General features: G+C 71.1%; 55 protein-coding genes (2 of these 55 only partly in view). 38 read left to right on the top strand and 17 right to left on the bottom strand.

From position 1 onward, the window contains the following. Positions 1-127, bottom strand: partial view of an FAD-dependent oxidoreductase gene (locus tag AC07EG_RS23500; protein ID WP_478255309.1) — the 5' end (the start) only. Its footprint begins 1,022 nt before the window's first position; 127 of the gene's 1,149 nt are visible here — the first part of the coding sequence; its start codon is at positions 125-127; its stop codon lies beyond the left edge, outside the window. Positions 128-232: 105 nt separating this feature from the next. On the opposite strand from AC07EG_RS23500, the gene AC07EG_RS23495 reads away from it, so the two are divergent. The 3 genes from AC07EG_RS23495 to AC07EG_RS23485 all read left to right on the top strand — a co-directional run bounded on the left by AC07EG_RS23495 (position 233) and on the right by AC07EG_RS23485 (position 2,894). After that, on the top strand, positions 233-796 hold the full coding sequence (locus AC07EG_RS23495; RefSeq protein ID WP_478255308.1) for a TetR/AcrR family transcriptional regulator: 564 nt from the start codon (positions 233-235) through the stop codon (positions 794-796). 167 nt (positions 797-963) lie between these two features. Then, positions 964-2,037, top strand: coding sequence for a Glu/Leu/Phe/Val dehydrogenase dimerization domain-containing protein (locus tag AC07EG_RS23490; RefSeq protein WP_478255307.1), 1,074 nt, complete (start codon positions 964-966; stop codon positions 2,035-2,037). Then, a complete protein-coding gene (locus AC07EG_RS23485; RefSeq protein ID WP_478255306.1) occupies positions 2,034-2,894 on the top strand; it encodes a serine hydrolase in 861 nt (286 codons plus the stop codon). Before AC07EG_RS23490 ends, AC07EG_RS23485 begins: the two co-directional genes overlap by 4 nt. On the opposite strand, the gene AC07EG_RS23480 is transcribed toward AC07EG_RS23485, so the two are convergent. Next, on the bottom strand, positions 2,879-3,826 hold the full coding sequence (locus AC07EG_RS23480) for a LysR substrate-binding domain-containing protein (RefSeq protein ID WP_478255305.1): 948 nt from the start codon (positions 3,824-3,826) through the stop codon (positions 2,879-2,881). The genes AC07EG_RS23485 and AC07EG_RS23480 overlap by 16 nt on opposite strands. A gap of 84 nt (positions 3,827-3,910) precedes the next feature. Between AC07EG_RS23480 and AC07EG_RS23475 the strand changes: the two genes are divergently transcribed. Continuing rightward, on the top strand, positions 3,911-4,861 hold the full coding sequence (locus tag AC07EG_RS23475; protein WP_478255304.1) for an MBL fold metallo-hydrolase: 951 nt from the start codon (positions 3,911-3,913) through the stop codon (positions 4,859-4,861). A gap of 7 nt (positions 4,862-4,868) precedes the next feature. Here the strand turns inward: AC07EG_RS23475 and AC07EG_RS23470 are convergent, their stop codons facing one another. Further along, positions 4,869-5,057: a DUF5302 domain-containing protein gene (locus AC07EG_RS23470; protein ID WP_478255303.1), complete on the bottom strand. Its 189-nt coding sequence runs from the start codon at positions 5,055-5,057 to the stop codon at positions 4,869-4,871. A gap of 151 nt (positions 5,058-5,208) precedes the next feature. On the opposite strand from AC07EG_RS23470, the gene AC07EG_RS23465 reads away from it, so the two are divergent. After that, the gene (locus tag AC07EG_RS23465; protein ID WP_478255302.1) at positions 5,209-5,694 is read left to right on the top strand and encodes an SgcJ/EcaC family oxidoreductase; all 486 of its coding nucleotides are present in this window, start codon (positions 5,209-5,211) and stop codon (positions 5,692-5,694) included. Here the strand turns inward: AC07EG_RS23465 and AC07EG_RS23460 are convergent. Together AC07EG_RS23460 and AC07EG_RS23455 are read right to left on the bottom strand one after the other, a co-directional pair. Next, positions 5,676-7,379 (bottom strand): FAD-dependent oxidoreductase, encoded by a 1,704-nt coding sequence (locus AC07EG_RS23460; protein ID WP_478255301.1) that lies wholly within the window; start codon positions 7,377-7,379, stop codon positions 5,676-5,678. The two genes, AC07EG_RS23465 and AC07EG_RS23460, sit on opposite strands and share 19 nt — an antisense overlap. Further along, a complete protein-coding gene (locus AC07EG_RS23455) occupies positions 7,379-8,833 on the bottom strand; it encodes a flavin-containing monooxygenase (protein WP_478255300.1) in 1,455 nt (484 codons plus the stop codon). Before AC07EG_RS23455 ends, AC07EG_RS23460 begins: the two co-directional genes overlap by 1 nt. A 119-nt stretch (positions 8,834-8,952) precedes the next feature. On the opposite strand from AC07EG_RS23455, the gene AC07EG_RS23450 reads away from it, so the two are divergent. The 3 genes from AC07EG_RS23450 to AC07EG_RS23440 all read left to right on the top strand — a co-directional run bounded on the left by AC07EG_RS23450 (position 8,953) and on the right by AC07EG_RS23440 (position 12,591). Continuing rightward, the gene (locus tag AC07EG_RS23450) at positions 8,953-9,999 is read left to right on the top strand and encodes an AraC family transcriptional regulator (protein WP_478255299.1); all 1,047 of its coding nucleotides are present in this window, start codon (positions 8,953-8,955) and stop codon (positions 9,997-9,999) included. A 65-nt stretch (positions 10,000-10,064) separates the two neighbouring features. Beyond that, positions 10,065-11,519, top strand: coding sequence for a carotenoid oxygenase family protein (locus tag AC07EG_RS23445; protein WP_478255298.1), 1,455 nt, complete (start codon positions 10,065-10,067; stop codon positions 11,517-11,519). A 340-nt stretch (positions 11,520-11,859) separates the two neighbouring features. Continuing rightward, positions 11,860-12,591, top strand: a complete 732-nt coding sequence (locus AC07EG_RS23440; protein ID WP_478255297.1) for a TetR/AcrR family transcriptional regulator — start codon at positions 11,860-11,862, stop codon at positions 12,589-12,591. Here the strand turns inward: AC07EG_RS23440 and AC07EG_RS23435 are convergent. Then, entirely contained in the window at positions 12,572-12,829 is a 258-nt protein-coding gene (locus tag AC07EG_RS23435) for a hypothetical protein (protein ID WP_478255296.1), read from the bottom strand. The genes AC07EG_RS23440 and AC07EG_RS23435 overlap by 20 nt on opposite strands. A gap of 111 nt (positions 12,830-12,940) precedes the next feature. On the opposite strand from AC07EG_RS23435, the gene AC07EG_RS23430 reads away from it, so the two are divergent. The 7 genes from AC07EG_RS23430 (at position 12,941) to AC07EG_RS23400 (ending at position 20,574) form a co-directional block, all read left to right on the top strand. After that, positions 12,941-13,354, top strand: a complete 414-nt coding sequence (locus AC07EG_RS23430; RefSeq protein WP_478255295.1) for a hypothetical protein — start codon at positions 12,941-12,943, stop codon at positions 13,352-13,354. Between the two features lie 297 nt (positions 13,355-13,651). After that, positions 13,652-14,662, top strand: coding sequence for a LacI family DNA-binding transcriptional regulator (locus AC07EG_RS23425; RefSeq protein ID WP_478255294.1), 1,011 nt, complete (start codon positions 13,652-13,654; stop codon positions 14,660-14,662). A 104-nt stretch (positions 14,663-14,766) separates the two neighbouring features. Continuing rightward, the gene (locus AC07EG_RS23420) at positions 14,767-16,122 is read left to right on the top strand and encodes an ABC transporter substrate-binding protein (RefSeq protein ID WP_478255293.1); all 1,356 of its coding nucleotides are present in this window, start codon (positions 14,767-14,769) and stop codon (positions 16,120-16,122) included. Beyond that, complete coding sequence (locus tag AC07EG_RS23415) at positions 16,119-17,006, top strand: carbohydrate ABC transporter permease (RefSeq protein ID WP_478255292.1); 888 nt, start codon at positions 16,119-16,121, stop codon at positions 17,004-17,006. Before AC07EG_RS23420 ends, AC07EG_RS23415 begins: the two co-directional genes overlap by 4 nt. Next, positions 17,003-17,890 carry a carbohydrate ABC transporter permease gene (locus AC07EG_RS23410; protein WP_478255291.1) on the top strand — a complete coding sequence of 296 codons (888 nt, stop codon included), beginning with the start codon at positions 17,003-17,005 and terminating at the stop codon, positions 17,888-17,890. The genes AC07EG_RS23415 and AC07EG_RS23410 overlap by 4 nt, the downstream gene beginning before the upstream one ends. Before the next feature lie 27 nt (positions 17,891-17,917). After that, positions 17,918-19,558 carry a glycoside hydrolase family 13 protein gene (locus AC07EG_RS23405; RefSeq protein WP_478255290.1) on the top strand — a complete coding sequence of 547 codons (1,641 nt, stop codon included), beginning with the start codon at positions 17,918-17,920 and terminating at the stop codon, positions 19,556-19,558. Continuing rightward, on the top strand, positions 19,555-20,574 hold the full coding sequence (locus AC07EG_RS23400) for a glycoside hydrolase family 99 protein (protein ID WP_478255289.1): 1,020 nt from the start codon (positions 19,555-19,557) through the stop codon (positions 20,572-20,574). Before AC07EG_RS23405 ends, AC07EG_RS23400 begins: the two co-directional genes overlap by 4 nt. A 60-nt stretch (positions 20,575-20,634) precedes the next feature. On the opposite strand, the gene AC07EG_RS23395 is transcribed toward AC07EG_RS23400, so the two are convergent. Then, a complete protein-coding gene (locus AC07EG_RS23395) occupies positions 20,635-22,476 on the bottom strand; it encodes a VanW family protein (protein ID WP_478255288.1) in 1,842 nt (613 codons plus the stop codon). 109 nt (positions 22,477-22,585) lie between these two features. Here AC07EG_RS23395 and AC07EG_RS23390 point away from each other — a divergent pair, with 109 nt between their 5' ends. Then, positions 22,586-23,596, top strand: coding sequence for a PHP domain-containing protein (locus tag AC07EG_RS23390; protein WP_478255287.1), 1,011 nt, complete (start codon positions 22,586-22,588; stop codon positions 23,594-23,596). A gap of 125 nt (positions 23,597-23,721) precedes the next feature. Here the strand turns inward: AC07EG_RS23390 and AC07EG_RS23385 are convergent, their stop codons facing one another. From AC07EG_RS23385 to AC07EG_RS23375, 3 genes are read right to left on the bottom strand one after another with little or no spacing between them, the layout of a single operon-like run. Further along, positions 23,722-24,309: a TetR/AcrR family transcriptional regulator gene (locus AC07EG_RS23385; RefSeq protein WP_478255286.1), complete on the bottom strand. Its 588-nt coding sequence runs from the start codon at positions 24,307-24,309 to the stop codon at positions 23,722-23,724. A gap of 35 nt (positions 24,310-24,344) precedes the next feature. Then, complete coding sequence (locus AC07EG_RS23380) at positions 24,345-25,511, bottom strand: saccharopine dehydrogenase family protein (RefSeq protein WP_478255285.1); 1,167 nt, start codon at positions 25,509-25,511, stop codon at positions 24,345-24,347. Between the two features lie 10 nt (positions 25,512-25,521). Continuing rightward, the gene (locus tag AC07EG_RS23375; protein WP_478255284.1) at positions 25,522-26,226 is read right to left on the bottom strand and encodes a TetR/AcrR family transcriptional regulator; all 705 of its coding nucleotides are present in this window, start codon (positions 26,224-26,226) and stop codon (positions 25,522-25,524) included. 58 nt (positions 26,227-26,284) lie between these two features. On the opposite strand from AC07EG_RS23375, the gene AC07EG_RS23370 reads away from it, so the two are divergent. Then, positions 26,285-27,100 carry an SDR family NAD(P)-dependent oxidoreductase gene (locus tag AC07EG_RS23370; RefSeq protein ID WP_478255283.1) on the top strand — a complete coding sequence of 272 codons (816 nt, stop codon included), beginning with the start codon at positions 26,285-26,287 and terminating at the stop codon, positions 27,098-27,100. 4 nt (positions 27,101-27,104) lie between these two features. Here AC07EG_RS23370 and AC07EG_RS23365 read toward each other — a convergent pair whose 3' ends face one another. Beyond that, entirely contained in the window at positions 27,105-27,365 is a 261-nt protein-coding gene (locus tag AC07EG_RS23365; protein WP_478255282.1) for a hypothetical protein, read from the bottom strand. Between the two features lie 236 nt (positions 27,366-27,601). Between AC07EG_RS23365 and AC07EG_RS23360 the strand changes: the two genes are divergently transcribed. The 6 genes from AC07EG_RS23360 to AC07EG_RS23335 are packed head-to-tail and all read left to right on the top strand — an operon-like array spanning position 27,602 to position 34,068. Beyond that, a complete protein-coding gene (locus AC07EG_RS23360; protein ID WP_478255281.1) occupies positions 27,602-28,456 on the top strand; it encodes a fumarylacetoacetate hydrolase family protein in 855 nt (284 codons plus the stop codon). Next, positions 28,456-29,754 (top strand): enolase C-terminal domain-like protein, encoded by a 1,299-nt coding sequence (locus AC07EG_RS23355; protein ID WP_478255280.1) that lies wholly within the window; start codon positions 28,456-28,458, stop codon positions 29,752-29,754. Before AC07EG_RS23360 ends, AC07EG_RS23355 begins: the two co-directional genes overlap by 1 nt. Then, positions 29,751-30,497, top strand: a complete 747-nt coding sequence (locus tag AC07EG_RS23350) for an SDR family NAD(P)-dependent oxidoreductase (RefSeq protein WP_478255279.1) — start codon at positions 29,751-29,753, stop codon at positions 30,495-30,497. Before AC07EG_RS23355 ends, AC07EG_RS23350 begins: the two co-directional genes overlap by 4 nt. A 27-nt stretch (positions 30,498-30,524) precedes the next feature. Then, positions 30,525-31,568 (top strand): sugar ABC transporter substrate-binding protein, encoded by a 1,044-nt coding sequence (locus AC07EG_RS23345; protein ID WP_478255278.1) that lies wholly within the window; start codon positions 30,525-30,527, stop codon positions 31,566-31,568. After that, positions 31,565-33,058, top strand: coding sequence for a sugar ABC transporter ATP-binding protein (locus tag AC07EG_RS23340; protein WP_478255277.1), 1,494 nt, complete (start codon positions 31,565-31,567; stop codon positions 33,056-33,058). Before AC07EG_RS23345 ends, AC07EG_RS23340 begins: the two co-directional genes overlap by 4 nt. After that, positions 33,055-34,068 (top strand): ABC transporter permease, encoded by a 1,014-nt coding sequence (locus AC07EG_RS23335; protein WP_478255276.1) that lies wholly within the window; start codon positions 33,055-33,057, stop codon positions 34,066-34,068. The genes AC07EG_RS23340 and AC07EG_RS23335 overlap by 4 nt, the downstream gene beginning before the upstream one ends. A gap of 7 nt (positions 34,069-34,075) precedes the next feature. Here the strand turns inward: AC07EG_RS23335 and AC07EG_RS23330 are convergent, their stop codons facing one another. After that, a complete protein-coding gene (locus tag AC07EG_RS23330; RefSeq protein ID WP_478255275.1) occupies positions 34,076-34,768 on the bottom strand; it encodes a FadR/GntR family transcriptional regulator in 693 nt (230 codons plus the stop codon). Positions 34,769-34,846: 78 nt separating this feature from the next. Between AC07EG_RS23330 and AC07EG_RS23325 the strand changes: the two genes are divergently transcribed. Further along, positions 34,847-35,815, top strand: coding sequence for an aldo/keto reductase (locus AC07EG_RS23325; protein ID WP_478255274.1), 969 nt, complete (start codon positions 34,847-34,849; stop codon positions 35,813-35,815). Between the two features lie 61 nt (positions 35,816-35,876). Beyond that, positions 35,877-36,170 carry a WhiB family transcriptional regulator gene (locus AC07EG_RS23320; RefSeq protein ID WP_113698167.1) on the top strand — a complete coding sequence of 98 codons (294 nt, stop codon included), beginning with the start codon at positions 35,877-35,879 and terminating at the stop codon, positions 36,168-36,170. Positions 36,171-36,180: 10 nt separating this feature from the next. Here the strand turns inward: AC07EG_RS23320 and AC07EG_RS23315 are convergent, their stop codons facing one another. Continuing rightward, positions 36,181-36,600 (bottom strand): ANTAR domain-containing protein, encoded by a 420-nt coding sequence (locus AC07EG_RS23315; protein ID WP_478255273.1) that lies wholly within the window; start codon positions 36,598-36,600, stop codon positions 36,181-36,183. Positions 36,601-36,941: 341 nt separating this feature from the next. Here AC07EG_RS23315 and AC07EG_RS23310 point away from each other — a divergent pair, with 341 nt between their 5' ends. From AC07EG_RS23310 to AC07EG_RS23255, 12 genes are all read left to right on the top strand, one after another. Next, complete coding sequence (locus AC07EG_RS23310; protein WP_478255272.1) at positions 36,942-37,634, top strand: LuxR C-terminal-related transcriptional regulator; 693 nt, start codon at positions 36,942-36,944, stop codon at positions 37,632-37,634. A 1,450-nt stretch (positions 37,635-39,084) separates the two neighbouring features. After that, positions 39,085-39,615 carry a hypothetical protein gene (locus AC07EG_RS23305; RefSeq protein ID WP_478255271.1) on the top strand — a complete coding sequence of 177 codons (531 nt, stop codon included), beginning with the start codon at positions 39,085-39,087 and terminating at the stop codon, positions 39,613-39,615. Between the two features lie 176 nt (positions 39,616-39,791). Further along, a complete protein-coding gene (locus AC07EG_RS23300) occupies positions 39,792-40,160 on the top strand; it encodes a hypothetical protein (RefSeq protein WP_478255270.1) in 369 nt (122 codons plus the stop codon). A 17-nt stretch (positions 40,161-40,177) separates the two neighbouring features. Next, positions 40,178-41,629, top strand: a complete 1,452-nt coding sequence (locus AC07EG_RS23295) for a hypothetical protein (RefSeq protein WP_478255269.1) — start codon at positions 40,178-40,180, stop codon at positions 41,627-41,629. Between the two features lie 20 nt (positions 41,630-41,649). Next, a complete protein-coding gene (locus AC07EG_RS23290) occupies positions 41,650-42,426 on the top strand; it encodes an ESX secretion-associated protein EspG (protein WP_478255442.1) in 777 nt (258 codons plus the stop codon). Positions 42,427-42,504: 78 nt separating this feature from the next. Then, positions 42,505-43,308: an Ldh family oxidoreductase gene (locus AC07EG_RS23285; RefSeq protein ID WP_478255268.1), complete on the top strand. Its 804-nt coding sequence runs from the start codon at positions 42,505-42,507 to the stop codon at positions 43,306-43,308. An 8-nt stretch (positions 43,309-43,316) separates the two neighbouring features. Next, positions 43,317-44,741 carry a mannitol dehydrogenase family protein gene (locus AC07EG_RS23280; RefSeq protein WP_478255267.1) on the top strand — a complete coding sequence of 475 codons (1,425 nt, stop codon included), beginning with the start codon at positions 43,317-43,319 and terminating at the stop codon, positions 44,739-44,741. After that, entirely contained in the window at positions 44,742-45,506 is a 765-nt protein-coding gene (locus tag AC07EG_RS23275) for an SDR family NAD(P)-dependent oxidoreductase (RefSeq protein ID WP_478255266.1), read from the top strand. A gap of 58 nt (positions 45,507-45,564) precedes the next feature. Continuing rightward, positions 45,565-46,479: a S8 family peptidase gene (locus AC07EG_RS23270; protein ID WP_478255265.1), complete on the top strand. Its 915-nt coding sequence runs from the start codon at positions 45,565-45,567 to the stop codon at positions 46,477-46,479. A gap of 147 nt (positions 46,480-46,626) precedes the next feature. After that, complete coding sequence (locus AC07EG_RS23265) at positions 46,627-49,998, top strand: pyruvate carboxylase (protein ID WP_478255264.1); 3,372 nt, start codon at positions 46,627-46,629, stop codon at positions 49,996-49,998. Positions 49,999-50,002: 4 nt separating this feature from the next. Continuing rightward, complete coding sequence (locus tag AC07EG_RS23260) at positions 50,003-51,541, top strand: adenylate/guanylate cyclase domain-containing protein (RefSeq protein ID WP_478255263.1); 1,539 nt, start codon at positions 50,003-50,005, stop codon at positions 51,539-51,541. A 23-nt stretch (positions 51,542-51,564) separates the two neighbouring features. Continuing rightward, positions 51,565-52,380 carry an arginase family protein gene (locus AC07EG_RS23255; protein ID WP_478255262.1) on the top strand — a complete coding sequence of 272 codons (816 nt, stop codon included), beginning with the start codon at positions 51,565-51,567 and terminating at the stop codon, positions 52,378-52,380. Positions 52,381-52,404: 24 nt separating this feature from the next. On the opposite strand, the gene AC07EG_RS23250 is transcribed toward AC07EG_RS23255, so the two are convergent. Together AC07EG_RS23250 and AC07EG_RS23245 are read right to left on the bottom strand one after the other, a co-directional pair. Next, complete coding sequence (locus tag AC07EG_RS23250) at positions 52,405-52,767, bottom strand: hypothetical protein (RefSeq protein ID WP_478255261.1); 363 nt, start codon at positions 52,765-52,767, stop codon at positions 52,405-52,407. Positions 52,768-52,844: 77 nt separating this feature from the next. Continuing rightward, on the bottom strand, positions 52,845-53,555 hold the full coding sequence (locus tag AC07EG_RS23245; RefSeq protein ID WP_478255260.1) for a SagB/ThcOx family dehydrogenase: 711 nt from the start codon (positions 53,553-53,555) through the stop codon (positions 52,845-52,847). A 316-nt stretch (positions 53,556-53,871) separates the two neighbouring features. On the opposite strand from AC07EG_RS23245, the gene AC07EG_RS23240 reads away from it, so the two are divergent. Beyond that, complete coding sequence (locus tag AC07EG_RS23240; RefSeq protein WP_478255259.1) at positions 53,872-55,215, top strand: PucR family transcriptional regulator; 1,344 nt, start codon at positions 53,872-53,874, stop codon at positions 55,213-55,215. Between the two features lie 201 nt (positions 55,216-55,416). Here AC07EG_RS23240 and AC07EG_RS23235 read toward each other — a convergent pair whose 3' ends face one another. Next, positions 55,417-56,037 carry a TetR/AcrR family transcriptional regulator gene (locus AC07EG_RS23235; RefSeq protein WP_478255258.1) on the bottom strand — a complete coding sequence of 207 codons (621 nt, stop codon included), beginning with the start codon at positions 56,035-56,037 and terminating at the stop codon, positions 55,417-55,419. A gap of 70 nt (positions 56,038-56,107) precedes the next feature. Next, positions 56,108-56,278, bottom strand: the 3' end of a protein-coding gene (locus AC07EG_RS23230; protein WP_478255257.1) for a flavin monoamine oxidase family protein. It continues 1,521 nt past the right edge of the window; the window shows 171 of its 1,692 coding nt (coding positions 1,522-1,692); its start codon lies off the right edge, out of view; the stop codon is at positions 56,108-56,110.

The following is a 56,278-nucleotide window of genomic DNA, read 5'->3' as shown; positions in this document are numbered from 1 at the left end:
TGTTCGCGCCTTCCGCCTGCTGGTCGAGCACGGTCACCTCGACACCCTGCTGGGCCAGGCTCGCCGCCGCGGCCAGGCCCACCGGGCCCGCGCCGACCACCAGCACCTCGGTCTGCTCGGGAATCATTCGCGCCACCTTTCGAGGAAGTCAACAACTGTTGGCCAACACTTGTTGGCAAAGTAGGCCGGATCGCATTGGCTTGTCAACAGGTGTTGGCCTACGGTTGTTGGCATGAGCGAGACGGCACGCCGGTCCGACCGGACGCGGCAGGCGATCCTGGTGGCGGCGCGGGAACGGTTCGCCAAGGACGGTTACGAACGCGCCACCATCCGGGCCATCGCCGCGGAAGCGAACATCGATCCGTCGATGGTGATGCGCTACTACGGCAACAAGGAGGGCCTGTTCGCCGCGGCCGCCGAGATCGACCTGCGCCTGCCGGACCTCACCGGGGTGCGGCGCGAACGGGTGGGAGAAGCGCTGGTCGCGCACTTCCTCGACCGCTGGGAAGCCGACGACACGCTCCAGCTGCTGCTGCGGACCAGCGCCACCAACGCGGCCGCCGCCGAGCGCATGCAGCAGATCTTCGCCGCCCAGCTGGTGCCGGTGATCGAGGCGCTCGACCCGCCGGACGCCGACTTCGCCACCAGGGCCGGCCTCTGCGCCAGCCAGGTGCTCGGCCTCGCGCTGTGCCGGTACGTGCTCGCGCTGCCGCCCGTGGTGGCGATGGACCGGGACGCGGTGGTCGCCTGGGTGGGGCCGGGGCTGCGCCGGTACCTGGTCGAGCGCGCACCTTGAACTCTGGTGAAACACCCCCTTGGCGGGAGGATCTTCCCCCTCTACGGTTCTCGGTGGGACCCTCCGGCCGCGGGAACGACCTTCCCGTCGGGCGCGATCCCGGTTGCAACCCCGATTCCGCGCGTGCCACGAGCCACGCGCCGGTGCCCGACAAAGGAGTCACTACCGTGACGGACGGTGTATTCGGCCGCGATACCGGCCACGAACAGGTTGTTTTCTGCCACGACAAGGCCAGCGGCCTCAAGGCCATCATCGGCATCTACTCCACCGCACTGGGCCCCGGCCTCGGCGGCACCCGCTTCTACCCGTACGAATCCGAGGCCGACGCGCTCGACGACGTGCTCGCGCTGTCGAAGGGCATGGCCTACAAGAACGCGCTGGCCGGGCTGGACCTCGGCGGCGGCAAAGCGGTGATCATCGGCGACCCCGCCACGACGAAGTCCGAGGCCCTGCTGCGGGCCTACGGCCGGTTCGTGCAGTCGCTCAACGGCCGCTACATCACCGCCTGCGACGTGGGCACCTACGTGCAGGACATGGACATCGTCGCCCGCGAGAGCCGGTTCGTCACCGGCCGCTCGCCCGAGGACGGCGGGGCGGGTGACTCCTCGGTGCTCACCGCCTTCGGTGTCTTCCAGGGCATGCGCGCCTCCGCCGAGCACCTGTGGGGCAGCCCCGACCTGGCCGGGCGCCGGGTCGGCGTGGCCGGGGTCGGCAAGGTCGGGCACATCCTGGTCGGGCACCTGATGGACGCCGGTGCGCGCGTGGTGGTCAGCGACGTCTCGGCCGCCGCGATCGAGCGAACCGTGGCCAAGTACCCCCAGATCGAGGTGCTCGACAGCGCCGACGAGCTGATCCGCGCCGAGCTCGACGTGTTCGCGCCGTGTGCGCTCGGTGGGACGCTGAACGACGACACGGTGCCGGTGCTGCGGGCCAAGATCGTCTGCGGCGCGGCGAACAACCAGCTCGCCCACCCCGGCATCGACAAGCTGCTCGACGACCGCGGCATCCTGTTCGCCCCCGACTACCTGGTCAACGCCGGTGGCGTGATCCAGGTCAGCGACGAACTGCACGGTTTCGACTTCGCCAGGGCCAAGCGCAAGACCGCGCAGATCTTCGACACCACGAAGTCGGTGTTCAAGCTGGCCGAGGCCGAAGGCGTGCCCGCGGCCACCGCCGCCGACCGGCTGGCCGAGCGCCGGATGTCCGAGATCGGCTCGCTGAAGGCCATCCACCTGGGGTGATCGAAAAACTCTTCACGACGGCGGGTGTGCACGGGTGGCTGCACGCCCGCCGTCTCGGTACCGAGGCCGAGGTCGGCTTCCGCGCCGACGAACCGGTGGTGCTGGCTTCGGTGGTGAAGGTGCCGCTGGTGCTGGAGTTCGCCCGCCAGGTGGTGGCCGGGCAGCTCGACCCGCGTGACCGCGTGCGCATCGGCGCCGCCGACCGACTGGGCGGGTCCGGCACCGCGGGCTGCGCGGACGACGTCGAGCTGAGCCTGCGGGACGCGGCCTACTTCGCGATGTCGGTCAGCGACAACACCGCGGCCGACGTGCTGTGCGACCGCGTCGGCCTGGACAACGTGCGGTCGCTGCTGCGTGAGCTGGGGCTGACGCGCACCCGGATCGCCGGTGCGCCGCGGGACATCGTGGCGTCGATGGTCGAGGACGCCGGAGGGGCCGAGCGGTTCGCCGGGTTGTTCCGCACCTTCTCGGCGGACCGGGTCCTGGCCATGCGGGCGCTGGACCCCGGCTGGACGAACGCGAGCACCCCGCGTGAGATGACCCGGCTGCTCGACCGGCTCTGGGCCGATCCCGGGGAAGCCGCGCGGCAGGTGCGGCAGTGGATGGGGCAGCAGGTGTTCTGGTCCCGGCTCGGGGGTGCCTTCCCGCCGGAGGCGCGGGTCTCGGGCAAGACCGGCACGCTGCCGTGCATCCGCAACGAGATCGGCGTCGTCGAATATCCGGACGGCACGCGGTTCGCGGTCGCCGTGTTCACCCGTTCGGATTCGCTGGTCCAGCGGCAACCCGCGGTCGAGCAGGCGATCGGCGCCGCGGCGGCCGCGGCGGTGGCGCAGTTGCGCGGTCAGCCGTCGCCGTAGACCACGTTCCACGGGCGCAACCCGGCTGCCGCGGGCGCGGCGGAATGCGAAACGGTTTCCTGAAGGTTCGCGAAGGCCGCCTCGGCGAAGGCCTGGGCGTCCGGATTGCCGGGTGGCCAGGCGAAGCGCAGCCGCCGGGTCAGGGCGCCCGGGGTGAGCGGTCGCCACACCACCCGCGGTTCCTTCTGCGCGACCGTGCCTTCGGCCACCGCCACGCCGTGCCCGGCCAGCACCATGCCCAGCACGAACTCCGGGTTCCGCGCGTGGTGCACGGCCGCCGGGTGGAAGCCGTGTGCCCGGCACGCCCGCAGCAGGGCGTCGTAGTACCCGGGGGCCGAAGCACGCGGGAAGAGCACGAGACCCTGCCCGGTCAACGCCGCCGGATCGAGCTCCGCCCGCGCGGCCAGCGGTGAGTCACGCGGCAGCACGACACCCAGTGGGGTTTCGAGCACCGGCCCCAGCTCCAGACCGGCGGCCTCCACCGGCTGGTGCAGCAGGCCGACGTCGAGCCGGCCATCGGCGAGCAGGCGAAGTTGCTCGGTGGTGCTCAGCTCTTCCAGGTCGACGCGGGCGCCGGGCCGGTGCCGGGTGAACGCGGTCAGCAGTCCGGCGAGCACCCGGCCGGGCATCTCCGGCGGCACCCCGGCCCGCAACGCGGTGGCCGCACCGCGACCGGCCTCGCCGACCAGGGCGGCCATCCGGTCCCAGCGGGCGATCAGGTCACGGGCTTCGGCGAGCAGCACCTGCCCGGCGTCGGTCAGTTCCACGTGACGGCTGTCGCGGTCGAACAGCTTCGCGCCGAGGTCGCGTTCCAGCCGCTGGATGCGCTGGCTCAGCGGCGGCTGCGCGATGCCGAGCCGGTCGGCGGCCCGGCCGAAGTGAAGTTCGTCGGCGACCACGAGGAAGTAGCGCAGTGCACGCAGGGGGTCCACGCTGCGACGATATCGTTTCGCATATCGCCGTCAGCGGGTGCTGATCTTGGACAGCGCCCCGGCCGCCGTGCTCGGCTGTCGATCATGAGCGATGGAAAGAGCAGATTCGGCAGGCGCGGTTTCCTCGGGGCTTCGGCGGCACTGGCGGCGAGCCTGCCGGGCATCCCGGCCGCCGCGACACCCCCGCGGCCACGGGCCGACCTGGCGTTGCGCTGGTGGGGCAACAACAGCTGGGAGATCCGCCTGCCGAACGGCAAGGTCGTGCTGATCGACCCGTGGCTGACCCGGTTCAAGACCGGCACCTACACCAAGGCCGGTGCCGACCCGAACACCCGCATCGAAGTGAACCACCGGCTGATCGACGCCCTGGTGGGCTCCGGTGAACTGCGGGCCGACCACATCCTGGTCACCCACGGCCACTACGACCACATCACCGACGTGCCGTACCTCGCGCAGAAGACCGGGGCGACGGTGATCGGCACCGAGACCCACCTCAGCCTGCTGCTCGCGCTCGGTGCGCCCGAGGACCAGCTCGCGATCGCGACCGGCGGTGAGTTCCACGCCTTCGACGGTTATTCGATCCGCGTGCTGCGGTCACTGCACTCGGCGAGCGGGGACCGCGCCAAGGTCGCCTTCGCCGGTACCCGGCCGCTGTCCCGGCGTGACCAGCCGCGGGTGATCAGCGAGCTGCTGGAGGGCGGCACGCTGGCCTACCAGGTGGAAAGTCCTTCGGGTTTCGCCGTGCTGAACTTCGGCGGTTCCAACTACGTGGAGTCCGAGCTGGCGGCGCTGCGCCCGGACGTCGTGCTGCTGCCCCCGGGCGGGGACAAGGTGGCCGATTACGTGCCGCGGCTGCTGCGCACGCTCGGCTTCCCTCGCTACGTGGTGCCGACCCATTGGGACGACTTCGACTACCCGCTGGACGAGCCCGCCAAGGACTGGGGCGGGCTCGCCAAGCTGCGCGCCGCGGTGGCGTCGGCCAGTCCGGGCAGTGCCTTCCGGGTGGTCGACCACCGCGAGGTGTTCCGGCCGTAAGGGCGCCTCAGCCGCTCTTGCGGCGGAACTCGCGCTTGCCACCGGCCGGGCCGTGGGCGTTGTGCACCTTGGACCCGCGGTCCTCGTGCGCGGAACGGGCCTTCGTCTGGGCCTGCTTGCGCTCGAGGGCTTCGCGGAACTTGCGCTTGACGTCGTCCTCCGCGCCGTTTTCCGGCGTGGGTTGCGTGTCAGACATGAGGGACCTCCGAACAACGTCTGATATCTCCGGCCAGCCTGTCAGTCGCCGGTGCCCTTGGCGAGCGCATTCCTCGGATTGCCCCGTGCCGCCTTCATGGGTAGTGTCAGTACATGTAGCTACACTACCTATCAAAGAGCCAGGAGGGATCATGGGCAAGGCGCGTTCCGGCTGGGTGGCGGCCGCGGTGGGGGTGCTGTTGATCACGGCGGTGCCCGCCACCGCGGTCGAGGACCACCACCCCGGCGACCAGGCGGCGTTCGACCGGCTGCACGACCGGCAGGCGAAGGCGTGGGCGGAGGAGGACGGCGCGGCGTTCGCGGCCACCTACACCGAGGACGGCGACGTGGTCACCTTCAACGGCGAGCACCTGCACAGCCGCGAGGGCATCGCGCGCGGCATGCAGTACTACTTCGACAACCACATCGACGGCAGCCGGATCAAGCGGCTCAGCGAGAAGGTCCGCTACCTCGACCGCAACACCGTGGTGATCGTCCGCTCGTCCTGCCTGACCCAGGGCGACGCGCCGGACTGCCGCCCGGACTCGCTCTCGACCAACACGAACCTGCTGGTCCGGCGGCACGGGCAGTGGTTGCAGGAGTCCTTCCAGAACACCCGTTACTTCGAAATCCCCTGATCGGGCGCCCAGACGGGCCGGATCGGCAACCGCAACGCGGCCGGCGCGCTCGGGGGGACCACGGGGTGCGCCGGCGGCACCGGCGCCAGCCGCCGGTACGCCGAGCCGAGCGGCGGGCGCGGGTCCGGTTCGCCCTTGTTCGGCCAGAAGGACATCGCGCGCTCGGACTGCGCGGTGATGGTCAGCGACGGGTTGACGCCGAGGTTCGCCGAGATCGTCGAGCCGTCCACCACGTGCAGGCCGGGGTAACCGTGGACCCGCTGGTACGGGTCCACCACCCCGGTCTCGGCGGACTCGCCGATCGTGCAGCCGCCGATGAAGTGCCCGGTGATCGGGATGTTCGCCAGTTCGGTCACCGAGCCCTGCGGCAGCCCGCCGATCTTCTCGGCCACCCGCCGGGTGACCTCGTTGCCCACCGGGATCCACTCCGGACTGGGCTCGCCGTCGCCCTGCCGGGTGGTCATCCGCCTGCCCAGCAGTCCGCGCCTGGTGTAGGTGGTCACCGAGTTGTCCAGGTTCTGCATCACCAGCAGGCCGATCATCTTCTCCGACCACCGGCGCGGGTTGTGCAGCTTGAGCAGGTACCGCCGCTGCCGGACCAGCTCACGCAGGCCCAGCACCCAGCGCCGCCTGCCCGGCTCGGCGTCCACCAGCACGGTGGCGAGCAGGCCCATGGCGTTGCTGCCCTTGCCGTAGCGGACCGGTTCGACGTGGGTGTCCCCGTCCGGGTGAATCGACGAGGTGATCGCCACACCTCGCGTGAAGTCCGCATCAGTCCGCAGTGACCGGGCGGCGAGCACCGCTTCGGAGTTGGTGCGGGCGAGGTAGCCCAGTCGCGGGGAGAGGCCCGGCAGGGAACCGCGGTCGCGGAGCCGGTGCAGCAGCCGCTGGGTGCCGAGCGCGGCGGCGGCGAAGATCACCTGGTCGGCGTGGAAGGTCCGCCGCCGGAACTTCCCGGTGCGCACGGTCGTCACCGCGTACCCGCCATCGGGCAGCGGGCGCACGTCGACCACGGTGCTCAGCTCGTGCACCTTCGCCCCGGCCCGTTCCGCCAGGTACAGGTAGTTCTTGACCAGGGTGTTCTTCGCGCCGTGGCGGCAGCCGGTCATGCACTCGCCGCAGTGGCTGCACCCGCGCCGCGACGGCCCGGCCCCGCCGAAGAACGGGTCCGGCACCTCCTCGCCGGCGCGTTCCCCGAAGAAGACCCCGACCGGGGTGCGCCGGTAGGTGTGCGCGATGCCCATGTCCTCGGCGACCTCGCGCAGCACGCGGTCCGACGCCGTGGTCGCCGGGTTCTCGGTCACCCCGAGCATGCGCTTGGCCTGGTCGTAGTGCGGCGCCAGCTCGGCCTTCCAGTCGGTGATGTGCGCCCACTGCGGATCGGCGTAGAAGGTGTCCGGCGGCTCGTAGAGGGTGTTCGCGTAGACCAGCGAACCGCCGCCGACCCCGGTGCCGCTCATCACGAAGGTGTTCTTCAGCAGCGTGAGCCGCTGGATGCCGTAGCAGCCGAGCCGCGGGGCCCACAGGTACTTCCGCAGCCGCCACGAGGTCTTCGCGAACTCGTCGTCGGCGAACCGCCGCCCGGCTTCGAGCACGCCGACCCGGTAGCCCTTCTCGGTCAGCCGCAGCGCGGACACGCTCCCGCCGAACCCGGAGCCGATCACCAGCACGTCGTACCGTTCCATCACGAACCCACCGCCCTGAACTCCGACAGGCGCAGCCGCCGCGTCCGGAGGTGGTACTCCGAGACCAGGCCGGGCCAGTTGGTCGAGACCCGGCCGTCGTCCTGGCGGTACCAGCTGGTGCAGCCGGTCCACACGCTGCCGGCCAGCCGCGACTGGATCTCCTCGTCGTACGCGCGTTCCACCTCCGGCCGGACGTCCAGGTAGGACACCGACGGCCGCGAGAGGTGCTCGACGGCCTGGCGGATGTAGCGCGCCTGCCGTTCCAGCATGTAGATGATCGAACCGGCGCCGAGATTGGTGTTCGGGCCGTACATCCAGAACAGGTTCGGGAAGCCGGGCACGGTCATGCCGAGGTGCGCGCGGGCGCCCCGGGCCCAGACCTCGCCGAGGTCCTTCCCGCCCAGTCCCCGCACCTTCAGCGAGCCGAGGAAGTCCAGCGCGGCGAACCCGGTGCCGTAGACCAGCACGTCGGCCTCGTGCTCCACGCCGTCCTGGGTGAGCACGCCGCGCGGGGTGATCTCGGTGATCGGCGTGGTCTCCACCTCGACGTCGGGCGAGGCCAGCGCGGGCAGGTAGTCGTTGGTGAACAGGATGCGCTTGCACCCCATCGGGTAGTCCGGGGTGATGCGCTCCAGCAACTCGGGGTCGGTGATGTGGCGCCGCCGCAGCTGCGCGGTCCGCAGTTCGAACGGCTTGGCCAGCACGGTGTGCTTGGTCATCGCGTAGGTGGCGTACTCGGCGAGCAGCCAGATCCGCAGCCTGCCGAGCAGCTGGGTGACCGGCAGCTTCCGGAACAGCAGGCGGTGCCAGGCGCGGTAGACCGTGTCGTTCTTGGCCATGATGTACGGCGGGGTCCGCTGGAACACGGTGACCCGCCCGGCGACCTTCCTGATCTCCGGCACGAACTGGATGGCGCTGGCCCCGGTGCCGATCACCGCCACCCGCTTGCCGGTCAGGTCCACGTCGTGGTTCCAGCGGGCGGAGTGGAAGGCGGGTCCGGCGAAGGTGTCCTGGCCGGGGAGGTCGGGCTGGGCCGGGCGGGAGAGCTGGCCGGTGGCGGGCACGAAGACCTTCGCCTCGAAGGTCTCGCCGGTGCTCGTCTCCACCGTCCAGCGGCCGCGCCGCTCGTCGAAGCCGGCGCTGGTCACCTCGGTGCCGAAGCGGATGTGGCGGTCCACCCCGTACTTCGCGGCCACGCGCTTGAGGTAGGCGTGGATCTCCGCCTGGCCGGGATAGCGCCTCGACCAGTCGGGATTGGGCTCGAAGGAGAACGAGTAGAGCGGCGACGGGATGTCGCAGGCGGCACCGGGGTAGGTGTTCTCGCGCCACACGCCGCCGATCTCGTCCGCGCGTTCCAGCACGGTGAACTCGGGCAACCCGGCTCGCTTCAGCTCGATGGCCAGTGCGATGCCGCCGAAGCCGCTGCCGGCGATGAGAACGGACGCTGTGCTCATGCCCAGCGAAGTTACTGGCCGGTCGCCAATTGCAGAAGGCTCCGAACGGTCAATCGATTGAGACTTCCGGCCACACCCTGGGTGGCGACCGTTCGCGACCGGGATCGATAATTCCGGCCATGGTGGAGTTCGCGGCCCCGGCCGTGCGCGATTGGGACTTCCCGCGGAGCACGGCGAGCGTGCTGCTGATGTCCGCGTTCGCGGCCGAGCACGGGAACCCCGGGGTGCTCGCCGGCACCTCCCTGACCCCGGCGCGGGTCCGCGACCCCGAGGTGCAGATCGACGCCGGGCAGGAGCTGGCCGTGGTGCGCAACCTGCTCTCCGGGCTGCCGCCGGAGCAGGACCCGGACGCCGCGGCGCTCGCGCTGGGCCGCCGCTACCACGTGACCACCTTCGGCATCTTCGGCTTCGCCTGCATCAGCAGCCCGACGCTGGCCGACACGATGGCCTTCGCGCTGCGGTACCTCGACCTGAGCTTCACCTTCTCCATCCCGCACGTGGCCGTGGCCGGCGGGGAGATCCGCCTGGTGCTGCACGACGAACTCGTGCCCGGCGACGTCTCCCGGTTCCTGGTGCTGCGCGACCTGTCCGCCATCTACACCGTGATGTGCGAGCTGCTCTCGTCCATTTCACTGCGGCGGCTGCAGTTCCGCTTCGGCGAGCCGTCCACTGTGGATTCCTATGTGGCGGCGTTCGGCGTGCGGCCGTCCTTCGGCGGCCCGGTCAACCTGGTCGCCCTCGACGCGGCGCACCTGGACCGGCCGCTGCCGCAGGCGAACGTGCAGACCGTGGCCATCTGCGAGGCGCAGTGCCGGGACCTGGTCACCCGCCGCCGGGCCCGCACCGGGATCTCGCACCAGGTCCGCGACCGGCTGATCCGGCTCGGCGGGGCGGACACCGGCATGGACGCCATCGCCAGGGAGCTGATGATGAGCCCGCGCACGCTGCGGCGCCGGCTCACCGAGGCGGGCACCAGCTACCGCGCCCTGGTCGACGAGGTCCGCGAGGCGCTGGCCGAGGAACTGCTGGCCACCGGCGTGCTCTCGGTGGAGGAGGTGGCGGTGCGGCTGGGTTACGCCGAGGCGTCCAGCTTCATCTACGCCTTCAAGCGCTGGAAGGGCGTCACCCCGGCGGCCTACGCCCGTTCACTCGGCCGGACCGGCTGAGCGGGTGGTCGGGCCGCCGCGGAAACCGTAGGGTTGGAGTTCGCCGTCCAGCCGGGGAGGCCGCCTTGACCAGCAGCCACGACCAGCCGGTGCTCGTGGCCGGTACCGAAGAGCCCAACCCCTACCTGCTCGGCGTCTACGCGCCGGTGACCACCGAGATCGACAGCGCCGACCTGCGCGTGATCGGCCGCATCCCGCGTGACCTCAACGGGGTCTACCTGCGAAACGGCCCGAATCCGCGGTACCGCCCGGACGGCCGTTACCACTGGTTCGACGGCGACGGCATGGTGCACGCGGTGCACCTGGAGAACGGCCGCGCCCGCTACCGCAACCGCTGGATCCGCACCAAGGCGTTCGAAGCCGAGTCCGAGGCGGGCCGCGCGCTGTGGACCGGGGTGATGGAGAGCCCGAAGGGCAATCCGTTCGGCAACCACCACGGCCTCGGCCTCAAGGACGCGGCCAACACTGACCTGGTCTTCCACCGCGGCAAGGTGCTGGCCACCTGGTACCTGTGCGGCAGCCCGTACGCGCTCGACCCGCTGTCACTGGAGACCATCGGCGCCGAGGACTTCCTCGGCACGCTGGTGGGCGACGTGATGGCGCACCCGAAGGTGGACGAGCGCACCGGCGAGCTGTTCTGGTTCGACTACGGCCCACGGCCGCCGTACCTGCGTTACGGCGTGGTCGGCGCGGACGGCCGGGTGGTGCACACCACCGGCGTCGAGCTGCCGGGCCCGCGCCTGCCGCACGACATGGCGATCACCGAGCACCACGCGGTGCTGATGGACCTGCCGCTGCTGCCGGACGCCGAGGCCGCGCGCCACGGCAGGCACAAGATCGTCTTCGACCGCTCGCTGCCCGCGCGGTTCGGGGTGCTGCCGCGGCACGGCACCGGCGATCAGGTGCGGTGGTTCGAGGCTTCGCCCTGTTACATCTACCACGTGGTGAACTCGTGGGAGGCGGGCGAGGAGATCGTGCTCGACGTCTGCCGCGTGAGCCGTCCGCAGCCGCGGGCCGACGCGCGCACCCCGCTGGCGAAGATGCTGTCCTACCTCCGGCTCGACGCGCAGTTGTACCGCTACCGCTTCAACCTGCGCACCGGCGCGACCAGCGAGTCGTCGATGGACGACGCGAACACCGAGTTCCCCAGCGTGGACGCGCGCAAGGTCGGCAGGCTCAGCCGGTACGGCTACCACGTGAAGATCTCGCCGGAGTCGACGCTGCTGTTCGACGGGCTGGTCTGCTACGACAACGCGACCGGCGTGAAGGCGGAGCACGACTTCGGCCCGGGGCGCTGGGGCAGCGAGGCGCCGTTCGCCCCGCGTGACGGCGCCACCGTGGAGGGCGACGGCTACCTGGTCACCTTCGTGCAGGACGAACGTGAAGGACGGTCCGAACTGGACATCTTCGACGCGGGCGACCTGGCGGCCGGTCCGGTGGCGCGGGTGCTGCTGCCCCAGCGGGTTCCGCTGGGTTTCCACGCCACCTGGGTGCGTGCTGATCAACTCGGTCGCCACTGACGGGAACCGGTCCGGGCGGAGCGGCGTCGATACTGGTGCACCTCGCTCAGGCGGTGTGCGACCGGTCGGCGACGCGGCGTCCGCGATCCGGCACGCTCTTGCCCGGGGGGAGAGCGTATCGGAGGGCGCCGCGCCGTCGCGGGCTGTGAGTGCGCAACCGCAGAACGAAAGAGCTTGTTGATGCTCCCCCAATCCGGCATGATCCACTCGACGATTACCGGGCGATCGTGATTGGACGGGCATCGCAAGATGATCACCAAATGTCTCGTTGAACAGGCAGAACAACAACATTTGGCAACCTGTCAAGCATGGTCATCCGATGAGCATTAAGCTTCCCGGAATGGCTGGAGCCCCAGAGAGTCCCTCGCCGCTGCCGGGCCAGCAGCGGCCACGGTCGAGGTTCGCGGCGGGCCTGCCTGCGGTGACCGCGGAGCGGATCGTCGACGCGGCGCTGCGGCTGACCGTCGAACGCGGCCTCGACAGCTGGACGCTGCGCCAGCTCGCCTCCGCGGTGGAGGCCTACCCCGCGGTCATCTACCACCACGTCGGTGACCGGGAGTCGGTGGTGCGCGCGGTGATCGAACGGGTCGGCGAGGAGATCCCGCTGCCCGACGCCGGTCTGCACTGGCGTGACTTCTACTGGCAGCTGCTCGCCGACCTGCGGGTGGTGCTGCGCCGGTACCCGGGGGTGGCCAGGCGGTTCTCGCTGTACGGCCCGCTGATCCCGTCGATCAAGCCGCTGATCGACCGCGGGGTGCGGGTGCTGCAGCGCGACGGCTTCGGCGAGGAGAGCGTGACCGCCTACAACCTGCTGCTGGGCACGGCCGCCGCGCTGGTGTCCAAGGAGGACGACCACCTGGCGCAGCCGCTGATCAAACCGGACAGTCCCGAGACCTACGCCGAAGCGCGGGACAGCGAGGACCAGCCGGGGCTGGCGGCGCTGGGGCGGAACGTCTACGAACGGGTGAAGGACCCGGAGCGGCTGGCGGCGCACTTCACCGAGTTCTACGAGTACTCGGTGCAGATCGCCATCGACGGCTTGGAGCGCAGGCTCACCCGGATTCACCCGTAGCGCCGCCGGGGCGCTCGCCGCGTTCCTGGCGGGGGAAGTAACCGTCGGGCGGGATGGCGTGCCTGCGGGGGCCTTCGCCTGCGCCGAACCGGTCTCCGTCGAACTGGCGGGCGATGCCCGGCCTGCCGTCGCGGGGGCCGTCGTTGTCGTTGAGCGCCGAGACCAGCCCGACGACCCCGCCGCCGACGAGCAGCCCGGCGAGCCCGGCGGCGACCAGTCCGGTGGCCCGGTGGCGCACGAAACGGCCGAAGCCGGTGGGGGCCTTCTTGGGTGGGGTGGGGTAGCGCGGGGGCGGGCCGCTCTGCTGGTGCGCTGCTGTTTGGGTGGGTGGTGGCTGGGACGCGCCCGGTTGCTGGTGGGCGGCGGTGGGCTGATCCGCTCCGCCTTGCTGGTGGGCGGCGGTCTGCTCGGTGGGCTGGCCCGCGCCTTGCTGGTGAGCTGGGGTTTGCTCGGTGGGCTGGCCTGCGCCTTGCTGGTGGGCGGCGGTCTGCTCGGTGGGCTGGCCTGCGCCTTGCTGGTGGGCGGCGATTTGTTCGATGGCTGGCTGGCCCGCGGCGGTCTGCTGACTCGCTCCGGCTTGCTGGTGAGCAGTGGTTTGCTCAGCGGCGGGCTGGCCCGCGCCCTGCTGGTGGGCCGCAGTCTGCTCGGCCGTGGGCTGCGGCCCGACGGTTGGCTGGGCTGCGGTCTGCTGCGCCGTGGGTTGCTGGATCGTGGGTGGTGCGCCGGCGCCTGGCTGCGCTGCAGTCTGCGGTGTCGTGGGTGAGCTGGCGGTCGGCTGTGCCGCGGGCTCGGCCGCAGGCTGCGAGCCGGCGCCTGGCTGCGCTGCGGTCTGCTCCGCTGCGGACTGGGTGGTCGGCGGTGTGCTGGCGGGCTGTTCGACGGTGGGCTGCTCGCCGGGGCCCGGGGTCTGGTTGTCCTTCTCGGTCATCTCGCGCTCCCCTGGTGACGCGGGTCCTCCCGCTGCTCCGAGCATGACCGGGGTTCCTGAGGCAGGCCTGATCCGGACCTGTTCATCCGCTGTGTGCGGATACTTGCAGTGGACTGTCCCATAATTGCGACCATGAAACGTCGGATCGCGGAAGTCGCGAAGCAGGTGGGGGTCAGCGAAGCCACGGTGAGCCGGGTGCTCAACGGCAGGCCGGGGGTCGCCGAGAGCACGCGGACCGCCGTGCTCACCGCGCTCGACGTGCTCGGGTACGAACGGCCGACCCAGTTGCGCGGGGAGCGCGCCCGGCTGGTCGGGCTGGTGCTGCCCGAACTCCAGAACCCGATCTTCCCCGCCCTCGCCGAGGTCATGGGCAACGCGCTGGCCCAGCAGGGCTTCACCCCGGTGCTGTGCACCCGCACCGCCGGCGGGGTGTCCGAAGCGGACTACGTCGACCTCCTGCTCCAGCAGCAGGTCTCCGGCGTCGCCTTCGCCGGGGGGCAGTACGCCCAGGCCGACGCCGTGCACACGCACTACCACCGGCTCGTCGACCGCGGCCTGCCGGCCGTGCTGCTCAACGCCGCCGTCGGCGAACTCGGCATGCCCCAGGTCTCCTGCGACGACGCGATGGCCGTGGAGCAGGCGATCGGTCACCTGCTCTCCCTCGGCCACGAGCGCATCGGCCTGCTGCTCGGTCCCGCCGACCACGTGCCCTCCCGCCGCAAGCACGAGGCGTTCCGCAGCTGCCTGGCCGAGGCCGGGCTGCCGGACGACCCGGAGGCCGTCGCGCACGGCATGTTCTCCCTGGAAGGCGGGCACGCGGGTGCGGCGAGGCTGCTCAAGCGCGGGGTCACCGCGATCCTCTGCGCCAGCGACCCGCTCGCGCTCGGGGCCATCCGCGCGGCCCGGCGGCACGGGTTGTCCGTGCCCGAGGACATCTCGGTGGTCGGCTACGACGACTCCGCGCTGATGCAGTGCGTGGACCCGCCGCTGACCACCATCCGCCAGCCGATCGAGGCGATGGGCCGCGCGGTGGTGGAACTGCTGGTCAAGAAGATCAACGGCGGCCAGGTGCCCGCCGAGGAACTGCTGTTCGCGCCCGAACTGGTGGTGCGCGGCTCGACCGGGAAGGTCCGCATGCGCTAGTAATTGTCGAGTATTTACAAGTAGCTGTTCGGATATTGCATCGACCGGCCTCGCACTTTAGAGTGACTGCCGTCACAGGAGGCCGGTCGAGAAGAGGCGCCCGCATGAACAGTCCGCGCAGAGTCCTGGTTGCCCTGGCCGCGATCGGCCTGCTGGCCGTGCCCGCCTGTTCCGGCGGCTCGGAGGAGCGCTCGGCCGACGGCCGGATCAAGGTCTCGATCAACGGCCAGCCGCCGCCGACCCAGGCGTTCGAGCGGATGGTCTTCGACCAGGACGTGGCCGAGTTCGAGGCCGGTCACCCGGACATCGACCTCGAACCGCACGAGGGCTTCATGGAGGTCGAGTCCTTCTCCGCGAAGCTGGCGGGCGGGCAGCTGGAAGACGTGTTCTACGTCTACTTCACCGACCCCGCGCAGATCATCGCCCGCCGCCAGGCCGCCGACATCACCGACGCGGTCAAGGAACTGCCGCACGTCGACCAGCTCCAGCCGCAGCTGCTGGACGTCTTCCGCGACCGCGGCGGCAAGCTCTACGGCCTGCCCACCGCCAACTACTCGATGGGCCTGGTCTACAGCCGCCCGCTGTTCACCAGGGCCGGGCTCGATCCGGACCACCCGCCGCGGACCTGGGCCGAGGTCCGCGCCGCCGCCGGCAAGATCGCCGCGCTCGGTGACGGGGTGGTCGGCTACGCGGACTTCAGCAAGGGCAACCAGGGCGGCTGGCACCTGACCGCCTGGCTCAACTCGCTCGGCGGCCAGATCGCCCGCAAGGACGGTGACACCTGGAAGGCCGACTTCAACAACGACCTCGGCCGCACCGCGCTGGCGCACCTCAAGCAGATGCGCTGGACCGACGATTCGATGGGCAGCAAGCAGTTGCTGACCGATGCCGACGTGCAGCGGATGATGGGCTCCGGCCAGCTCGGCATGTACCTCGCCGCCCCGGACAACATCCCCGTGCTGGTCAAGCAGTTCAACGGCAAGTACGAGGACTACGGCCTGGCGCCGGTGCCCGAGGGCAAGGGCACGCTGATCGGTGGCGAGGGTTACATGGTCAACCCGAAGGCGTCGCCGGAGAAGATCAAGGCCGGGCTCACCTGGATCCAGTGGAAGTACCTCAACCCGGACCGCTTCGACTCCTTCACCAAGCGCTACGCCGACGGCGGGCAGCCGGTCGGGCTGCCCGCGCTGCCCAACCCCGACATCTGGACCGGCGCCCTGCGTGCGCAGCAGGAAGCCGTCAAGGCGAAGTACGCCAACGTGCCCGCGCAGAACTACGCCGCCTACCTCGACGCCGGGACCACCATCAAGGGCCACCTCGAACCCCCGAACGCGCAGCAGGTCTACGCCACGCTCGACACCGTGATGCAGGCGGTGCTGACCGATCCGTCGGCCGATCCCGCCGCGTTGCTGGCCACCGCGGAGCAGAAGGTCAACGCCACCCTGGCCCAGCTCAGGTGAGGACCGCGACCAGGCGGCGCCGAAGGCTCGCCGAGAACGTCACGGCCTACGGCCTGCTCAGCGCCGCACTGGTCGTCTTCGCGGTGTTCTCCTGGTTCCCGATCGTGCGCGGGTTGGTGCTCAGCTTCCAGCAGGTGAACTTCGTCGACGACCCGGAGTGGGTCGGGTTCGACAACTTCGAGCTGCTCTTCGACGACCCGCTGTTCGGCGTGGCCTGGCGCAACACCCTGCTGTTCACCGGCCTGGCGCTGGTCTTCGGCTTCGCCATCCCGTTCGTCACCGCGGTGCTGCTCAACGAACTGCGGCACGCGCGGGCGTACTTCCGGCTGGTGGTCTACCTGCCGGTGATGCTGCCGCCGGTGGTCACCGCGCTGCTGTGGAAGTGGTTCTACGACCCGGGGCCGGGCCTGTTCAACGAGGGCCTGCGGGCGGTCGGGCTGCCCGGTTCGGCCTGGCTCGACTCCGGCGACACCGCGATGCTCTCGCTGGTTCTGGTCTCCACCTGGGCGAACATGGGCAGCACCACGCTGATCTACCTGGCCGCGCTGCAGACCATCCCCGGTGACCTGTACGAGGCCGCCGAACTCGACGGCGCCGGGATCTGGCGCCGGCTCTGGCACGTCACCGTGCCGCAGACCCGGTTCGTGCTGCTGGTGCTGTTGCTGTTGCAGGTGGTGGCCACCATGCAGGTGTTCACCGAGCCGTTCGTGATGACCGGCGGCGGCCCGGACGACTCCACCGTCACCGTGCTCCTGCTGCTCTACCGCTACGCCTTCGTCTACAACGACTTCGGTTCGGCCAGCGCGCTGAGCCTGCTGCTGTTCATCGCGCTCGGGGTGTTCTCGGCCGCGTACGTCCGGCTCACGGGAAGGAGTGCGGTATGAGGGGCGCCCCCGGACCGCGCACGCTGGTCTCGCCGTCGCAGCTGCGCAGTACCCGCGGCAAGGTCGTCTACTGGGTGGTCTTCTCGCTGGTGCTGGTGGCGTTCACCCTGGCCTTCCTGTTCCCGCTGTACTGGGCGGTGACCGGGGCGATGAAGCCACCGGACGAGCTGGCGCGCACCCCGCCGGCGCTGGTGCCGCAGCAGTGGCAGCCGGAGACCTTCGCGCAGGCGTGGTCCGAACTGGACCTGGGCCGGTACTTCCTGAACACGGTCGTGGTGGCCGGTGGGGCGTGGCTGCTGCAACTCGCCGTCGCGGTGCCCGCCGCGTTCGCGTTGTCGAAGCTGCGGCCGGTGCTCGGCGGCGCGGTGCTCGGGCTGATGCTGGCCACGCTGATGCTGCCCGCCTCGGCGCTGCTGGTGCCGACCTACCTGACCGTGGCCGACGTGCCGCTGCTCGGGGTGAACCTGCTCAGCACCCCGGCCGCGATCTGGCTGCCCGCCGCCGCCAGCGCGTTCAACATCTACCTGCTCAAGCGGTTCTTCGACCAGATCCCGGACGAACTGGTCGAGGCGGCCACCATCGACGGCGCCGGCCCGGTGCGCGTCCTGCTCCGGATCGTGCTGCCGATCTCGCGGCCGGTGCTCGCGGTGGTCTCCATCTTCGCCGTGGTGGCCGCGTGGAAGGACTTCATCTGGCCGCTGCTGGTGCTGCAGGACCCCGGCACGCAAACGCTTTCGGTGCTGCTGCAGCGGGTGGCGCCGGACCTGCGGCTGGATCTGCTGGTCGCCGGGCTGGTGCTGGCCAGCCTGCCGATGGTGGGGCTGTTCCTGGTGTTCCAGAAGCAGATCCTCGCCGGACTGACCGCGGGCAGCCTCAAGGGCTGATCCGCACGACCCCAGGAAGGTGCTGCAGTGAGCGAATCCCCACCGGGTGCACAGGGTTCGGATTGGTGGCGGCAGGCGGCGATCTACCAGGTCTACCTGCGCAGCTTCGCCGACGGGGACGGGGACGGCATCGGTGACCTCGCCGGTGTCCGGTCCCGGCTGGCCCACCTCGCGGACCTGGGCGTGGACGCCATCTGGTTCACCCCGTGGTATCCCTCCCCGATGGACGACGGCGGTTACGACGTCGCCGACTTCCGCGACATCGAGCCGACCTTCGGCACGCTCGACGACGCCGGGCGCGTGCTCGACGAGGCGCACGAACTCGGCCTCAAGGTGATCATCGACATCGTGCCGAACCACTGCTCGGACACGCACCGGTGGTTCACCGCGGCGCTCGAAGCCGGGCCGGGCTCCCCGGAACGCGAACGGTTCTGGTTCCGCGACGGCCGCGGCCCCGGCGGTGCCGAACCGCCGAACAACTGGCGCTCGCGCTTCGGCGGTTCCGCCTGGACCCGCGTGGTGGAGCCGGACGGCACACCCGGCCAGTGGTACCTGCACCTGTACAGCTCGCGGCAGCCGGACCTGAACTGGGAGAGCGCGGAGGTGCGGGCCGAGTTCGAGGACGTCCTGCGGTTCTGGTTCGACCGCGGGGTGGACGGTTTCCGCATCGACGTGGCCGACGGCATGGTCAAGGACCCCGAGCTGCCGGACGTCGAGCCGGGCGACGAAACCCCGTTCTCCGACCGCGAAGGCGTGCACGAGATCTACCGGGCGTGGCGGCGGATCGCCCGGAGCTACCCGGACGAACGCCTGCTGGTGGGGGAGATGTGGCTGCCGGACCTGCGGCGGTCGGCGCGGTACCTGCGGCCGGACGAGATGCACGCGGCGTTCAACTTCGACTTCCTGGTCTGCCCCTGGGATGCGGCCCGGTTCCGCGAGGTGATCGACCGGACGCTGGACTCGCACGACGAGGTGGGCGCACCGGCGTCGTGGGTGCTGTCCAACCACGACGTGACGCGCCCGGTCACCCGGTACGGCCGGGCCGGGAACACCGGGTTCAGCTTCGCCGACCGGTTGCACGGCACGCCGGTGGACCGCGCGCTCGGCACCCGGCGCGCCAGGGCGGCCGCGTTGCTGGCCATGTCCCTGCCCGGCGGGGTCTACCTGTACCAGGGTGAGGAACTGGGGTTGTGGGAGGTCGAGGACATCCCCGGTGAGCTGCGCCAGGACCCGGTGTGGGAACGCAGCGACCACGCCGACCCGGGCCGGGACGGGTGCCGGGTGCCGATGCCGTGGTCCGGTGCCTCTTCGCCGTTCGGGTTCAGCCCGGACGACGCGGAGAAGGAACCGTGGCTGCCGCAGCCCGCGGAATGGGCCGCCTGCACGGCTTCCGCCCAGGCCGGTGACCCGGATTCCGTGCTTTCCCTCTACCGCGCGGGTTTGCGGCTGCGCGAGCACGCGCGGGGCGGGTTCGCCTGGCTGGACCAGCCGCCCGGAGTGCTCGCCTTCCGGCGCGGGGATTCGTTCGCCTGCCTGCTCAACTTCGGCGCGGAAGCGGTGCCGCTGCCCCCGCACCGGGAGCTCATGTTGTCAAGCGCGCCCCTGGACGACGGGAAGCTGCCTGGCGATACCGCTGCCTGGTTGCGCCTGCCCGAAGGAGAGCGATGAGAATCCTCCTCGCGGTCGCCCTGGTGCTGGCCGCCCTCACCACCCCCACCGCGGCAGCGGCGCCGTGGTCGGCGAAAACGCACATCTTCTACTACCCGTGGTACGGGAATCCCGAGGTCCACGGCTCGTACCGGCACTGGCCCCAGGGTGGGCACCAGCCACCGCAGGACGTCGGTGCGGACTTCTACCCGGCGCTCGGGCCGTACGACTCCGGCGACTTCACCGGTGCGGTCGACCAGCACATGGCGTGGATCCGGCGCGCGGGCGTCGGCACACTGGTGTACAGCTGGTGGGGTCGCGGGTCCTACGAGGACGGCTTGGTGCCGGGAGTGCTGGCGGCGGCGGCGAAGCACGGGCTGAAGGTGGCGTGGCACCTGGAGCCGTACGGTGGCCGGACCGCACAGTCCACTGTGGACGACATTGCGTACCTCAACGAGCGCTACGGTGGCAGCCCGGCGTTCTACCGGGACGCCGCCCACGGCAACCGGCCCGCGTTCTACGTGTTCGACAGCCTGTCCGTCGCGGACTGGGCACCGATCGCGCCGTTGCGGGCGAACAACATCGTGCTCGCGCAGACCACCGACCTGAGCCGGGTCACGCACTTCGGCGGCATCTACACCTACGACGTGCTGGCCACGATGAACCCGGTCGGCTGGAAGGGCATCGCCGACCACGCCAGGGCGAACGGGCTGATCTGGGCGCCTTCGCTGGGTCCCGGTTACCTCGACGACCGGGCGGTTCCGGGCAACAGCACCCCGACGCTGCCCCGGGACGACGGGCGGACCTACGACACGCAGTGGGCGAACGTGCTGAACCCGGCGAACGGCGGGGCGCCGGACTGGGTGTCGATCACTTCGTTCAACGAATGGCACGAGGGGTCGACCGTCGAACCGGCGAGCTCGGCGCCCCCGGCGGGCCGCGGTTACCAGACCTACGACGGTGCCTACGGCCACACCGGCGCCGCCGCGGAAACCGCCTACCTGGACCGGACCGCCCACTGGACGGCTCAGTTCTGAGGTACCACGCCGAAGGGCCCTGTTCACCAGCGGTGAACAGGGCCCTTCGGCGCCGGAAGGTCAGCCGCCGGGGCAGACGATCTTCGGCTGCGGGTTGTACCGGACGTTCCGCGGCTCCCGCTTGACCTCACGGCCGGTGGCCGCGTCACGCAGGATGCGGGTGTCGCTGACGGTGAAGCCCTGCGCACCGGCGCTGGGCTGGCAGTTCTCCGCCGGCCCCTGCTTCTCCTGGGGCTCGGTGAAGTTGTGCCGCTCACCCGGCACCGACTCCACGTTGTACCGCTTCGTGCCCCACAGCTTCACCGTGATCGTCGACGGCGTCCAGATCGTCTGGATGGCCACCCCGGTCTGGCTGTCGTTGGTGAACTTCAGGTCGATCACGCTGCCACCGCTGTGGTTCTGGAACACGGTCGCCTCACGCGCCGGTGGGTACCGGCTGATGTAGTAGCTGTGCTCCTTGTGCCCCGCGTCCTTCATGCCCGCGAAGTAGTACGCGTTGTACAGCGTGGTGGCGAACTGCGAGATGCCACCGCCGACCTCGCGGCCGGGGGCGCCGTCGGAGATCACGCCCGCTTCGACGTAACCCTGGGCCTTGGTCCGCGGCCCGGTGAACCCGTTGAGGCTGAACGTGTCGCCCGGCTTGACGATGGCGCCGTTGACCTTTTCGGCGACCACGCGGATGTTCACGCCGGAATCCTGCGCGAAGCCCTTCGTGGTGAACTCGCCGATGACCTCGTTGATGCCGAGCTTGTTCGCTTCCTCGGTGGTCACCTTGGCGGGCTTGTTCTCGTAGACCGCCTTCACCTCGCGGCCGTCGGCGAGCTTGAGCACCTCCGGCAGCGGCACCAGGGTCGGGTCCCAGTTGATCTTCTTGCCGTCCTCGGACGGGTGCACGGCCGGCTTCCCGCCCTCGAAGACGATCTCCGCGTCGCGCCCCTCCTTCTCGGTGGAGGCGAGCTGCGGACCGGCGGCTTCGGCGATCTTCGCGTTGTCGATCTTGGGCACCAGCACGCCGCCGTCGACCACCTCGAAGGTCAGCGCCTCGGCGATCGCCTCCGGCGCCAGCTTCGCGTCCTTGCCCTCGCCCTTGACCACCACCGGTGCCGACACCGCGGGCTTGGCGAACTGCTCCAGCGCCGCGCGCACGCTCTCCGGGGTGGACCGCACCGGGGTCAGCGTCACCGGCAGCTCCAGCACCTCACCGGAGGCCCACTGCGACAGCAGCAGCTGGGACGCGCCGGGCACGTCCAGCGCCTGCCCCTGCTTCGGGTCCACCGGGACCGGCGTGGCGCCGTCGAAGGTGATGGTGCCCTCGGCCGGGGCGCGGTCGACCTCACCACGCAGCGCGTCCATCGCGGTGGCCAGCGTGGCCTGCTCGGCGTTGGTGGCCACCCCGGTCTCCCGGCTGGTGAAGAACGAGGCGATCCTGGCGAACGGGTTCAGCGGCTGCTCGCCCGCGCGGTCCAGGGTGGCTGGCCAGTCCAGGACCAGCCCGGTCTCACGGGGGTCGAGGGTCTGCTCGACGTCCCCGGCGCGCACCCGCACCGGCTGGTTCAGCCGCGGCTCGAGCTGCTGGCGCAGCTCCTGCTCGGCGCTCTCCCGGCTCATGCCGCCGACGTCCACGCCGGCCACGGTCACCCCGCGCGGCACGTCCCCGGAGTTGATCAGCAGGTCGGCGCCGTAGAGCACGACGAACGCGCCCAGCACCGCACCGGCGATCAGCCCGGCGCGCTTGACCTTGCGCTTGCGGTCGTCCGCGCCGGGTTCGTCCGGTTCGATCGGGTGGATGAAGGCAGTGCCGATCGCGTCGGTCTGCTCGGGGTCGACGAGCTTGCCGGAGACCGCGGGGAACACGTCGGTTTCCTCGGACCGGGAACCGGGCCACTGGCTGTCTGGCGGCAAGACTTCGCTCCTGTTCGGGGCTCGGGCGTCCTGACCAAGATACGGGGGGCCAATATCACGGCTTCGCCTCACCCTGGTGTGGGATGTGGGATCCGGCAGAATCAGCGGCATGGAACCGGCCAGCGCACTGCGTGACATCGCCTACGAACTGGAGAAGCGCGGTGAACCCACCTACCGGGTCCGCGCCTTCCGCAACGCGGCCGCGGTGGTGGACAAGCTCACCCCCGAGCGCCTCGCCGAGCTGGTGCGCACCGGCAGGCTGACCGGGCTCAAGGGCATCGGCAAGGCGACCGCGTCGGTGATCGAGGACGTGCTGGCCGGGAACGTGCCGGAGTACCTGCGCAAGGTCGAGGCCGAGGAGGCGCCGGAACTGCCGGACGGCGGGGAACTGCTGACCGCCCTGCGTGGTGACTGCCACACCCATTCGGACTGGTCGGACGGCGGCAGCCCGATCGAGGAGATGGCGCGGGCGGCGGCCGGGCTCGGGCACGAGTGGATGGTGCTCACCGACCACTCGCCCCGGCTGACCGTGGCGAACGGGCTGTCCGCGGAACGGCTGCGGCAGCAGCTGGTGGTGGTCGCCGAGCTGAACGAACGGCTGGCGCCGTTCCGGGTGCTGACCGGCATCGAGGTGGACATCCTGCTCGACGGCGCGCTCGACCAGGACGAAGACCTGCTGTGGGAGCTGGACTTCGTGGTCGCCAGCGTGCACTCGGAACTGCGGATGCCGCGCAAGGAGATGACCGCGCGGATGCTGGCGGCGGTGTCGAACCCGCGGGTCAACGTGCTCGGGCACTGCACCGGCCGCCGGGTCGCCGGGCGGCACCGGCCGGAGTCGGAGTTCGACGCGGAGAAGGTGTTCGAAGCCTGCCGGGAGCACGGGGTCGCGGTCGAGATCAACTCGCGCGTCGACCGGCTGGACCCGCCGAAACGCCTGCTCAAGCAGGCCGTCGAACTGGGCTGCGAGTTCGCCATCGACAGCGACGCGCACGCGCCGGGGCAACTGGCGTGGAAGGCGCACGGCTGCGCACGGGCACTGGAGTGCGGTGTCGGCGTCGACCAGGTCATCAACACCCGCACCGCAGATGACTTGCTCGCCTGGCGGAGCCCGCGGGGCTGACCACCTCGCTCAGAGGTCGCGCCGATCGCTGGACTGAGGTGCGCCAGGCCGCTCAGCGGTCTGGCGTGCCGAGGGAAGCGATCGGATCCGAGCGACCTCTGCGCCGTGCCGGAGGCGCGGCAGAATCACCGCCCGGCGAACAGGCGCATCACATCGGTGAGCACGCCGACCGGGATGCTCGGGTCGATGGCGCGCTGCACCCCGAGGCCGATGCCCAGGCTGAGCAGCGCGGTCGCGCAGTCCTCGGCCGGCATCGGCAGTTCGATGCCGTACTCGTCGGTGTGCGTCTTCAGCACACCGGTGATGGTGTCGCGGATGGCCTTGTCGCGGATCGCCAGTTCGTCACGCAGCCGCGGGTCCCGGCGCACGTTGGTGGCGAACTCCACCTCCAGCGCGGTCCACGCCTGGTCACCGATGCTGCGTTCCGCCCAGCCCTGGAACGCCTCGAACACCGCGTCCAGTTCGGTCACGCCCGCCAGCGAGGCCGACAGCTGCTCGGCCTGCTCGGCGTGGATCGCGTCCAGCACGGCCAGGCACAGCTCGTCCTTGTTGCGGAAGTTCGAGTAGACCGCGCCCTTGGAGTACCCGGCTTCGTCGGCCACCTTCTCCAGTGAGGTCGCCGTGTACCCCTCGCGCAGGAACAGGTCCTTCGCGCCGGCGATGAGCTGTTCACGGGTGCGGGCCTGGCTTTCCGCGCGGGTGAGTCGGGGCATGGGGTCAGCCTAAGCGGTCACCCCGGCTCACCGGCTCAACTCCGCACCACCCGGAACACGATCCCGGCGTCCACCAGCCGCTTCACCAGTGCGTCGCCCATCGCCACGGCGGTGGTGACCTGACCGGCGACCGGGGGCAGGTCGTCCAGCGCCAGGCACATCGCGGACTCGCCGAGCATCTTGGCGGTCTCGTCGTAACCGGGGTCACCACCGGCCACCTCGGTGACCACCCGGCGCCCGCCGCCGCTGCCGTGGAAGCGGACCTTGAACCACGACCGCGCCCGCTTCTCCTCGTCCGGCCCGCCACCCGGGTTCACCAGCCCGATCAGCGCCTTCCTGGCCGGCGGCAGCTGGGCCAGCGCGAACAGCACCCCCAGCCCCGCCGCCCCGGCCACCACCGTGGGCAGCCGTTTCACCGACATGAACTGGCGGTAGGTGAAGTCCGGGCCGTACTCGTCGAGCTCGGCCGCCGACCGGGCCACGATCTGCGGGTCGATGGTGGTCATCGGCACCGCCCAGCGCCCGCTCTCGGCGTCGCGGTGCGGAGTGCCGACCACGGTGCGCGCCCGCCGGTGGGAAGGCTGCTCCGCGGCCGCCCGCTGCTTCGCGATCTGCGCCATCTCGAACAACCGCGAGAACACCGTGATCGCCGAGGCGAAGGTGCCGCCGGAGAACGCCGCGCCCGCGCGGACGTACCCGCTGAGCTCGATCGGCGAATCCCGCGGCAGCTTCTGCACCGTGTAGAGCGCGCCGAGGTCGTAGGGGATCGAGTCGAACCCGCACGAGTGCACCAGCCGCGCCCCGGTTTCGCGGGCACGGCGGTCGTAGCGCAGGTACATGCGGTCGACGAACTCCGGCTCCCCGGTCAGGTCGGCGTACGCGGTGCCGTGCTCGGCACAGGCCGCGACCAGCGGTTCACCGTGGGTCAGGTACGGGCCGACGGTGGTGGCGACCACACGGCTGGCGGCGGCGACCGAGGCCAGCGACGCCGCGTCACCGATTTCGGCGTGCAGCAGCGGGAGATCGGCCCAGCGGGCGTCGATGGCGGCGAGCCGGTCGCGGATCGACTCCAGTTTCGCGCGGTTGCGCCCGGCGAGCGCGAGCCGGAACCCGGCCGGGGCGTGGCGCGCCAGGTATTCGGCGGTGAGCGCACCGGTGAAGCCGGTGGCGCCGAACAGGGTCACGTCGTGCTCGCGGTCCATCCGATCCCCTTCAGTCGTGGTCCGACAACAGCCGCAGGGTGCGCTCGCTGACCACCACCGGGCGGTCGGGGTCGAGCACGATGCCCTGGGTGCGCAGCGCGCCGTCGACCGCGCTCCACAGCAGCACGGTGAGGTACTCGGTCAGGCTCTCGCGGCTCATCGTGCGGCGGTCCAGCCACCAGTCGGTGGCCGCTTCGACCGCGCCGACGATGCCGTGCGCCCACACCTCGGCGCCACCGCTGTCCGCGTGACGGGCGCGCAGTTCGTCGGTGAAGATCGTGGCGATCACCGCCGCGAGCACCTTCTTGTCCTCGGCCACCGGGTCCGCGCCCTCGCCGAGGTCGAGGCGGCGGCGGGCGCCGAGGAAGCGGAAGACCTGCGGGTGCTCGTCGACCAGGCCGAGGTAGGCCGCCAGCGCCTGCCGGACGCGCCGGTGCGCGGGGGCGGGTGTGGTCAGCGCGGGCTCCAGGCGTTCCCAGAGCAGCCGCGAGGTGCGGTCCGCGATCGCGCCGAACAACTCGGCCTTGTCGGCGAAGTGCCGGTACAGCCGCGGTTTCGACACCCCGGCGGCCGCGGCGATCTCGGCCATGCCGACCCCGGGCCCGTGCTCGGCGAGCGCGGCGAAGGCGGCGTCGACGAATTGGGCGCGGCGGGCCACCCGGTGCGCCCGCCAGCGCTCCGATCGGCCGTCGACCCGGTTGACACCCTCCGGCATGACTTGGATAGTACTTCAGGTAACAGGTACCGGCAGTCCCACTAAAAAAGGGGGCCCCATGCGGCAGTTCGCCGGCAAGGTCGCGGTGCTCACCGGGGCCGGTTCCGGCATCGGCCGCGCGTTGGCGCTGAACCTGGCCGCCCGCGGCGCCCGGCTCGCCCTGTCCGATGTGGACACCGCGCGGGTGGCGGACACGGCGGCGTGGTGCGAGAAGGCCGGTGCCGAAGCCCGGTCCTACGAGCTCGACGTGGCCGACCGGGCGGCGGTGCTGGCGCACGCGGACGCGGTGCGAGCCGACTTCGGCCGGGTCAACCTGGTGGTGAACAATGCGGGCGTGGCGCTGATGTCCGACTTCGCCTCGATGCGCTGGGAGGACCTCGACTGGATCGTCGGGGTCAACTTCTGGGGCGTGGTGCACGGCAGCAAGGCGTTCCTGCCGCACCTGATCGACTCCGGCGACGGCTACCTGGTCAACATCTCCAGCGTGTTCGGCCTGATCGCGGTGCCGACGCAGTCGGCGTACAACGCGACGAAGTTCGCCGTGCGCGGGGTGACCGAGGCCCTGCGCCAGGAACTGCGCCTGGCCGGGCACCCGGTCGGGGTGAGCTGCGTGCACCCCGGTGGCATCAGGACGAACATCGCCCGTGATGCGCGCGGCATTCCGGACGGCGAGGTGGAACGCACCTCGAGGAACTTCGACCGCATCGCGGGCACCACCCCGGAAGCGGCCGCGCGCACCATCATCCGCGGCGTGGAACGCGAGCGGGCGAAGATCCTCGTGGGCGCGGACGCCCACGTGATCGACGCCCTGCCGCGGGTGCTGGGCTCCGCCTACCAGCGCATCGTCAGCGCGGTGGTCAAGCGGGCCGGCTGAGCGGTCAGCGCGGCTGGTTCACCCACAGCTCCCAGCGCGGCGGGTTGCCGATCGCGAAGCAGCGGAAGGTCAGCCCCGGCTTGCTCCACTGCAGTTGCTGCCCGGCCAGTTGGCAGGTGAACTCGTTGGGATAGGTGGAATCCCAGTTCGACGGGCTCATCGGCGCGAGCACCGGTGGTGTCTGCCCGGCCGAGGCCACCGGTGCGGTGGCGAACAGCCCGGCCACGGCCAGTGCGACGGCGCCTGCTCTCAGCATTCGGTTCATTTCGGTTTACCCCCAGTTGGTTGACCGGGCCGAAACTAGCGGTTGACGTGCCGGTCGGCCACCGGTTTGGCGTAATGCGGGCTTGTCCGGGCTCCCCTCCGCGTGCTGGAGTTGAGATGCTGATCTCGGACCCCGGCCACTGATCGGATCAATCTCCCAGCTCCACCCCTTCTTCTGCTGGATGTAGGCACTGTGATCCGGTATACATCGGATGTCTGCTCGAGGAAGGAAGACCAGTGCAGTTGCTGCGCCTCGGTGACCCCGGAGCCGAACGGCCCTGTGCCCGTTCGGCCGACGGCGGGCTCCACGACCTGAGCCCGCTGACCGCCGACATCGACGGCGCCTTCCTGGCAGCCGACGGCCCGGCCAGGGCCCGCGCCGCGCTCGACGCCGGCGAGCTGCCACCTGCCAGTGCGGCCGGGTTGCGCGTCGGCCCGCCCATCGCGCGGCCGGGCAAGGTGGTCTGCGTCGGGCTGAACTACCGCCGCCACGCCGAGGAGACCGGCGCGCCGATCCCCGGGGAACCGGTGCTGTTCATGAAGGCACCGGACGTGGTGGTGGGCCCCGGCGACCCGATCCTGATCCCGCGCGGGTCCACGGCCACCGACTGGGAGGTCGAACTGGGCGTGGTGATCGGCCGCACCGCGCGTTACCTGGACAGCCCGGCCGACGCCCTGGCGCACGTCGCGGGTTACACCATCTCCCACGACGTGACCGAGCGCGCCTACCAGTTCGAGCGCGGCGGCACCTGGGACAAGGGCAAGTCGTGCGAGAACTTCAACCCGCTCGGCCCGTGGCTGGTGCCCGCCGAGGAGGTGCCGGACCCGCAGGACCTCGAACTCTCGCTGTCGGTCAACGGGGTGGTGCACCAGCGGTCCACCACCGGGGACATGATCTTCACCGTCGCCGAGGTGGTGCACTACATCAGCCAGTTCATGGTGCTGCGGCCCGGCGACCTGATCAACACCGGCACCCCCGAGGGGGTGGCCATGGGGCAGCCGGACCCCAAGCCGTACCTGCGTCCGGGTGACGTGGTCGAGCTGGAGATCACCGGGCTGGGCAGGCAGTTGCAGCGCGTGGAGCCCGCCTGATGACCCGGATCACCGGGATGGAGGTGCTCGACGTCCGGTTCCCCACCTCGCGGGAACTGGACGGGTCGGACGCGATGAACCCGGACCCGGACTACTCGGCGGCCTACGTGGTGCTGCACACCGACGGCGGTCCCGACGGCTACGGCCTGACCTTCACCATCGGCCGCGGCAACGACGTGCAGGCGGCGGCGATCCAGGCACTGGAAGGCCACGTCGTCGGCCGGGCGGTGCCCGAGACCGCGAGCGAGCTGGCCGCGTTGTCCGCCACCCTGGTCGGGGATTCGCAGCTGCGCTGGCTGGGCCCGGAGAAGGGGGTGGCGCACATGGCCGTCGGCGCGGTGGTCAACGCCGCGTGGGACCTCGCCGCCCGCCGCGCCGGGCGGCCGCTGTGGAGGTTCCTGGCGGAACTGGCGCCCGAGGAGATCGCCGGGCTGGTCGACTACCGCTACCTCACCGACGCGCTGACCGAGCAGGAGGCGCTGGACCTGCTGCGGGCCGCCGAACCGGGCCGGGCCCAGCGCACCGAGCACCTGCTGGCCAACGGGTACCGCGCCTACACCACGTCACCGGGCTGGCTCGGTTACGCCGACGCGAAGCTCGTCCGGCTGGCCAGGCAGGCGGTGGCCGACGGCTTCGAGATGATCAAGCTGAAGGTCGGCGGGGACCTCGAGGACGACATCCGCCGGATGAAGCTGGCCAGGGCGGCCGTCGGGGACGAGGTCCGCATCGCCGTCGACGCGAACCAGCGGTGGGACGTCGGCACCGCCGTGCGGTGGATGGCCGCGCTGGCCCCGTTCGACCCGTACTGGATCGAGGAACCCACCTCCCCGGACGACGTGCTGGGGCACCGGGCCATCGCCGAGGCCATCGCGCCGATCCGGGTGGCCACCGGCGAGCACGTGCAGAACCGCGTGGTGTTCAAGCAACTGCTGCAGGCGGGGGCGATCTCGGTGCTGCAACTGGACGCGTGCCGGGTCGGCGGGGTCAACGAGAACGTGGCGATCCTGCTGCTGGCGGCCAAGTTCGGCATCCCGGTCTGCCCGCACGCCGGTGGGGTCGGGCTGTGCGAACTGGTCCGGCACCTGTCCATGTTCGACTACGTGGCGGTTTCCGGCACCGACGCCGACCGGTCCATCGAATGGGTGGACCACCTGCACGAGCACTTCACCGATCCGGCGACCGTGCACGCGGGGCGCTACCCGGCCCCGCGGGAACCGGGCTTTTCGGCGCGGATGCACGACGCCACGCTGCGGCGGTTCCGGTTCCCGGACGGTCCTGAGTGGACGGAGGGCGGATGAGCGAGTTCGACGGGCTGGTCGCGGTGGTCACCGGCGGTGCGTCCGGCATCGGCGCGGCGACCGCCACCACGCTGGCCGCACGCGGGGCGAAGGTGGCCGTGCTGGACCTGAACCCCGGACCGGACGGTTACCGGTGCGACGTCCGCGACGACGCGCAGGTGCGTGACGCGATCGAAGCGGTCGCCGAGCGGTACGGCGGCATCGACGTGCTGGTGAACAACGCCGGCATCGGCGCGCAGGGCGACGTCGCGGCCAACGACGACGAGGAATGGCACCGGGTGCTCGACGTCAACGTGGTCGGCATGGCGAGGGTGAGCCGGGCCGCGTTGCCCCACCTGCGCCGATCGGCCGCCGCGGCGATCGTCAACACCTGCTCGATCGCGGCCTGGCAGGGCCTGCCCGGGCGTGCGCTGTACTCGGCCAGCAAGGGCGCGGTGCTGGCGCTGACCCTGGCGATGGCCACCGACCACCTGCCCGATCGCATCCGGGTGAACTGCGTCTGCCCGGGTACCGCCGACACCCCGTGGGTGGGCAGGCTGCTCGACGCGGCAGCCGATCCGGCGGCCGAACGCGCCGCGCTCGAAGCCCGGCAGCCGACGGGCAGGCTGGTCACCGCCGACGAGGTCGCGCACGCCATCGCGCACCTGGCCAGTCCGGCGGCGGCCTCGACCACCGGCACGGCACTGGCCGTCGACGGTGGCATGCACGGCCTCCGGCCGAGGGGGCCGGTCCGGAATCCCTAGCCCTGCCGGCAGCAAGGAGGAGAAGCGGTGCGGAACAAGGTGTGCAAGGCCGCCGCGGCGGCCGCGGTGCTCACGCTGGCCCTCAGCGCCTGCGGTTCCACCAGGGACTCGGCCGCCCCGGCCCCGGGCGGCGGTTCGCCCGGCGGGCCGGTCGGCGCGACCGTGCCGCTGCTGACCTCGCCGTTCTGGCAGGCCTACAACAACTACGTGCCGCAGATGGCGAGCACCGAGGGCGTCGAAGCACTGCCGACGGTCAACGCCAACAGCGATCCGGCCAAGCTGATCACCGACCTGAACAACCTGCTCAACCAGGGGGTCAAGGGGCTGGTGGTGACCCCGCTGGACTCGGCGGCCGTGGTCGCCGGGCTGGAGCAGGCCGAACGCCGGGGCGTGCCGGTGGTCGCGGTGGACGTGGCGCCCGAAGGCGGCAAGGTGGCCATCGTGGTCCGCGCGGACAACAGGGCGTACGGCGTCAAGGCGTGCGAGCACATCGGCGGCAAGGTCAAGGAGGGCAAGGTCGTCCAGATCATGGGGGACCTCGCGTCGGTGAACGGGCGGGAACGCTCGGAGGCCTTCCGCGACTGCGTGAAGAGCAGGTTCCCGGCGTTGCAGGTGCTGGAGGTCCCGGCGGAGTGGAAGGCCGACAAGGCCGCGTCCGGACTGGAGGGCGTGCTCACCTCGAACCCCGACGTCAAGGCGGTGTACATGCAGGCGGGCGGGGTCTACCTGGCGCCGACCGTGCAGGCGTTGCAGCGCAAGAACCTCTTCTTCCCGGTCGGCGACCCGAAGCACGTGGTGCTGGTCAGCAACGACGGCATTCCCCAGGAGCTGGAGGCGATCCGCCGGGGTGAGCTGGACGCCACCGTCTCCCAGCCCGCCGACGACTACGCCAAGTACGGCCTGCACTACGTCAGACGGGCGATGGCCGGTGAGGTGTTCCAGCCGGGGCCGACCGACCACGGCAGCACCGTGGTGGAAACCCGGCCCGGCATGCTCGAGGACCAGCTGCCCGCCCCCGTGGTGACCGGGGACAACGTCGACGACCCCGGGCTCTGGGGCAACCAGCTGTGAGCGCCCCGGTGGCCGGCGCGCTGGGCGTCGGCAAGCGCTACGGGCCGACGACCGCGCTGCACGAGGTCAGCCTGACCGTCCGGCCGGGGGAGTCCCACGCGCTGGTCGGGCGCAACGGCGCCGGCAAGTCGACGCTGGTCTCGCTGCTCACCGGACTGTCCAAACCGGACACCGGCCGGGTGGAGTTCGGCGGCCGCCCGGCTCCGCCGCTGGCCGACCGCGAGGCGTGGCGGGCCCGGGTGGCGTGCGTCTACCAGCACTCCACGGTCATCCCGCAGCTGAGCGTGGCGGAGAACCTGTTCCTCAACCGGCAGCCGGCCGGGCGGTTCGGCATCAGCTGGCCGAAGCTGCGCCGGCAGGCCGCCGAACTGCTGGAGTCGTGGCGGGTGTCGGTGGACCCCGACCTGACCGCGGGCGAACTGTCCGTGGAGGACCGGCAGCTGGTGGAGATCGCCCGCGCGTTGTCCTACGGCGCCCGGTTCATCGTGCTCGACGAACCCACCGCGCAGCTGGACAGCCAGGCGATCGACCGGTTGTTCACCCGGATGCGCGAACTGCAGGACGGCGGGGTGACCTTCCTGTTCATCTCGCACCACCTGCCGGAGGTGCACGAGGTCTGCCAGGCGGTGACCGTGCTGCGTGACGCCCGGCACGTGCTGACCGCACCGGTCGACCAGCTCAGCCGCGCCGACCTGGTCGACGCGATGACCGGCGAGGAGGGCGGCCTGTCGGTGGCCGACGCTGCCGCACGCGATCCGCTGCCCGAAGGCACCGAAGCGGTGCTGGAGGTCGACGGCCTCTCCGGTGATTCCTTCGAAGACGTGTCGTTCGGCGTGCGCCGCGGGGAAGTGGTCGGCCTGGCCGGCAGCAACGCCAGCGGCAAGCACCAGGTCGCCGAGACCATCTACGGCCTGCGCGTGCCCACCGCCGGTTCGGTGCGGGTGGCCGGGCGGCCGCTGCCCGCCGGGGACGTCGCCGCCGCGCTGGCCGCCGGGATCGGCTGCGTGCCGAGGGACCGGCACCACCAGGGCCTGGTGCTCGGGCTGTCCGTTTCGGACAACGCGACGATGACCGTGCTGGACCGCCTCGGCCGCGCGGGCACCGCCCCGCCGGACGCGCGCCGGGCGGTGACCGAACGGGCCGTCGCCGAATTCGGCGTGGTGGCCGCCGGCCCGGACCAGCCGGTGGCCGACCTGTCCGGCGGCAACCAGCAGAAGGTGGTGCTGGCCAGGGCGATGGCCACCGATCCGGACCTGCTGGTGCTGATCGACCCGACCGCCGGGGTGGACGTGAAGTCGAAGGAGGCCCTGCTCGCCGTGGTCGACCGGGTGCGGGCGGCGGGCAAGGCGGTGCTGGTGGTCAGCGACGAACTGGACGACCTGCGGCCCGCCGACCGGGTGCTGGTCGTCCGGGCCGGGCGGCTGGTGGCCGAGCACCGGGCGGGCTGGTCGGACGGTGAGCTGGTGGCCGAGATCGAGGGGGTGCGATGACCGGCACGGCGACCGGGCGGGCGGGCACCGCGGTGACCGCGCCGCGGCGACGGCAGCTGCCGCGACTGCGTGAACTGGCCCTGCTGCCCGCGCTCGCCGCGCTGCTGGTGGTCGGCGGCCTGGTCAACGACCGCTTCCTCACCGCGGACAACCTGATCAGCATCCTCGGCGCGTCGGCCGCGCTGGCACTGGTGGTGCTCGGCGAATCGCTGGTGCTGATCTCCGGCAAGTTCGACCTGTCGCTGGAATCGACCGTCGGCATCGCGCCGGTGCTCGGCGCCATGCTGGTGCTCCCGGCGGTGTCCGCCGGCTTCGGCACCGAACTGCCGACGGCGCCGGGCTTGCTGGTGATCGTGCTGGTCGGCGCGGCCATCGGGGCGGTCAACGGCTTCCTGATCGTGAAACTGCAGCTCAACGCGTTCATCGTGACGCTGGCGATGCTGATCGTGCTGCGTGGCCTGCTGGTCGGGCTGACCGAGGGCAAGACGCTCTTCGAGATGCCGGACGCCTTCTTCGCGCTGGCCACCGAGACCTTCCTCGGCCTGCCCGCGTCGGTGTGGCTGGCGGCCGCCGCGTACGCGATCAGCGGTTTTGTCCTGCGCTACCACCGCGTCGGCCGGTCGCTGTACGCGATCGGGGGCAACCGCGAGGCCGCACGGGCCGCGGGCATCCGGGTCGAGCGGATCTCCTGGCTGGTCTTCGTGGTGGCCGGGGTGCTGGCCTCCCTAGGCGGCCTGGTGATGACGGGTTACGTCGGCGCGATCAACGCCAACCAGGGCGACGGCATGATCTTCACCGTGTTCGCCGCCGCGGTGATCGGCGGCATCTCGCTCGACGGCGGGCGCGGCACCATGTTCGGCGCGCTCACCGGCGTGCTGCTGCTCGCGGTGGTGGAGAACCTGCTGACGCTGGCCCAGGTGCCCTCGTTCTGGATCCAGGCGCTCTACGGCGGCATCATCCTCGTCGCGCTGATGATCGCGCGGTTCACCGGCGGGAAACCGCAGACGTGAGGCGGGCTCAGGCGGGGTGCTCGGCGGTGCCCAGGGCGTTGCGCAGCCACTGCTCCACCCCGGCCACGTGCACGGTGGCCCACGACCGCGCGAGTTCCGGCTCGCGGGCGGCGATGGCTTCGTAGATGGCGGCGTGCTGCTCCCTGGTCTTGGCGACCGCGCCCTCCTGGGTGAGGCCCCGCCAGATGCGGGCGCGGGTGGTCGGCCCGGACAGGCTGTCCAGCAGCGAGCACAGCACCGGGTTGCCGGAGCCCTCGGCGATCCGGCGGTGGAAGGCGAGGTCGTTGGCCACCAGCGCTTCCACCGTCGGCGCGTCGTCCAGTTCGCCGAGGAGCCGGCGCAGTTCGGCGAGGTCGGCCCCGGACATGTGCTGCGCGGCCAGCGCGGTCGCGGCCGGTTCCAGGATCCGGCGCACGGCGAGGAAGTCGAGCACGGTGTCGTCGCGGTGGAAGTCCACGACGAAGGTCATCGCGTCCAGCAGCAGCTTCGGTTCGAGGCTGGTCACGTACGTGCCGTCGCCCTGGCGGACGTCGAGCACCCGGATCAGGCACAGCGCCTTGACCGCCTCCCGCAGCGAACTGCGGGAGAGGCCGAGCCGCTGGGCCAGCTCGGCTTCCCTGGGCAGCCGGTCGCCGGGGGCCAGCTCACCGGCGATGATCATGCCCTTGATCTTGTCGATGGCTTCGTCGGTGACCGGCATCTCGCGCCCCTCGCCTTCGCCCAGACCTCGGATGTTTCCGCGTGCGCTGCCCAGATTAGCCACGGAAGGAGCCGGTAGATGCCGCTGACCCGCCTGGGAGCCTGGGGGCTCGGGTGCGCCCAGCTCGGCAACCTCTACACCGCGATGACCGACGAGAACGCCGTCGCCACCGTCGAACGGGCGTGGCAGGAGGGCGTCCGCTACTTCGACACCGCCCCGCACTACGGCCTCGGCTTGTCGGAACGACGCCTCGGGGCCGCGCTCGCGGCGTACCCCCGGGACGGGTACGTGGTGTCGACGAAGGTCGGCCGCCTGCTCGAACCCGATCCCGCCGGTGCCGGTCGCCGCGACGACCAGGGCTTCGACGTGCCCGCCGCGTACCGCCGGGTCTGGGACTTCAGCCGTGACGGTGTGCTGCGGTCGCTGGAGGAGAGCCTGCGGCGGTTGTGCCTCGATCGGGTGGACATCGTGTACGTGCACGACCCCGACGCGCATTTCGCGGCGGCGCTCGACGGCGCGCTGCCCGCGTTGCTCGAACTGCGGGACCAGGGGGTGATCGGCGCGGTCGGCGTCGGGATGAACCAGGCGGCGATGCCCGCCGAGTTCGTCCGCCGGTCCGATCTCGACGTGGTGCTGATCGCCGGCCGGTACACCCTGCTCGACCAGTCCGCGCTGGACGAACTGCTGCCGCTGTGCCGGCGGCGCGGGGTGGCGGTGGTGGCCGCCGGGGTGTTCAACGGCGGCATCCTCGCGACGCCGTCACCGGGCACGATGTACGACTACGCGGAGGCCCCGCCGGAGCTGGTCGCGCGGGCCACGCGGATCGCCGGGGTGTGCGCCGCCCACGGGGTGGAACTACCGCGGGCGGCGATCGCGCTGGCCGCCGGGCACCCCGCGGTGACCTCGGTGCTGCTCGGCGCGCAATCCCCCGCGCAGGTCAGCGCCAACCTCACGCGGGCACGCCTGCCGGTGCCCTCCGCCGTCTGGGCCGGCCTGGCCGGTGCGGGCCTGCTCCGGGCGGAGGCGGTGTCCGCGGCCGAGGTGTAGCAATCGGGGGAAGTGGGTAACACCGCGTCAGCGACCCAGCTTGATGGCGGAGGTGATCTTCATGGCGGACACGTCTCGGCTCCCCGAGCCCGTCGCGGAGACTTGGGAGTGGCAGCGCAAGGGGAATTGCCGGAACTTCGACAGCTCGATGTTCTTCCACCCGGACGGCGAGCGCGGCTTCGCGCGCGCCGACCGGGTGGCCAGGGCGAAACAGATCTGTCAGAGCTGCCCGGTGATCGTGGAGTGCCGGCACCACGCGCTGACGGTGGAGGAACCGTTCGGCGTGTGGGGCGGGCTCGACGAGAGCGAACGCCGCGAGGCGATCGCACGGCGGCGCCAGCTCCCCGTGGCGTGACCGCCGCGGGTCACTCCAGCGCCGCCGCCAGCACGGTGTAGGGCGGGATCCAGCCCCGGGCGAGCAGGAGTTCGTGCAGCTCCGCCAGCGCCTCCGGGGAACCGTCGGCCAGCTTTCGAGCCACCACCACGAGAGCTGCATCCAGATGGCCGGCCCCGGATCCCGCCTCTTCCGTGCCCTCGTTCGGCGCGGCTTGCCGCAGCAACGCCTCGAGCTGGTGCGTTTCGGCCTTGGCGGCGAGCTGGACCAGCATGTCGGCCACCCGGTGCAGTTTGACGTTGTGCTGCTGCGACAACCGGATCAGCAGGCGGAAGGCCTCCTGGGGGGTGCAGCGGTGGGCGACGACGAGCACGCCCATCGCCTGTTCGATGGTGGCGCGGCTGCGCAGGGCGCGGCGGAGCCCGTCGAGTTCCGCCTGTAGTTCTTTCACCCGGCGCTGCAGGTCCTCGGCGCCTGGTTCGTCAGTGGCTACCACCTCGCGGTGCCCGCCCGGACTCAGCGCGCGCGCGGAAGTCGGCGGTGCGGTGTTTCGGGCATGAGTTGTCTCCCCTCGGTCGGCAGGCGTGCGGACGCGGGGTGACGTGGCAGGCGGAATCCAGCGGCAGCACGGCACGCAGCGTCTCGCTGCGGCTGCTTGCTCAACCGCTTGCCGGTCCACTTTAAAGATCCCCGCGCCCGCCCCCCGATTCGGGGTCCGGCCAGGCGGACTAGTCCGTGATTCTCGTGCAACTGGATGAGGACAATCACGCGGTGGTGTCGCAGGGTGTTCGGGTGAATCCGGTGCGTGCCTTTCTCGTCGATGATCAGGAGCTGCTGGCGGAGGCGCTGGCGGCCAAACTGTCCGCCGTCGGCGGCTTGCTGGTGGTGGGCCGCAGCTCGACCTCGGACCCCGGCCTGGCCGACGCCGTGGCCAGGGCCCGGCCGCACGTGATCACCGTCGACATCCAGCCCGTCGGCCCGGCCACCGCCAACCTGCTCGGCCGCCTCGGCGCCGCGGCCCCGGACGCCCGCATCGTGGTCCTGACCGGCAGCCACGACCCGGTGCAGGCCGTCATCGCCGCCCGCTGGGGCGCCACGGCCTGGGTCGGCAAGGACAGTTCGACCGAGCACCTGGTCGCCGTGCTGCACGGGGTGTGCGCCGGGAAGGCGTACTTCTCCCCGGACCTGCTGGGCTTCGTGCTGGCCGAGCTGCGGGCGGACGTGCAGCGGGTGCGGGACTCGAACGGGCCGCTGGACGTGCTGTCGGCGCGGGAGCGGGATGTGCTGCTGGGCATCGTGGAGGGGAAGCGGGGGAGCCAGATCGCCGCGGAGCTGTTCCTCTCGGTCAACACGGTGCGGACGCACACGCACAACATCTTCAGCAAGCTGAAGGTGCACAGCCGGCTGGAAGCCGCGAGCCTGGCGCGGGCGGCTGGTATGCAACCGCGCATCCATTCGGGCCTGCGGAAGGGGCCGGTGCAGTGAAAGCCGCCTGATAGCGTGTCGACCTCGTCCGCTGTCTGAAACGCGGGACCTGCGCGGAATCGACGCTTTCGAACTCCTTCATCGAAGTCGCGGCCAAGGCCCGCGCGATGATCTCGGTGACCATGGGAACGCGGGGAAGCGCGGAAAATGCTTGCGCCGAGACCGGTTCGATCACATTGGCAATTGAGCTACAACCTTGACGCGTCCGAAACCCAGTATTCGATGGTCTTGACGATCGGTATGGCACTGACTTCGTGTACCGGCGGGGAGGCCGGGAGCATTGTTGACCGTGGTACTCGGATCGAACCGGCCTGCGAATTGGCCGGATCGACTGCAGTGCTTGTCTGAGTCCCGGCTGCCGGAGCGGGGGTAGCCCAAGATGATGGCATCAAGCGCTGCTGGCCGTCGACGTGCGACCTGATCGACCGAAGCCGCTACAGCCAGGTCGAACTTCGAGACCGGCGGGTGCTGAAGGGTTTTCGGTAATATGAAGGCTGGCGTCCTCTTGGGCGAGGCGCTCCGAGGTCGGGGCTTCAGCGCTGAAGGAGCGTCGATCACGGCGAGCCAAACATTGAAGCCGGGCTTGACGGTCCGGTCGGACCCGGGTGGCCAGTAGAGGGTTGAGAACTTCGCGGGGAACCCGAGTCGGATGCACACCGGCCACGTTCTGGGACGAATCCATCGACCGATGAAGCGACGCGGAGTGCGTCGGAAACCTGAACAGGGATGTAAGTGTACTGGGATAATCGGATGGATGCTAGGAAGTTGCTTTCGGTCGCCGCCCTCGTTGATGTCAATCTGCTCGCTTCATGTGCTCCGAAGTAATCCGGGCAAGTTGCACTGTCCGCGTCGAGCATCGATAATACCAATGCGAGCGTGTTCGGCGGCGTCGAGGAATGCTTCGTGCTCGACAACGCGCTGGCTGGTGATGGCTTCTCGCCCGCGAGATGTTCGCGTTGACCCGGTCAAGCTGTGAACCGGCGAGATGGGTGGTCGTCGATCGCTTATGAACAAAGGACCTTTTTGCGCGCGATGGACGGTAGTTAACGTGAGACCGGTGCCATGCCACCTTCAGTGCATCGACGTCTGGGTGGCCGGTTTGGTGTGCCAGTGGCTGAGCCGTCGGTGGTGGCCGAGGCGCCGGCGCCATCAGTGGTAAGGCGCTACCGGCTGAGACACGAGGTGTGGTGCCTGCCGGTGACCGCCGAACGGACGTAGGAGCGCCCTGACTGAGGTGGGACGGTGCGCCATCGAGGCCCGATCGTGCACCGGAGCAGTGATGTCTGTGACCCCTGACCGGGTGAAAGCTCGCTGAACAGGGCTTTCCTGCTCGTGGGAAGAGGCGGGAGTTCCCCGGAACGCTCCCTTCACTCCGGCATGACTGCTAGCGTGTTGGGCTGAACACGAGCGGTCGCCGGGGGACGGGCATCAGGGAGGGGTAGGCGCGGTCATGACCAGTGGTGCGAACTTCGACACTCAGTCGGAAGCGGAGAAGCAGGGCGGCGCGCCACCCTCACCTCCCGCTGCTGGAGACGCGGGCAACAACTTCCTGAGCGACATGCTCAGCACTCTCGATCCGATGGACACCGAGTCGGTGAAGCAGTTCAGCGTGGACGCGCAGAAGATCAAGGAACTCGCGTCAGCAGGCCCGGGCGGCGGGGGCTTCGCAATCGATCCTGATGCCGGACAGAAGTATCTCGACGCAATCAAGCGATTCGTTGACGAGGCGTGGCCAGATCTGGATGCCGAAGCCCAGAGTCTGAAGGATCATCCTTCCCTGGGAACGGGTAAATACGCTATTGAGGTCGCTGCTCATGATGTCAAGGTCATGAATGAAGGCGATGAAGCTTTGTTGCCGAACATGGTTCTGCTGGTCGGTGGGCTCAATGACCTCCGGTCGGCCATAGATACCGCAATGCGGTCGTACCGGGCTGAGGATGAAGCTCACAGGTTGACGTTCGAATCGGTAGGTGTTGAGTGAGGTCCTTTAGGACAGTGGCTTCTCTCGCGGCCCTCATGGCCGTATTCGCAGCAGCTGCGTGCACTGCGGATGAGCCTGGGAGCCCGCTGCCCCAGGAGTCGGCGGCGATAACTGAGCCGTCGAAGTCACCAAGTGGTGACGCTCGCGGTATTTTCGGTGAACTGAAGGCTTGTGACGTGCTCGATGAAGCCTTGAAAGGACAAGGCTTTCCTCCTGGTCGCGTTTCGAATGCGGGCAGCAACAACGGATGCCAGGCAGGGAAAACGGGCATGGCGGCGCGGGTCGACCTTGACGACCTGCAGGGGATTGATCAGCTCGTCGGGGATCCCAGTCTGATCTATGAAGGTGATGTCAAAGGTCGTAAGGCCAAGCTGCGAAAAGATCCTGACAACGGCACCATCGGTTGCTCTGTTGCCATGGCGGTCGCGCCGAAAGCCCGGGCGATTGTCCGCATCAGCTTTGGTTCGAGCGGTACTGTTGACGAGGCGTGTGAACAGGCCAAATTGGTCGCCGCAGCGGTAGAGCCACAATTGCCCAAGGCGTAGCGGAAGGGGTGGGGTAGATGACCGAGAATGTCAGTGGGCCAGCCTATGAGGCGGATGTGTACACGAAGGCGTACACGGACGCGGGCGGTGGTCAGGGCAACATCTTCGCCGAGCCGACCGCTATGCGGGATGCACAGGCGACTGCCCAGGCGTACTCGATCGCGCGAGGCCAGTCGCTCATGCGAGGTCAGACCTTTCGTGAAGGTCTGGTGACCTCGAACCAGGAGTACCTGGCGCACGATCATCAAGCCCTGTACGACATGGCCCACTCAGGCAACGGGGCCGCGATCGACGAGCAGGGCCGGATCCTGTCTCGGACGCGGGATGCGCTCAAGACGCTCAGCGACGACCTGACCGCCGCTGTCAACAATGAGCAGGCGTTGTGGCAGGGCGAGGGTGCGGCCAAGGTGCACGGGTTCGTGAAGCAGAGTGCCGACTGGGTCGACAGCACCGCTCACGGGGTGGATCTGGCTTCCAACAGGTATTCGCAGCAGTCGGCGGCGGTGGTCAACGCGCAGAATTCGATGCCTGAGCCGGTGCCGTTCAATCAGGCGGAGGAGATGGCGAAGGCCAAGGCCGCCTTCCAGAGTGGTGGGTTTGACGCCTCCATGCAGGGGGTGAAGGCGCTCGAGGAGATGAGTGCCAAGCAGGAGGCGTCTCAGGCGGCGCATCAGCAGGCGGCTCAGGTGATGCACACGATGGACACCACCCTCTACGAGACCGGTTCCACCCAGCCGTCGTTTGCGGCGCCGCCGTCGCTGGGGGGTGGGCAGCCGAGTACGCCGGTGCCTTCCTCGGTGGTGGGTGGCGGGACGCCGGCGCCGACCGGGGGTGGGTTGCCCGGTGGTGGGTACGTCGGGTCCGGACCCGGGGGTGTGGGACCCGGGTACAGCGCACCGGCGACCGGGGCGCCTCCGGCTGCCGCGGGGTTCAAGGGCACGCCCCCGGCGATCGCGGGCCAGCTGGGTGGGCCGAACCTCGGGGGGCTCGGGGCCGACAAGACGCGCACACCGGCCAAGGGCAGCGGCGGCGTGAAGTTCGGCAGCCCCGGCGCCGGGGCGCGGGTGTCCGGCGGGGGCACCTACAACCCCCCGAAGGGGCCGGCTGGGGCCGCCGGGCGGCTCGGCGGGACACCCGCCGGGCTCGGCGGCAAGCCGGCCGGGCTCGGGGGGACGCCTGCCGGGACCAAGGGTGGTGAACCCAACAGCGGTGGCAAGTCGTCCGGGGCCGGGAACCTGCCCAAGGACGGGACCGTGCGGGGCGGGGCCGCGGCGGCGTCGACCGCCGGGGGCCGGGCCGGGGCCGGGATGGGCGGCGGCGGCCTCGGCGCGGGCCGCGGCAAGGAAGAGGACAAGGAGAAGAAGCGGCCCGACTACCTGCAGGGCGAGGACCCCGACCAGTTGTTCGAAGCCAAGCCCGCCGAGGGCCTCGACGGGGCCAAGCCGGTGCCGCCGGTCATCGGCTCCTGAACCGGGACACCACCGTGCCGATGGAATTCTGGCTGCCCACCGCGGTGGTCGACGTGCTCGGCGAGCGCTTCGGCACCGCGCTGGTGCCGCCGCCGTTCGAGGTGCCCCACGCCGGGGCGACCACCGGTGAACGCCGGCGCGTCCGCGAACGCGCCTGGCAGCAGCTGCGTGACGCCCGCCTGGCCAAGGGCGACCAGCTCGACCCGGACGTGGAGAACCTGCTCCGCGTCTGGTACCGCCCCGAAGTGCTGATCACCGGCCGCCTCAGCCAGGAGGAGGGCCAGCGCGACATCCGCTACCGCGCGGTGTCCGAGCACCTGGCGGGCGTGCTCAGCGGGCAGGTCGGCGACCAGCTCTCCTTCGAAGCCTGCCACGCCGACGACCTGGTCTCCGGGCTGATGCGCTACCTGCCGCGCCTCGGCCCGGTGAACCTGCGCCCGATCGCGGTGACCGAGCAGGTCAGGCCGGTCAACCGCGGCGAAGAGGAGGAGATCGACCCCCGCGACCTCATCGACGCCTACGGGGAGGCCGAACCCGCCGAACACCGGGCGGCGCAGGCCTTCTTCAGCTGGCCGATCGGCCGGTTCGGCGTGTTCGACCTCTGGGTGCGCGGCCGCGACGGCAGGCTCGCCGCGCTGGGTGGGGTGCAGTTGTTCGACACCCAGGGCGGCCGGTTCGTGATCATCGTGGAGAAGCTGCCCGACGGCTCGAAGCGGCGGCACTTCGTGCCTTCGGACGGCAGCCACCTCCGGCGCTGGCTCCACGACCGGATCGCCCGCGCCCGCGACGATCGCTGAACCGTCTACAAAGGACACTTTGCAAGCGGCGCCCGAGCTGGCAGAATTCCTGGCCCGAGCGCCGAGGAGCGGGGTGGTATGGGCGACCCCGACGAACTGCTCCCGGCCGGCGCGCTGCACCTGCTGGCCGCGGACGTCCTGGAAGCGGCGGGCACCCCACCCGGGCCCGCCGCGGTGGTGGCCGGTTCGCTGGTCCGGTCCAATCTGCTCGGCCACGACGCGCTGGGCGTGCGGCGGCTGCTGGACTACGTGCCGCTGGTGCGCGCCGGTGAGATCGACCCGCGGGCCCGGCCGAAGGCCGAGGTGGTCCGGCCCGGTGCCGTGCTGGTGCACGGGCACCGCGCGTTCGGGCAGCTTTCCGCCGGGCACGCGGTGCGCGAGCTGAGCGTGCTCACCGTCGAGCACGGCAGCGGGGTGGCCGCGATCCGGGAGGGCAACGACGTCGGCAGGCTCGGTGAGTACGTCGGCGCGCTGGCCGAGACCGGCCTGGTCGCGCTCGCCTTCGCCGCCACCGGGCGCACGCCGCTGGCGTGGGCGCTGCCGCGGGCCACCGGCGCCCCGCCGCTGGTGTTCGACGGACCGGCCCCGCCGGGCGCCGCGCTCTTCGCCACCCTGGTGAGCGGACTGCTCTCCGGGCACGGCCTGCGTGGCCTGCCCGGCTACGACGGCGAGTTCGGGACCGTGCTGGTGGCGGTGGACATCGCCGCGTTCGCCGACCCGGGGGTTTTCCGGGAACAAGCCGAATCGTTCTGTGAGAGCCTTTCCCCGGTGCCCGGTGAGCCGGAGGAGTTGGTCCGCCGCCGTCGCGCCGCGCAAGGGGTGCCCGTCCCCGGACCGGACCTGGCCGGGCTCCGGGCACTGTTGTCGGGACGGAACGGATAGGTGGACGAATGGCCGTGCCGCGGCTGAGCCGGGCGACCCTGGGTGCGCACCGGCCCGAACTGCTCGACAGCGTGCAGGGCGAGGACATCGGCGTGGGCATCCTGCACCTGGGCGCCGGTGCCTTCCACCGCGCGCACCAGGCGGTGCTGACCGAGCAGGCGCTGCTGGTCGAGCCGGGTGACTGGGCGATCCGCGGGGTGAGCTACCGCAGCGGTGCCGCCGCCGACGCGCTGAACCCGCAGGACGGCCTGTTCACCGTGGTGGAACGCGGGGCGAACGAGCGCCTGCGCCTGGTCGGCTGCCTCCGCGAGGTGCTCCACCAGCGACCGGACGAGGTGCGGGCGGCGCTGGCGTCGAGCGCGTGCCGGATCGTGACGATCACCGTGACCGAAGCCGGGTACCACCACGACCCGGCGACGAACCTGCTCCGGCGCGACGATCCGGACGTGGCCGCCGACCTGGCCGGGCGGGCCCCGCGCACGGTGGTCGGGCAACTGGTGGACGGCTTCCGGGCGCGGCGGGCACGCGGGGAGGACGCGCCGATCACCGTGCTCTCGTGCGACAACCTGCTCGACAACGGCAAGCTGGTGGCCGGGCTGGTGCAGGACTTCTGCGGGCTGCTCGGCGACGCCGCGCTGGCCGACTGGATCAGCGGGCACGTCGCCTTCCCGTCCACTGTGGTCGATCAGATCGTGCCGGCGCCGACGGCGGACTGCCTGCGCCAGGTGGAGGAGCGGCTGGGCCTGGTGGACCTGGCGGCGGTGGCCGGTGAGGGCTACCGGCAGTGGGTGATCGAGGACTTCGGCGGCCCGCGCCCGGCCTGGCACCGGGTCGGGGCCCGGTTCGTGCCGGACATCGCGCCCGCGCAGGCGCGGAAACTGCGGCTGGTCAACGGAACCCACTCGGCGGTCGCCTACCTCGGCCTGCTCGCCGAGTTCGAGACCACCGCGGAAGTGGTGCGGGAGCAGGAGTTCGCCGGTTACGTCCGGGCGCTGGTCGGCGGGGAAACCGGACCCAGCCTCGGCAACGGCACCGGTGGCGAGGAGGCGGAGCGGATCCTGCGGCGGCTGGCCACCCCGCGGATCGACCACCGGCTCACGCAGATCGCCGGGCAGGGCGCGCGCAAGCTGCCGCAGCGGCTGCTCGAACCGGCCCGCGAACTGCTCGAAGCCGGGCGGGAACCGCGGTTGATCTGCCTCGGCGTCGCGGGCTGGATCAAGTTCCTCCGCAGCGGTGGCAGCGAACTCGACGAGGACAGCCGGGAACTCGCCGCGGCCGCCGATCTCGACCGGTTGCTGACCGCCTGGCGGGGTTGCCCGGAAGAACTGCGTGAGTCGAGGACGTTCCGCGAACTGCTCGCGGACTGCCTGGCCGGGCTGGAAAAGGACGGCGTGCGGGCCACCGTGCGGCGCGTGGTGGACGAAGGGGCCTGAGTGCGGATCGACGGAACGGTCGCCGTGGTGACCGGTGGCGGGACGGGCATCGGGCGGGCGACGGCGCTGGCGCTGGCCGGAGCCGGGGCCCGCGGGGTGGTGGTCAACTACTCGCGGTCGGCCGAGGAGGCGGAGCAGACGGTGGCGGAGCTGGCCGCACTGGGCTGCGAAGCGGTGGCCGAACGGGCTGACGTCGCCGACGACGCGCAGGTGCGGGCGATGGCCGGGCGCGTGCTCGACCGGTTCGGCCGGGTCGACGTGCTGGTGAACAACGCGGGCACCACGTTCCGCGCGCCGCACGCCGATCTCGATGCGCTGACCGACCAGGTGTGGCACCAGGTGCTCGACGTGAACCTGCTCGGCCCGTTCCACTGCGTGCGGGCGTTCGCGCCGGCGTTGACCGAGGCCGGGGGCGCGGTGGTCAACATCGCCTCGATCGCCGGGTACCGGGCGGGGGGTTCGTCGGTGGCCTACGGCGTCAGCAAGGCGGCGCTGCTGCAGCTGACCAGGAACCTCGCGGTGAGCCTGGCACCGCGCGTCCGCGTGAACGCCATCGCGCCCGGTACCGTCGCCACCCGCTGGCAGACCGGGCAGCACGGGGAAGAAGCCTTCGCCGAACGCGCGGCGGCCGAGCGGGAAACGGTGCCGTTGCGGGAGATCTCCGGCCCGGAGCACGTGGCGCAGGCGGTGCTGGGGGTGCTGCTGATGGACTTGGTGACCGGTGAGGCCGTGGTGGTCGACGGCGGGAAGCACATCCTGTATTGACGCACTGACCAGCCGTTGGTAGGTGTCCTCGGACGCGGTCGCCGCGTAAAAGGATTTCATGACACTTCGCCGGGTCCCCGCTGTCGCACTCGCCGCGTTGCTCGTCTTCGCCACGCCCGCGCAAGCGGGCCCCGGCCAGCAGCCGAACCCGCCGAGCTGGGGCCTGGACCGCATCGACCAGCGGGTCGGCCTCGACCAGCTCTACCGCTACGAGACGCGGGCCGAGACGGTGACCGCGTACGTGATCGACACCGGCGTGACCGGGGTGCCCGACCTCGCCGGGCAGGTGCTGGCGGGCAAGGACTTCATCGACGGCGACAACGACCCGGCCGACGGCAACGGGCACGGCACGCACCTGGCCACCATCATCGGCGGGGAGAAGTACGGCGTGGCCAAGGACGTGAAGATCGTGCCGGTGCGCGTGCTGGACCACAACGGCAGCGGCTCGGTGTCGAACGTGGTGGCCGGGATCGACTGGGTGCGCCAGAACGCCGTGCAGCCCGCGGTGGCGGTGCTCGGGGTCGGCGGCTCGCCGAACACCGCCATCGACAACGCGGTGCGCGCGCTGGCCGCGGTGGTGCCGGTGGCGGTGCCAGCCGGTGGCTCGGCGAGCAACGCGGGCAACTTCTCCCCGGCGAGGGTGGCCGAGGCGCTGACCGTGGCTTCGTCCGATCGGCAGGACCGGGTGGCCTCTTCGTCGAACCACGGCCCGTCGGTGGACCTCTACGCGCCCGGTGTATCGATTCCGTCGCAGGCGCCGGACGGCAGCACCCGGGTGCTCTCCGGCACGTCCACCGCCGCCGCGCACGTGACCGGCGTGACGGCGCTCTACCGCGCGCTGCACCCGGCGGCGACCGCACCGCAGACGGCTCAGGCCGTGGTCGACGCGGCCACGAAGGACAAGCTGACCGGGGTTCCGGCGGGGACCCCCAACCGGCTGCTCCATTCACTGGACGGTGCGCAGCTACGTTGAGGCGGGAGGGCACTCACGCCGTAGTCGGGTGCGCAACCCGAACGGTGAATGATGTCCATCACCTGGGCTTGAACTCCCGGTGTGCGGGAGCAACACGGTAACGTGCCTGGACCGACCTACCGATCCGTCAACAGGAAGGACCGGGGCATGTTCCGCAAGGTGCTCGTCGCCAACCGCGGGGAAATCGCGATCCGGGCGTTCCGGGCCGGCTACGAACTCGGCGCCGGCACCGTCGCCGTCTTCCCGCACGAGGACCGCAACTCGCTGCACCGGCTCAAGGCCGACGAGGCGCACGAAATCGGCGAACCGGGGCATCCCGTCCGCGCCTATCTCTCCGTCGAGGAGATCGTGCGCGCGGCGAAGAAGGCGGGTGCCGATGCGGTCTACCCGGGCTACGGCTTCCTGTCGGAGAACCCCGAGCTGGCGCGGGCCTGCGAGGAAGCGGGCATCACCTTCGTCGGGCCCAGCGCGGACATCCTGGAGCTGACCGGCAACAAGGCGCGTGCGGTGGCCGCCGCCCGCGAGGCCGGGGTGCCGGTGCTGGGTTCCTCCGAGCCGTCCTCGGACGTCGACGCGCTGGTCGCGGCGGCCGAGGAACTGGGCTTCCCGGTCTTCGTCAAGGCCGTCGCCGGTGGTGGGGGCCGCGGGATGCGCCGGGTCGAGGACCCCGCCACCCTGCGCGAGTCGATCGAAGCGGCGGCCAGGGAGGCCGAGTCGGCCTTCGGCGACCCGACCGTGTTCCTGGAGAAGGCGGTCGTCGAGCCGCGGCACATCGAGGTGCAGATCCTCGCCGACGGCGAGGGCAACGTGGTGCACCTGTTCGAGCGCGACTGCTCGGTGCAGCGGCGGCACCAGAAGGTGGTCGAGCTGGCCCCGGCGCCGAACCTGCCGTCCGAACTGCGGGACCGGATCTGCGCGGACGCGGTCAACTTCGCCAAGAAGATCGGTTACCGCAACGCGGGCACCGTCGAGTTCCTGCTCGACCGCGAGGGCAAGCACGTGTTCATCGAGATGAACCCGCGCATCCAGGTCGAGCACACGGTGACCGAGGAGGTCACCGACGTCGACCTGGTGCAGTCGCAGCTGCGCATCGCCGCCGGGGAGACCCTGGCCGACCTCGGCCTGTCGCAGGACAAGATCTACCTGCGCGGGGCCGCGCTGCAGTGCCGGATCACCACCGAGGACCCGGCCAACGGGTTCCGCCCGGACACCGGCATGATCAGCGCCTACCGCTCGCCCGGCGGCTCGGGCATCCGGCTGGACGGCGGCACCGCCTTCGCCGGCACCGAGATCAGCGCGCACTTCGACTCGCTGCTGGTGAAGCTGAGCTGCCGCGGCCGCGACTTCAAGACCGCGGTGGGCCGCGCCCGCCGGGCGGTGGCCGAGTTCCGCATCCGCGGGGTGGCCACGAACATCCCGTTCCTGCAGGCCGTGCTGGACGACGAGGACTTCCAGGCCGGCCGGGTGACCACCTCGTTCATCGACCAGCGCCCGCACCTGCTGACCGCCCGGCACTCCGCCGACCGCGGCACCCGCCTGCTCACCTACCTCGCCGACGTCACGGTGAACAAGCCGAACGGCGACCGGCCCCGGCTGCTCGACCCGCTGAAGAAGCTGCCCCCGCTGCCCGAGCACGACCCGGCACCGGGGTCGAAGCAGAAGCTGGTCGAACTGGGCCCGGAGGGTTTCGCGCGCTGGCTGCGGGAGGCGCCGCACATCGGCGTCACCGACACCACCTTCCGCGACGCGCACCAGTCGCTGCTGGCCACCCGCGTCCGGACCAAGGACCTGCTGGCGGTGGCCCCGGTGGTGGCGCGCACGCTGCCCGAACTGCTCTCGCTGGAGTGCTGGGGCGGCGCCACCTACGACGTCGCGCTGCGGTTCCTCGCCGAGGACCCGTGGGAGCGCCTCGCCGCGCTGCGCGAGGCCGTGCCGAACATCTGCCTGCAGATGCTGCTGCGCGGGCGCAACACCGTCGGCTACACGCCGTACCCGACCGAGGTGACGCACGCCTTCGTGCAGGAGGCCGCGGCCACCGGCATCGACATCTTCCGCATCTTCGACGCGCTCAACGACGTCGAGCAGATGCGCCCGGCGATCGAGGCGGTGCGCGAAACCCCGTCGGTGGCCGAGGTCGCGCTCTGCTACACCTCGGACCTCTCCGACCCGTCGGAGAAGCTGTACACCCTGGACTACTACCTCAAGCTGGCGGAGCAGATCGTCGGTGCGGGGGCGCACATCCTGGCCATCAAGGACATGGCGGGCCTGCTGCGGGCCCCGGCCGCGGTGAAGCTGGTGACCGCGCTGCGCAAGGAGTTCGACCTGCCGGTGCACATCCACACGCACGACACCCCCGGCGGGCAGCTGGCCACCTACCTGGCGGCGATCGGGGCCGGGGCGGACGCCGTGGACGGCGCGGTCGCGTCGATGGCGGGCACCACCTCGCAGCCGTCGCTGTCCGCGCTGGTCGCGGCGACCGACTACTCGGCGCGCCCGACCGGGCTGGACCTGGGCGCCATCGGTGACCTGGAGCCGTACTGGGAAGCCGTGCGCAAGGTCTACGCGCCGTTCGAAGCGGGCCTCGCCTCGCCGACCGGCCGCGTGTACCACCACGAGATCCCCGGCGGCCAGCTGTCCAACCTGCGCACCCAGGCGGTGGCGCTGGGGCTGGGCGACCGGTTCGAGGACATCGAGGTGATGTACGCCGCCGCGGACAAGATCCTCGGCCACCTGGTCAAGGTCACCCCGTCGTCCAAGGTGGTCGGTGACCTGGCGCTGCACCTGGTCGGCGCCGGGGTCTCACCGGCCGACTTCGAGGCGGACCCGAGCCGGTTCGACATCCCGGACTCGGTGATCGGCTTCCTGCGCGGTGAGCTGGGCGACCCGCCGGGTGGCTGGCCGGAACCCTTCCGCACCAAGGCCCTCGAAGGCCGCGCGGCGGCCAAGCCGGTGGCCGAACTGTCCGAAACCGCCCGCGAGGAACTGGCCAAGGAACCGCGCCGCACGCTCAACCGGCTGTTGTTCCCCGGGCCCACCAAGGAGTTCGAGAACCACCGCGCGGCCTACGGCGACACCAGCGTGCTGCCGAGCAAGGACTTCTTCTACGGGCTGCGGCCGGGTGAGGAGTACCAGGTCGACCTGGAACCGGGTGTGCGGCTGCTGATCGAGCTCGAGGCCATCGGCGAGGCCGACGAGCGCGGGATGCGCACGGTGATGTCCAGCCTGAACGGGCAGATCCGGCCGATCCAGGTCCGGGACGCCTCGATCGCCTCGGACATCCCGGCCACCGAGAAGGCGGAGAAGGGCAACAGCAAGCACGTCGCCGCGCCGTTCGCCGGGGTGGTCACGCTGCTGGTGAGCGAAGGCGACGAGGTGGCCGCCGGGGCCACCGTGGCCACCATCGAAGCGATGAAGATGGAGGCCGCGATCACCGCGCCCAGCGGCGGCAAGGTCGGCAGGCTGGCGATCACCTCGGTGCAGCAGGTGGAAGGCGGCGACCTGCTCGTCGTGCTGGAGTGACCGGGTGACCACCACCGCGCGCCCGCTGGGTTCCTGGCTCCTGGGCACCGCGGACCAGCGCATCGGGGTGCTCCGGCTGCGGTTGAACCTGCTGCTGATCACCTCGATCGTGCTGGCGAACGTGGTCGGTGCGGCGGTGGTGGTCGCGCTGGTGGTGCTGGTCATCCCCGGCCCCAGCGTGTTCGCCGCCGACCTGGTGCTCTGGCACGCGGTGGTGCTGCCGGTCTACGTGACGCTGTCGCTGCTGGTCGGCGTGGTGTGGGGGCGCCGCCGGGCGCTGCGGGCGCTGAGCTGGGTGTTCGAAGGCCGTGAGCCCGGTCCGCGGGAGCGGCGGGCGGCGTTGCGCGTGCCGATGCGGCTGGCCCGGGTGCAGGCGGTGTTCTGGTTCGGGGCGCTGGTGCTGTTCACCACGGTGACCGCGCTGGAACTGCCCGGTGCGGCGTTCAAGGTCGGTTTCACCGTGGCCTTCGGCGGGGTGGTGGTGTGCGCGAACTCCTACCTGCTCAGCGAGTTCTCGCTGCGGCCGGTGGCGGCCAGGGTGCTCAGCAGCGGGCCGCCGATGCGGCGGCGGGTGAGCGCGGGCATCACCGTGCGGATGCTGCTGGCGTGGCTGCTCGGCACCGGGCTGCCGGTGCTCGGGCTGATGCTGGTGGCGGTGTTCGCGCTGATCCGCGACGACGTCACCACCACGCAGCTGGCGGTGGCGGTCCTGGTGCTCGGCGCGGTGGTCGGCGTGTTCGGCTTCCTGCTGGTCACGCTGACCGCGCGGGCGACCGCGGCACCGGTGCGGACCGTGCGCGCCGCGCTGGCCAGGGTGGAGAAGGGCGAGCTGGACACCGAGGTCGCCGTGTTCGACGGCACCGAGCTGGGGCAGCTGCAGTCCGGCTTCAACCGCATGGTCGGCGGGTTGCGGGAACGCGAGCGCATCCGCGACCTGTTCGGCAGGCACGTCGGCGAGGAGGTCGCCGCGAAGGCGCTGGAGCGCCAGGCCGGGCTGGGCGGTGAGGTGCGTGAGGTGGCGGTGCTGTTCGTCGACGTGATCGGCTCGACCACGCTGGCCGCCACCCGGCCGCCGGGTGAGGTGGTCGACCTGCTCAACCGGTTCTTCGCGGTGGTGGTGTCGGCGGTCCACGCGCACGACGGCTTCGTGAACAAGTTCGAAGGCGACGCGGCGCTGGCGGTGTTCGGCGCGCCGGTGGACCAGCCGGACGCACCGGGGCAGGCGCTGGCCGCCGCGCGGGAGATGGGCAGGCGGCTGGCCGTCGAGGTGCCGGACTGCCGGGCGGGCATCGGGGTGGCCGCGGGCCAGGCGGTCGCCGGGAACATCGGCCACGAAAGCCGGTTCGAGTACACCGTGATCGGTGATCCGGTGAACGAGGCGGCGCGGCTGACCGAGCTGGCGAAGTCGGTGCCGGGGCGGGTGGTCGCCTCGATGGCCGCGGTGGACGCCGCCGGCGGCGCCGAAGCCGCGTGCTGGGCGCAGGTCGACGAGACGGTGCTGCGCGGGCGCACCGAGCCGACGAGGATCGCCGCGCCGCGCTGAGCCGGAGTCGCTAGGTTGGACCGGTGCGTATCCACGTTGTGCCGCAGACACAGGGCGCGCTGACCCCGCGTGCCGCCCAGCTCGCCGACGGTGCCCGCGCGCTCGGTGCACTGGCCGCGAAGGTGCTCGGGGTGCTGGCCACCGAGGTGCCCGTCGACCCCGCTTCCGATCCCTCCACTGTGGACGGTATTGCCGATCGAGCCGCGCTGGTGCGCAACCGGGCTGGTCAGCTGGCCGCGCTCGAAGCCCCGACCACGAAGGTGCTCACCATCGGCGGTGACTGCGGGGTGGAGCTCGCGCCGATCGGCGTGGCCAGGTACCGCCACGGCGAACGCCTCGGCGTCGCCTACTTCGACGCCCACCCCGACCTCAACACCGCTTCGACGTCGCCGTCCGGTGCCTACCACGGCATGGTGCTGCGTTCCCTGTTCGGCGAGGGCGACCCGGAGTTCGCCGCCTCGCCCGCGCTGGTGCCCGGCCGGGTGGTGCTGGTCGGTGCCCGGTCGAGCGACCCGGCCGAGCAGGAGGCCGTCGACCGCGGCCTGGCCACCACCGCCCCGGCCGCGGACCTGCCCGCCCGCCTGCGCGAGGCCGGGACCGGGGCCGTCTACCTGCACCTCGACCTCGACGTGCTCGACCCCGCGGAGTTCGACGGCCTCAACTACCCGGAACCGGGCGGCCTCAGCGTGCCCGCGCTGGTCGCCGCGATCCGCTCACTGGCGGAGTTCGAGGTGATCGGCGCGGGCATCACCGAATGCGTCACGGCTGACGAAACCGAGCTGCGGAAGCTGATCCCGGTACTCGAAGCCGTCGGAGAGGTTTTGGTCGGGTCTGTGTGATGGCCGCACCTCCGGCGCGGCGGCTCAACAAGCGGCGCAGCGCAGGAACGAGCGCACCTGGAACGGGGTGTTGGAGTTGCTGCTCTGCCGGGGCAGGTCGGCCCGCCGCTGGCCCGACTCGCCGCACCGCCCCGACTGCATGGTGATGTTGACGTTGGTGTGGTTGGCCATCGAGTAGGCGAAGCTCGGCGGGCCGACCAGGTTCCAGCAGTTGTCGGTGCCGTGCGGGCCGCCGGCGCGGTCGCCGTTGAAGTTGCTCTGGCTCCACCAGCAGATCCAGTCACCCGGGCAGTCGTTGACGCCCTCCGGCGCGGCCGAGGCGGTCGCCGGGGCCAGCGCCAGCGCGAGCAACGCGGCCGCCACGAGCTGAGTCAGTTTCGAGAGCACGGTGAGTCCCTTCCCCAGTGGTGACGGGCGCGTCACGGCCCGTCACCGGAAAAGGTAGTGCGGTCAGCTTCGTCCGGTCACGGCTTTTGTCCCACGCTGAAAAGCATGGTGGCGATCTCCGAATCGGGTAGGCACAGCAGCGAGCCCAGCGCGCGGTCGTCGAACGCGGCCACCGCGCAGCAGGCCAGGCCCAGCGCGGTGCCGATGGTGTAGAGGTTCTGCACCGCGACCCCGGCGTCCACGTGCAGCGTGCGGTAGTGCCGCAGCGGGTACTGGGCGAAGGCCACGTCCAGCCGCGCGGTCAGCGCGATGGTCACCGGCGCGTTCGAGGCGAACTCCGGCTGCAGGAAGACCTCGGTCAGCCCGGCGGTCGGGTCGCCCTCGCCGATCTCGATCAGCTGGTGCGAGACCGACTCGTACCGGTAGATGCCCGGCGGCACCCCGTCGGCCTGGCGGACCAGCAGGTACGCCCGCAGGCAGAGCAGCCCGCCGGCGCTGGGCGCCATGCCGAGCGGGTGCTTGTCCACCCCGTGTGCCTGCACGAACCGCTGCACCCCGAGCGCGAAGCGCAGCAGCGCGCTCAACGCGGCCATGTCGAGCGGCCGGTCGGCGAACTTGGCCGCGGACCGGCGTTGCACCAGCGTGCCGACCAGGTCCACCCGGGGTGGCTCGAGGTCCGGCAGCGGGATCCGGTGGCCGTTGGGCTGCACGGGCCGGTCCCGGGTGTCCTCGGACTGCCCGTTCAGCATCGCGTGCACGGCCTTCGCCGAAGAGAGCGCGTCCGCCATTCGCCCAACATAGTCGATTGCGTCCGTTCGGCCGTATCACCGACGATCTTCGGCGTAGCCTTTCCGGACCGGATCGTCAGCCGGTGCGGCCGGGTGGTGGGAAAGCGGCCCGCGAGCGCCCCGGCCTGCCGGTAATTGTCAGACCCGCACAGCCGATCACGGTGATTTTGTCACCCCGGTGACAAGAAATCGGTTTCTTCTGCGGGGGGTGACACGTTTGGGGTTACTTTTCCGATGTGTTCGACGTCACCCCGCAGTGCGTCGGTCGCCGTCCAGCGCCCGTCCGGGCGGGGACGAGCGGAGCAAAGGAGCTGCGATGACGGTCGAGCGCGGGCTGAACTCGGTGGAAACCCGCCCGGTACTTCCCCGGCGGCTGGCCGAAATCCTGCGCCCGGAGCTACCGACCCTCGGCGGGCAGATCGTCGAGGAGATCCGCACGGTCATCCCGGAGTACGGGCGCCCGCTCGACGGCCCGTACGGCCGGTCCATCCGGGCCGGGGTGGACTGCGCGATGTCGTTGTTCGTCGACCAGATCGCCGACCCCGGGTCGATCAAGGAAGAACTGCTCGACGTGCACCGCAAGCTCGGCCAGCTGGAGATGCGCGAGGGCCGCAGCCTGGACACGCTGCAGGCCGCCTACCGGGTCGGCGCCAGGGTCGCCTGGCGCCGCATCATGCAGGTGGGCCGCCGCGCCGGGCTGTCGTCGGCGGTGATGTCGGAACTGGCCGACGCGATGTTCGCGTTCATGGACGAGCTGGCCTCGATCGCGCTGGACGGTTACCTGGAGGCCAAGGCGTGCTCGGCGGGGGCGCTGGAGACCTGGCGCCGCCGGTTGCTGCAGCTGATCCTGGAGCGGCCGCAGCCGCCGCGGGAGGCCATCGCCGAACTGGCCCAGCTGACCGGCTGGGCGATGCCCGCGAAGCTGTTCGCGGTGGCCGTCCGCACCCCCGGCGGGGTGTCGCGCCGGCTGCCGGCGCTGGACGAGGACGTGCTCGCCGAACTGGACGCGCCGGAGCCGTTGCTGCTGGTGCCGGGCGAGCCGGTGGACACCCGGCTGGCGGCCATCCAGAACGTGCTGCCCGGTTACCGCCTGTCGGTGGGCCCGGCGGTGCCGCTGGAGGCGGCGGGCGATTCGCTGCGCTGGGCGCGGCGCGCGCTGGCGCTGACCGGCGAGGGCCTGCTCCCGGCGCGGCGGCTGATCCGGGCCGAGGAACACCTGGCCACGGTGCTGCTGCACGCGGACGAGGGCCTGATCGCGCAACTGCGGGAACGCCACTTCGCGGCGCTGCGGGGAATGACGGACAAGCAGCGCGGCAGGCTGACCGAGACGCTGCGGGCCTGGCTGGACGCGCAGGGCAACGTGCTGGAGATCGCCGAGCGGCTGAAGGTGCACCCGCAGACCGTGCGGTACCGGATGCGGCAGCTGCAGGCCACCTTCGGTGACAGCCTGGACGACCCGGACGCGCGGTTCGAGATGGAACTCATCCTGCGCAGCGAACCGCGCCCGGGCATCGCCAGGGACGGTCGCGGTGAGGGCGAGAGCCCCAACGGCGCCTGGGCGCGCTACCGGCTGGCCGAGGTGATGCCCGTGCCCCGGACCGGGGCGAGTGGGCCGGTCACCCCGCCGGGGGCGCCGAGGTCGCGGCGTTCACCTGCTTGAGCGCGGGGTCCGGTTTGCCGGGGTGGTGGGGAGTTCGCTGGCCCGGTTGGGCGGGTTCGGCTGGGTGGTACCCGTGCTGACTCGGGGTGGCAGGCTGTTGTTGGGGTGATGCCTGTGCTTCGGATTGGGGCGGGTGGGCCGGTGAGCTCGCCGGGGGCGCCGAGGTCGCGGCGTTCACCTGCTTGAGCCTGCGTCGCGCCGTCAGGTTCGCCGGATTTCCTCGAAGACGTCGCTGACCAGGGTGAGCAGGCTCTTGCTGAGCAGCGCGTGCACCTGCTCCCTGCTCAGCGCCCCGCGCACCAGCCACTCCCGGCCGGCGGCCTTGACCATGCCGCCGTAGGCGCGCACCAGTGCGTTCAGCTCGTCGTGGTGCGGATCGCCGGCGGTGATGCCGACGGCTTCCAGCACGCGGTCCGCCGACTCCCGGTCGGCCTCCTCCAGGATCTGCTCGACCGCCAGGTCCCGTCCGATGCCCTCGGGCGCGATCGCCGCCAGCCACAGGTTCTCCTGCCTGCTGACCATGTCGAGGAACCAGTCCACGGCCGCGTCCACCCGCTGCTCCAGCGTGCCGTCCGGCAGGATCTGCACGGCGAAGTGCGGCACGGTCAGCGCCCGCCGGATCACCGCGAGGTACAGCTCCCGCTTGGTGCCGAAGTAGTGGTTGATCAAGCCCCTCGCCACGCCCGCCTCGGCCGCGATGTCCGAAGTGGACACCTCGGCGTACGGCCGCTGCCCGAACAGCTCCGCCGCGCAGTCGAAGATCTGTTCCTTCCTCGCGTCCGGTTCCAGCCTTCGCCACTTGGGTGCGGAATCCGTGCTCATGTCCGGCATTTTCGCACGAACCGCCCGTTCGCACCCGCGACCTCACGCCTTACCGCCGGGTAGGGCGACTTCAGTCGGGTAGTACCAGCGGCGCCAATTCGTCGAAAAGATCACCCGGTCCGGGATTTTCCGGATCGGTGCGCCCGCCGAAGTGGTGCAGCACGCCCCAGACGGCGTTCAGCGCGGTCTGGACCGCGCCCTCCGCCCAGCCCGCGGTCCACGAGATGTCGTCACCGGCCAG

The organism is Amycolatopsis sp. NPDC045836, from assembly GCF_056431745.1.
The sequence above is the reverse complement of the archived record's forward strand: the minus strand, read 5'-3'. Positions and strand labels throughout refer to the sequence as shown.

Coding starts and splice junctions, on each gene's coding strand:
- AC07EG_RS23495 (WP_478255308.1), top strand. CDS start 233: ATGAGCGAGACGGCACGCCGGTCCGACCGGACGCGGCAGGCGATCCTG.
- AC07EG_RS23475 (WP_478255304.1), top strand. CDS start 3,911: ATGAGCGATGGAAAGAGCAGATTCGGCAGGCGCGGTTTCCTCGGGGCT.
- AC07EG_RS23470 (WP_478255303.1), bottom strand. CDS start 5,057: ATGTCTGACACGCAACCCACGCCGGAAAACGGCGCGGAGGACGACGTC.
- AC07EG_RS23465 (WP_478255302.1), top strand. CDS start 5,209: ATGGGCAAGGCGCGTTCCGGCTGGGTGGCGGCCGCGGTGGGGGTGCTG.
- AC07EG_RS23460 (WP_478255301.1), bottom strand. CDS start 7,379: ATGGAACGGTACGACGTGCTGGTGATCGGCTCCGGGTTCGGCGGGAGC.
- AC07EG_RS23455 (WP_478255300.1), bottom strand. CDS start 8,833: ATGAGCACAGCGTCCGTTCTCATCGCCGGCAGCGGCTTCGGCGGCATC.
- AC07EG_RS23450 (WP_478255299.1), top strand. CDS start 8,953: ATGGTGGAGTTCGCGGCCCCGGCCGTGCGCGATTGGGACTTCCCGCGG.
- AC07EG_RS23440 (WP_478255297.1), top strand. CDS start 11,860: ATGGCTGGAGCCCCAGAGAGTCCCTCGCCGCTGCCGGGCCAGCAGCGG.
- AC07EG_RS23425 (WP_478255294.1), top strand. CDS start 13,652: ATGAAACGTCGGATCGCGGAAGTCGCGAAGCAGGTGGGGGTCAGCGAA.
- AC07EG_RS23420 (WP_478255293.1), top strand. CDS start 14,767: ATGAACAGTCCGCGCAGAGTCCTGGTTGCCCTGGCCGCGATCGGCCTG.
- AC07EG_RS23410 (WP_478255291.1), top strand. CDS start 17,003: ATGAGGGGCGCCCCCGGACCGCGCACGCTGGTCTCGCCGTCGCAGCTG.
- AC07EG_RS23400 (WP_478255289.1), top strand. CDS start 19,555: ATGAGAATCCTCCTCGCGGTCGCCCTGGTGCTGGCCGCCCTCACCACC.
- AC07EG_RS23390 (WP_478255287.1), top strand. CDS start 22,586: ATGGAACCGGCCAGCGCACTGCGTGACATCGCCTACGAACTGGAGAAG.
- AC07EG_RS23385 (WP_478255286.1), bottom strand. CDS start 24,309: ATGCCCCGACTCACCCGCGCGGAAAGCCAGGCCCGCACCCGTGAACAG.
- AC07EG_RS23380 (WP_478255285.1), bottom strand. CDS start 25,511: ATGGACCGCGAGCACGACGTGACCCTGTTCGGCGCCACCGGCTTCACC.
- AC07EG_RS23375 (WP_478255284.1), bottom strand. CDS start 26,226: ATGCCGGAGGGTGTCAACCGGGTCGACGGCCGATCGGAGCGCTGGCGG.
- AC07EG_RS23370 (WP_478255283.1), top strand. CDS start 26,285: ATGCGGCAGTTCGCCGGCAAGGTCGCGGTGCTCACCGGGGCCGGTTCC.
- AC07EG_RS23365 (WP_478255282.1), bottom strand. CDS start 27,365: ATGAACCGAATGCTGAGAGCAGGCGCCGTCGCACTGGCCGTGGCCGGG.
- AC07EG_RS23355 (WP_478255280.1), top strand. CDS start 28,456: ATGACCCGGATCACCGGGATGGAGGTGCTCGACGTCCGGTTCCCCACC.
- AC07EG_RS23350 (WP_478255279.1), top strand. CDS start 29,751: ATGAGCGAGTTCGACGGGCTGGTCGCGGTGGTCACCGGCGGTGCGTCC.
- AC07EG_RS23335 (WP_478255276.1), top strand. CDS start 33,055: ATGACCGGCACGGCGACCGGGCGGGCGGGCACCGCGGTGACCGCGCCG.
- AC07EG_RS23330 (WP_478255275.1), bottom strand. CDS start 34,768: ATGCCGGTCACCGACGAAGCCATCGACAAGATCAAGGGCATGATCATC.
- AC07EG_RS23325 (WP_478255274.1), top strand. CDS start 34,847: ATGCCGCTGACCCGCCTGGGAGCCTGGGGGCTCGGGTGCGCCCAGCTC.
- AC07EG_RS23320 (WP_113698167.1), top strand. CDS start 35,877: ATGGCGGACACGTCTCGGCTCCCCGAGCCCGTCGCGGAGACTTGGGAG.
- AC07EG_RS23305 (WP_478255271.1), top strand. CDS start 39,085: ATGACCAGTGGTGCGAACTTCGACACTCAGTCGGAAGCGGAGAAGCAG.
- AC07EG_RS23295 (WP_478255269.1), top strand. CDS start 40,178: ATGACCGAGAATGTCAGTGGGCCAGCCTATGAGGCGGATGTGTACACG.
- AC07EG_RS23290 (WP_478255442.1), top strand. CDS start 41,650: ATGGAATTCTGGCTGCCCACCGCGGTGGTCGACGTGCTCGGCGAGCGC.
- AC07EG_RS23285 (WP_478255268.1), top strand. CDS start 42,505: ATGGGCGACCCCGACGAACTGCTCCCGGCCGGCGCGCTGCACCTGCTG.
- AC07EG_RS23280 (WP_478255267.1), top strand. CDS start 43,317: ATGGCCGTGCCGCGGCTGAGCCGGGCGACCCTGGGTGCGCACCGGCCC.
- AC07EG_RS23270 (WP_478255265.1), top strand. CDS start 45,565: ATGACACTTCGCCGGGTCCCCGCTGTCGCACTCGCCGCGTTGCTCGTC.
- AC07EG_RS23265 (WP_478255264.1), top strand. CDS start 46,627: ATGTTCCGCAAGGTGCTCGTCGCCAACCGCGGGGAAATCGCGATCCGG.
- AC07EG_RS23245 (WP_478255260.1), bottom strand. CDS start 53,555: ATGGCGGACGCGCTCTCTTCGGCGAAGGCCGTGCACGCGATGCTGAAC.
- AC07EG_RS23240 (WP_478255259.1), top strand. CDS start 53,872: ATGACGGTCGAGCGCGGGCTGAACTCGGTGGAAACCCGCCCGGTACTT.
- AC07EG_RS23235 (WP_478255258.1), bottom strand. CDS start 56,037: ATGAGCACGGATTCCGCACCCAAGTGGCGAAGGCTGGAACCGGACGCG.